At 70.9% G+C, this 42395-nt stretch carries 45 protein-coding genes, 1 tRNA gene and 2 pseudogenes; 25 read left to right on the plus strand and 23 right to left on the minus strand.

The features are described 5' to 3' along the window. Positions 1 to 107: 107 nt before the first annotated feature. The gene (locus ACXAHD_RS12345) at positions 108 to 623 is read right to left on the minus strand and encodes a hypothetical protein (RefSeq protein ID WP_475050524.1); all 516 of its coding nucleotides are present in this window, start codon (positions 621 to 623) and stop codon (positions 108 to 110) included. A 237-nt stretch (positions 624 to 860) separates the two neighbouring features. On the opposite strand from ACXAHD_RS12345, the gene ACXAHD_RS12350 reads away from it, so the two are divergent. Together ACXAHD_RS12350 and ACXAHD_RS12355 are read left to right on the plus strand one after the other, a co-directional pair. Continuing rightward, the gene (locus tag ACXAHD_RS12350; protein WP_281552572.1) at positions 861 to 1388 is read left to right on the plus strand and encodes a peptidylprolyl isomerase; all 528 of its coding nucleotides are present in this window, start codon (positions 861 to 863) and stop codon (positions 1386 to 1388) included. Positions 1389 to 1523: 135 nt separating this feature from the next. Continuing rightward, complete coding sequence (locus ACXAHD_RS12355) at positions 1524 to 2462, plus strand: rhomboid family intramembrane serine protease (RefSeq protein ID WP_281552573.1); 939 nt, start codon at positions 1524 to 1526, stop codon at positions 2460 to 2462. Between the two features lie 48 nt (positions 2463 to 2510). Here ACXAHD_RS12355 and ACXAHD_RS12360 read toward each other — a convergent pair. Beyond that, positions 2511 to 2915, minus strand: a pseudogene (locus ACXAHD_RS12360) (PH domain-containing protein); the annotation flags it as partial. 137 nt (positions 2916 to 3052) lie between these two features. On the opposite strand from ACXAHD_RS12360, the gene ACXAHD_RS12365 reads away from it, so the two are divergent. From ACXAHD_RS12365 to ACXAHD_RS12375, 3 genes are all read left to right on the plus strand, one after another. Further along, entirely contained in the window at positions 3053 to 4225 is a 1173-nt protein-coding gene (locus tag ACXAHD_RS12365) for a thiolase family protein (protein WP_289211832.1), read from the plus strand. 55 nt (positions 4226 to 4280) lie between these two features. Beyond that, the gene (locus tag ACXAHD_RS12370; RefSeq protein WP_278172483.1) at positions 4281 to 4733 is read left to right on the plus strand and encodes a hypothetical protein; all 453 of its coding nucleotides are present in this window, start codon (positions 4281 to 4283) and stop codon (positions 4731 to 4733) included. A 393-nt stretch (positions 4734 to 5126) separates the two neighbouring features. Then, positions 5127 to 5834, plus strand: coding sequence for a glycosyltransferase family 2 protein (locus tag ACXAHD_RS12375; RefSeq protein WP_289211834.1), 708 nt, complete (start codon positions 5127 to 5129; stop codon positions 5832 to 5834). A 54-nt stretch (positions 5835 to 5888) separates the two neighbouring features. On the opposite strand, the gene ACXAHD_RS12380 is transcribed toward ACXAHD_RS12375, so the two are convergent. Together ACXAHD_RS12380 and ACXAHD_RS12385 are read right to left on the minus strand one after the other, a co-directional pair. Further along, positions 5889 to 6785 (minus strand): transketolase family protein, encoded by an 897-nt coding sequence (locus ACXAHD_RS12380; protein WP_475050533.1) that lies wholly within the window; start codon positions 6783 to 6785, stop codon positions 5889 to 5891. Then, complete coding sequence (locus ACXAHD_RS12385) at positions 6778 to 7629, minus strand: transketolase (RefSeq protein WP_475050535.1); 852 nt, start codon at positions 7627 to 7629, stop codon at positions 6778 to 6780. The genes ACXAHD_RS12380 and ACXAHD_RS12385 overlap by 8 nt, the downstream gene beginning before the upstream one ends. 47 nt (positions 7630 to 7676) lie before the next feature. On the opposite strand from ACXAHD_RS12385, the gene soxR reads away from it, so the two are divergent. Further along, positions 7677 to 8117, plus strand: coding sequence for a redox-sensitive transcriptional activator SoxR (gene soxR, locus ACXAHD_RS12390; protein ID WP_281552578.1), 441 nt, complete (start codon positions 7677 to 7679; stop codon positions 8115 to 8117). Positions 8118 to 8137: 20 nt separating this feature from the next. Here soxR and ACXAHD_RS12395 read toward each other — a convergent pair whose 3' ends face one another. Further along, a complete protein-coding gene (locus ACXAHD_RS12395) occupies positions 8138 to 9127 on the minus strand; it encodes an NAD(P)H-quinone oxidoreductase (RefSeq protein ID WP_281552579.1) in 990 nt (329 codons plus the stop codon). Positions 9128 to 9300: 173 nt separating this feature from the next. Between ACXAHD_RS12395 and ACXAHD_RS12400 the strand changes: the two genes are divergently transcribed. Further along, positions 9301 to 9387: transfer RNA gene (locus tag ACXAHD_RS12400), tRNA-Ser, on the plus strand. A 107-nt stretch (positions 9388 to 9494) separates the two neighbouring features. Here the strand turns inward: ACXAHD_RS12400 and ACXAHD_RS12405 are convergent. After that, the gene (locus ACXAHD_RS12405; protein WP_475050539.1) at positions 9495 to 9986 is read right to left on the minus strand and encodes a MarR family transcriptional regulator; all 492 of its coding nucleotides are present in this window, start codon (positions 9984 to 9986) and stop codon (positions 9495 to 9497) included. Positions 9987 to 10108: 122 nt separating this feature from the next. Here ACXAHD_RS12405 and ACXAHD_RS12410 point away from each other — a divergent pair, with 122 nt between their 5' ends. Together ACXAHD_RS12410 and ACXAHD_RS12415 are read left to right on the plus strand one after the other, a co-directional pair. Next, positions 10109 to 10756 (plus strand): FMN-dependent NADH-azoreductase, encoded by a 648-nt coding sequence (locus ACXAHD_RS12410; protein WP_281552581.1) that lies wholly within the window; start codon positions 10109 to 10111, stop codon positions 10754 to 10756. Between the two features lie 193 nt (positions 10757 to 10949). Further along, a complete protein-coding gene (locus tag ACXAHD_RS12415; protein ID WP_281552582.1) occupies positions 10950 to 11711 on the plus strand; it encodes a G5 domain-containing protein in 762 nt (253 codons plus the stop codon). 147 nt (positions 11712 to 11858) lie between these two features. Here the strand turns inward: ACXAHD_RS12415 and ACXAHD_RS12420 are convergent, their stop codons facing one another. The 4 genes from ACXAHD_RS12420 to cutA (ACXAHD_RS12435) form a co-directional block, all read right to left on the minus strand. Then, positions 11859 to 12068, minus strand: a complete 210-nt coding sequence (locus tag ACXAHD_RS12420; protein ID WP_475050542.1) for a hypothetical protein — start codon at positions 12066 to 12068, stop codon at positions 11859 to 11861. A gap of 99 nt (positions 12069 to 12167) precedes the next feature. Then, positions 12168 to 12914, minus strand: coding sequence for a VOC family protein (locus tag ACXAHD_RS12425; RefSeq protein ID WP_475050545.1), 747 nt, complete (start codon positions 12912 to 12914; stop codon positions 12168 to 12170). Between the two features lie 121 nt (positions 12915 to 13035). Continuing rightward, positions 13036 to 13536, minus strand: a complete 501-nt coding sequence (locus ACXAHD_RS12430; RefSeq protein WP_475050547.1) for a DUF6879 family protein — start codon at positions 13534 to 13536, stop codon at positions 13036 to 13038. A 92-nt stretch (positions 13537 to 13628) separates the two neighbouring features. After that, on the minus strand, positions 13629 to 13964 hold the full coding sequence (gene cutA / locus ACXAHD_RS12435) for a divalent-cation tolerance protein CutA (protein WP_475050552.1): 336 nt from the start codon (positions 13962 to 13964) through the stop codon (positions 13629 to 13631). 140 nt (positions 13965 to 14104) lie between these two features. Between cutA (ACXAHD_RS12435) and ACXAHD_RS12440 the strand changes: the two genes are divergently transcribed. Then, complete coding sequence (locus ACXAHD_RS12440; RefSeq protein ID WP_475050555.1) at positions 14105 to 15355, plus strand: helix-turn-helix domain-containing protein; 1251 nt, start codon at positions 14105 to 14107, stop codon at positions 15353 to 15355. 227 nt (positions 15356 to 15582) lie between these two features. Further along, positions 15583 to 16776, plus strand: coding sequence for a helix-turn-helix domain-containing protein (locus ACXAHD_RS12445; protein ID WP_475050614.1), 1194 nt, complete (start codon positions 15583 to 15585; stop codon positions 16774 to 16776). A gap of 27 nt (positions 16777 to 16803) precedes the next feature. Here the strand turns inward: ACXAHD_RS12445 and cutA (ACXAHD_RS12450) are convergent, their stop codons facing one another. Further along, positions 16804 to 17139, minus strand: a complete 336-nt coding sequence (cutA, locus tag ACXAHD_RS12450; RefSeq protein WP_416553980.1) for a divalent-cation tolerance protein CutA — start codon at positions 17137 to 17139, stop codon at positions 16804 to 16806. 191 nt (positions 17140 to 17330) lie between these two features. Beyond that, the gene (locus ACXAHD_RS12455; protein ID WP_123604313.1) at positions 17331 to 17525 is read right to left on the minus strand and encodes a helix-turn-helix transcriptional regulator; all 195 of its coding nucleotides are present in this window, start codon (positions 17523 to 17525) and stop codon (positions 17331 to 17333) included. Positions 17526 to 17679: 154 nt separating this feature from the next. Here ACXAHD_RS12455 and ACXAHD_RS12460 point away from each other — a divergent pair, with 154 nt between their 5' ends. The 3 genes from ACXAHD_RS12460 to ACXAHD_RS12470 all read left to right on the plus strand — a co-directional run bounded on the left by ACXAHD_RS12460 (position 17680) and on the right by ACXAHD_RS12470 (position 18580). Beyond that, a complete protein-coding gene (locus tag ACXAHD_RS12460) occupies positions 17680 to 17919 on the plus strand; it encodes a hypothetical protein (protein ID WP_475050559.1) in 240 nt (79 codons plus the stop codon). 5 nt (positions 17920 to 17924) lie between these two features. Further along, a complete protein-coding gene (locus ACXAHD_RS12465; protein WP_475050562.1) occupies positions 17925 to 18149 on the plus strand; it encodes a hypothetical protein in 225 nt (74 codons plus the stop codon). 170 nt (positions 18150 to 18319) lie between these two features. Further along, a complete protein-coding gene (locus tag ACXAHD_RS12470; protein WP_281552590.1) occupies positions 18320 to 18580 on the plus strand; it encodes a hypothetical protein in 261 nt (86 codons plus the stop codon). Between the two features lie 29 nt (positions 18581 to 18609). Here ACXAHD_RS12470 and ACXAHD_RS12475 read toward each other — a convergent pair whose 3' ends face one another. Beyond that, positions 18610 to 19449: a hypothetical protein gene (locus tag ACXAHD_RS12475; RefSeq protein ID WP_475050565.1), complete on the minus strand. Its 840-nt coding sequence runs from the start codon at positions 19447 to 19449 to the stop codon at positions 18610 to 18612. Between the two features lie 141 nt (positions 19450 to 19590). On the opposite strand from ACXAHD_RS12475, the gene ACXAHD_RS12480 reads away from it, so the two are divergent. From ACXAHD_RS12480 to ACXAHD_RS12490, 3 genes are all read left to right on the plus strand, one after another. Further along, on the plus strand, positions 19591 to 20217 hold the full coding sequence (locus ACXAHD_RS12480) for a TetR/AcrR family transcriptional regulator (protein WP_475050567.1): 627 nt from the start codon (positions 19591 to 19593) through the stop codon (positions 20215 to 20217). A 42-nt stretch (positions 20218 to 20259) separates the two neighbouring features. Next, positions 20260 to 22482 (plus strand): MMPL family transporter, encoded by a 2223-nt coding sequence (locus ACXAHD_RS12485; RefSeq protein ID WP_281552594.1) that lies wholly within the window; start codon positions 20260 to 20262, stop codon positions 22480 to 22482. Between the two features lie 66 nt (positions 22483 to 22548). Next, positions 22549 to 23091, plus strand: a complete 543-nt coding sequence (locus ACXAHD_RS12490; RefSeq protein WP_281552595.1) for a YbhB/YbcL family Raf kinase inhibitor-like protein — start codon at positions 22549 to 22551, stop codon at positions 23089 to 23091. Positions 23092 to 23149: 58 nt separating this feature from the next. Here the strand turns inward: ACXAHD_RS12490 and ACXAHD_RS12495 are convergent, their stop codons facing one another. Next, the gene (locus ACXAHD_RS12495; protein WP_289211851.1) at positions 23150 to 23941 is read right to left on the minus strand and encodes a hypothetical protein; all 792 of its coding nucleotides are present in this window, start codon (positions 23939 to 23941) and stop codon (positions 23150 to 23152) included. Between the two features lie 354 nt (positions 23942 to 24295). On the opposite strand from ACXAHD_RS12495, the gene ACXAHD_RS12500 reads away from it, so the two are divergent. Continuing rightward, positions 24296 to 25843 carry a peptide deformylase gene (locus ACXAHD_RS12500; protein WP_281552597.1) on the plus strand — a complete coding sequence of 516 codons (1548 nt, stop codon included), beginning with the start codon at positions 24296 to 24298 and terminating at the stop codon, positions 25841 to 25843. A gap of 13 nt (positions 25844 to 25856) precedes the next feature. Here the strand turns inward: ACXAHD_RS12500 and ACXAHD_RS12505 are convergent, their stop codons facing one another. Continuing rightward, entirely contained in the window at positions 25857 to 26972 is a 1116-nt protein-coding gene (locus tag ACXAHD_RS12505; protein WP_281552598.1) for an FAD-binding oxidoreductase, read from the minus strand. A 53-nt stretch (positions 26973 to 27025) separates the two neighbouring features. Here ACXAHD_RS12505 and ACXAHD_RS12510 point away from each other — a divergent pair, with 53 nt between their 5' ends. Beyond that, complete coding sequence (locus tag ACXAHD_RS12510; protein ID WP_281552599.1) at positions 27026 to 27919, plus strand: CPBP family intramembrane glutamic endopeptidase; 894 nt, start codon at positions 27026 to 27028, stop codon at positions 27917 to 27919. Here ACXAHD_RS12510 and ACXAHD_RS12515 read toward each other — a convergent pair. After that, the gene (locus ACXAHD_RS12515) at positions 27906 to 28934 is read right to left on the minus strand and encodes a hypothetical protein (protein ID WP_475050578.1); all 1029 of its coding nucleotides are present in this window, start codon (positions 28932 to 28934) and stop codon (positions 27906 to 27908) included. The genes ACXAHD_RS12510 and ACXAHD_RS12515 overlap by 14 nt on opposite strands. A 104-nt stretch (positions 28935 to 29038) precedes the next feature. On the opposite strand from ACXAHD_RS12515, the gene ACXAHD_RS12520 reads away from it, so the two are divergent. Next, positions 29039 to 30325 (plus strand): erythromycin esterase family protein, encoded by a 1287-nt coding sequence (locus tag ACXAHD_RS12520; protein WP_475050581.1) that lies wholly within the window; start codon positions 29039 to 29041, stop codon positions 30323 to 30325. Positions 30326 to 30354: 29 nt separating this feature from the next. Here ACXAHD_RS12520 and ACXAHD_RS12525 read toward each other — a convergent pair whose 3' ends face one another. Beyond that, complete coding sequence (locus tag ACXAHD_RS12525; RefSeq protein WP_475050584.1) at positions 30355 to 31608, minus strand: ABC transporter permease; 1254 nt, start codon at positions 31606 to 31608, stop codon at positions 30355 to 30357. A gap of 33 nt (positions 31609 to 31641) precedes the next feature. Between ACXAHD_RS12525 and ACXAHD_RS12530 the strand changes: the two genes are divergently transcribed. Continuing rightward, a complete protein-coding gene (locus tag ACXAHD_RS12530; RefSeq protein WP_289211854.1) occupies positions 31642 to 32346 on the plus strand; it encodes an ABC transporter ATP-binding protein in 705 nt (234 codons plus the stop codon). Further along, entirely contained in the window at positions 32343 to 33980 is a 1638-nt protein-coding gene (locus ACXAHD_RS12535; protein WP_475050588.1) for an FtsX-like permease family protein, read from the plus strand. Before ACXAHD_RS12530 ends, ACXAHD_RS12535 begins: the two co-directional genes overlap by 4 nt. On the opposite strand, the gene ACXAHD_RS12540 is transcribed toward ACXAHD_RS12535, so the two are convergent. Genes ACXAHD_RS12540 through ACXAHD_RS12550 form a run of 3 tightly spaced genes read right to left on the minus strand, consistent with a single transcriptional unit; the run spans position 33902 to position 37839 of the window. Continuing rightward, positions 33902 to 34591, minus strand: a complete 690-nt coding sequence (locus ACXAHD_RS12540; protein ID WP_281567176.1) for a hypothetical protein — start codon at positions 34589 to 34591, stop codon at positions 33902 to 33904. The genes ACXAHD_RS12535 and ACXAHD_RS12540 overlap by 79 nt on opposite strands. Further along, complete coding sequence (gene eccE / locus ACXAHD_RS12545; RefSeq protein WP_475050600.1) at positions 34588 to 36156, minus strand: type VII secretion protein EccE; 1569 nt, start codon at positions 36154 to 36156, stop codon at positions 34588 to 34590. The genes ACXAHD_RS12540 and eccE overlap by 4 nt, the downstream gene beginning before the upstream one ends. 3 nt (positions 36157 to 36159) lie before the next feature. Continuing rightward, positions 36160 to 37839: a right-handed parallel beta-helix repeat-containing protein gene (locus ACXAHD_RS12550; RefSeq protein WP_281567174.1), complete on the minus strand. Its 1680-nt coding sequence runs from the start codon at positions 37837 to 37839 to the stop codon at positions 36160 to 36162. A 209-nt stretch (positions 37840 to 38048) separates the two neighbouring features. Here ACXAHD_RS12550 and ACXAHD_RS12555 point away from each other — a divergent pair, with 209 nt between their 5' ends. Genes ACXAHD_RS12555 through ACXAHD_RS12565 form a run of 3 tightly spaced genes read left to right on the plus strand, consistent with a single transcriptional unit; the run spans position 38049 to position 40191 of the window. Further along, on the plus strand, positions 38049 to 38432 hold the full coding sequence (locus ACXAHD_RS12555) for a YwqJ-related putative deaminase (RefSeq protein WP_475050603.1): 384 nt from the start codon (positions 38049 to 38051) through the stop codon (positions 38430 to 38432). Then, complete coding sequence (locus tag ACXAHD_RS12560) at positions 38432 to 38923, plus strand: SUKH-3 domain-containing protein (RefSeq protein ID WP_289211857.1); 492 nt, start codon at positions 38432 to 38434, stop codon at positions 38921 to 38923. The genes ACXAHD_RS12555 and ACXAHD_RS12560 overlap by 1 nt, the downstream gene beginning before the upstream one ends. Then, positions 38920 to 40191: an SseB family protein gene (locus ACXAHD_RS12565; protein WP_475050606.1), complete on the plus strand. Its 1272-nt coding sequence runs from the start codon at positions 38920 to 38922 to the stop codon at positions 40189 to 40191. The genes ACXAHD_RS12560 and ACXAHD_RS12565 overlap by 4 nt, the downstream gene beginning before the upstream one ends. A 7-nt stretch (positions 40192 to 40198) precedes the next feature. Here ACXAHD_RS12565 and ACXAHD_RS12570 read toward each other — a convergent pair whose 3' ends face one another. The 3 genes and pseudogenes from ACXAHD_RS12570 to ACXAHD_RS12580 form a co-directional block, all read right to left on the minus strand. Further along, complete coding sequence (locus tag ACXAHD_RS12570) at positions 40199 to 40672, minus strand: hypothetical protein (RefSeq protein WP_475050609.1); 474 nt, start codon at positions 40670 to 40672, stop codon at positions 40199 to 40201. Beyond that, positions 40651 to 41931 (minus strand): S8 family serine peptidase, encoded by a 1281-nt coding sequence (locus ACXAHD_RS12575; RefSeq protein ID WP_475050611.1) that lies wholly within the window; start codon positions 41929 to 41931, stop codon positions 40651 to 40653. The genes ACXAHD_RS12570 and ACXAHD_RS12575 overlap by 22 nt, the downstream gene beginning before the upstream one ends. 107 nt (positions 41932 to 42038) lie before the next feature. After that, positions 42039 to 42395 (minus strand): annotated as a pseudogene (locus tag ACXAHD_RS12580) (hypothetical protein); the annotation flags it as partial.

The raw sequence follows: 42395 nt of genomic DNA on the forward strand, positions 1-42395 counted from the left end.
CCCCCCCCCCCCCCCCCCCCCCCCCCCCCCCCCCCCCCCCCCCCCCCCCCCCCCCCCCCCCCCCCCCCCCCCCCCCCCCCCCCCCCCCACGGTCCGACCGCCGGTACTCAGGCGCGCCCGTTACGGGCGGTCGTCGTCGGGTCGCTGTCCATCGCGGAGATTGGGTCGCCGTGCGGCTTGCCGCCGTCGGCCGGCATCGGCGTGACCGACTCGTGGGTGGCACCGCCGGCCGCCCGCATCGTGTCCAGCGCCTGACCCGGGTCGTACTCCTCCCACTGCGTGGCCTGGCGACGCCGTACCGCGATGGTGCCGATCGCGGCTCCCGCCGCGAGTACGCCGACGATCATCGGCCAGCGGCGGCGGCTGTGCTTGGCACGCTTCGACGGGGTGAGCTTCGCCTTCATCGCCGGCATCGCGGTCCGTTTCGCTGCCTTCATGTTCTTCATGTTCTTCATGTTCTTCGTCTTCGCCTTCCTGGTTGCCCTGCGGGCCCCGTCGGCGGCGGCCACCGCCAGCGGAGCCAGCGTGGCCATGGTCGCGGTCATGCCCTGGGACGCGGAGCCGCGTACCCGGTCAGCGGTGGGTGCCACCGCGTCCCGGGCGGCGTGGATCCGGGGTCCCACGGTGGCCCCCACGCCCCCGGCCGCGTGCGTCGCCGCCTGCATGAAATGATCAAGGCTCTCGCCGAGCTCTGCTCGGACGAGATCCCGCCGCCTGGCGCGCCTGGAGATCCTCAACACCGCTGCCTACCTCCTGTGCCGTCGTTACGCCGTCATCCTCCACCTTCGGGTGCCTCCGTGTGACCGGATCGGGCACATGGGAGGATCCGCATGGAACTGACCAACAACTGAGGAGTACCCGTGGCTGAGGCTGTCTACGCCACCTTGCACACCAACCATGGACCGATCCGGTTGGAGCTGTTCGCCAACCACGCACCGAAGACGGTCCGCAACTTCGTCGAGCTCGCCGAGGGCACCCGTGAGTACACCGACCCGCGTACCGGTCAGCCGGGCAGCGGTCCGTACTTCGACGGCACCATCTCGCACCGCGTGATCAGCGGGTTCATGGTCCAGATGGGCGACCCGACCGGCACCGGTCGGGGCGGTCCGGGCTACACGTTCGCCGACGAGTTCCACCCGGAGCTGCGCTTCGACCGGCCGTACCTGCTGGCGATGGCGAACGCCGGACCGGGCACCAACGGTTCGCAGTTCTTCATCACGGTCAGCGCGACCACCCACCTGAACAACCGGCACACGATCTTCGGTCAGGTGGCGGACCAGGACTCGGCGAAGGTCGTCGACTCGATCGCGAACACGCCGACCAACCCGGCGGACCGTCCGCTCAGCGACGTGGTGATCAACCGCGTGGAGATCGAGCGGGTCGGCTGAAGCCGACCGGTCACGAGGCGGCCGCCGCGAAACTCGCCGGGTAACCTTGGCGCTCATGAACGAGCACCGGGTTGCCGGCTCCGGCGCGGGTCGTCGTCCCCGGCGCGGTGAGGTGGCGTGCAGTGAGGTGGCGTGATGAGTGATCCGGCCCCGACGGTGCCGGTCTGCTACCGGCACACGTCCCGGGAGACCTGGGTCAGGTGCGCCCGGTGTGAGCGGCCGATCTGCCCCGACTGCATGCGGGACGCCGCGGTCGGGCACCAGTGCCCGGAGTGCGTCGCCGAAGGGCGACGGACCCAACGGTCGGCGCGCACTGCCTTCGGTGGCAGTGCCGCCGGCCAGCAGGGCACCGTCACCAAGGTCCTGATCGGCATCAACGCGGTCGTCGCCCTGATCGGGGTGGCGATCTCCGGCGGCGGCTCGCTGCTCGGTGCCGGGCTCTTCTCGGCCGCCGGGCGGCTGCACGCGTTCGGCGGGGTCATCGGCCCGGACGTCACCGTCCGGGCCAACGGCGCCGTCCTCGCCGGCGCGCTGCCCGGGTACGGCGACGTCTTCGTCGGCATCGACGGCGGCGGCGTCTACCGGCTGATCACCGCGATGTTCATCCACTACGGGCTGTTGCACCTGCTGTTCAACATGTGGGCGCTGTGGGTGCTCGGCCGCAACCTGGAGGCGGTGCTCGGACCGGCCCGGTTCCTGGCGCTGTATCTGATCGCCGGGCTCGGCGGCAACGTCGCGGCCTACCTGGTCGACCCGGGTGCGCTGTCCGCCGGTGCGTCCACTGCGGTCTTCGGCCTGTTCGCCGCGTTCTTCATCGTGCTGCGCCGGCTGAAGCGGGACACCTCAGCGGTGGTCGGCATCCTGGTGATCAACTTGATCCTGACCTTCACCGTGTCCAGCCTGTCGATCGCCGGTCACCTCGGCGGTCTGATCACCGGCGGGTTGATCGGGGTGATCCTGGCCTACGCTCCGCGTACCAACCGTACCGTCGTGCAGGCGGTCGGTGCCGGTGCCGTTCTGCTGTTCCTGATCCTGGTCACGGTGGCCCGGATAGCCCTGGTGCACGCCGGTTGACGGTCCGGGCGCGGCCGGGCACACGCTCTGCAGCGCAGCCCGCTGCAGTGCCGCCGCGACCTCGTCCGGCGAGGTACCGCCCAGTTCGTTGCCGCTGATCAGGTGGAGCGAGTCGCCCGCGTCGATCTCCAACAACTCGCTGCGGATGCCCCGGTGGCCGCGACGGTCCACGCTGATCGACTCGATCCGGTCCCAGGCGATGGTGTGCCGGCGGGAAAAACCGGTGATGACGCTGACCCCGTCCGGCCCGGCGGCCAGCCGTACCGGCACCACCAGGTCGCGGACCGCCCAGCCGACCAGGCCGGTGGCGGCAAGCAGCGCGAGGACCAGCCGGACCGGATCGCCGTCGCCGAGGAGCAGGCCGGCGGCACCGATCAGTACGGCGACCGCGATCTTGCCAGCCGGGACCTTGCCGGCGACCCGCCAGGTCAGCTCCGTGGGTTCGCTGTGCATCGGTCAAGGATGGCTGTGCACCGGCGGAGCATGCCAGTCGCGCGGGGCGAGGATGCCGGTCGCGCGGGGCGAGGATGCCGGTCGCGCTGGTCGCGGCGTACGATTCGGAAAACGAGGTTACCCGGGAGTAGGTAGGCATGAGGGACGCGGTCATCATCGGAGCGGTCCGGACCCCGATCGGGCGACGCAAGGGTGCCCTGGCGTCGGTGCATCCGGTCGAACTGTCCAGCCACGTGCTGCGGGCGCTCGCCGAGCGGATCGGTCTGGAACCGGCCGACGTCGACGACGTCGTCTGGGGCTGCGTGTTCCAGGCGGGCGACCAGAGCTGGAACATCGGGCGCAACGCCGTACTCGCGGCGGGCTGGCCGGAATCGGTGCCCGGCACCACCGTCGACCGGCAGTGCGGGTCCAGCCAGCAGGCGCTGCACTTCGCGGCCGCCACGGTGATCTCCGGGCAGGCCGACCTGGTGGTGGCCGGCGGCGTCGAGTCGATGACCCGGGTACCGATGGGGGCCAGCACCGGTGCCGGGCGGCCGTTCGGCGACCAGGTGCGGGACCGGTACCGAGGGGTCGACGGCGTCGTCGCGGATGATCCCGTCCCGTTCAACCAGGGGGTCGGCGCCGAGCTGATCGCGCGGCGCTGGGGGTTGTCGCGTACCGCGTTGGACGAGTTCGCGCTGACCAGCCACCAGCGGGCGGCGGCCGCCCAGGACGCCGGCGAGTTCGACGCTGAGATCGCGCCGGTGCCGGTCACCGGCGCCGACAAGTTCGGTGCCGACGAGGGCATCCGTCGGGACACCTCGCTGGCGAAGCTCGGTGAGCTGGCCACGCCGTTCCGGGCCGACGGGGTGGTGACCGCAGGCTCCGCGTCACAGATCTCCGACGGCGCGGCGGCGCTCGCGGTGACCACGTCGGAGTGGGCCCGGGCGCACGGCGTACGGCCGTTGGCGCGGGTGCACACCGCGGTGGTGGCCGGTGACGACCCGGTGATGATGCTGACCGCCCCGATTCCGGCGACGGCGAAGGCGTTGCGCCGGTCCGGGCTCGACCTGACCGACATCGGGGTGTACGAGGTCAACGAGGCGTTCGCTCCGGTTCCGCTCGCCTGGCTGGCCGAGACCGGTGCGGACCCGGCCCGGCTGAATCCGCACGGCGGTGCGATCGCGCTGGGCCATCCGCTCGGGGCCAGCGGTGCCCGGATCATGACCACGATGCTGCACCACATGCGCTCCAACGGCATCCGGTACGGGCTGCAGACGATGTGTGAGGGCGGCGGGATGGCCAACGCGACCATCGTGGAAATTCTGTAGCTGAAATTTCACCGTTACCCCGAGTCATTGCACATTGACGTGTCGTTAACACGACATGGACGTCTTCTCCCGCACGTTCCTGCCGGCGGCGGCTGAGACCGCCGTCCCGATCTCGACCACCAGTCGGCACATGCCGGTGTTCCGCCGCTGTGTCTCGCCCAACGAACGCACCGTGCTCGTCACCCGGTGCCAACGCCCCGACCAGCCGATGCAGGGTGACTACCTGCTCCTGTTGACCCGGCGGCGGCTGGTGGTGACCCAGGAGACGCTGCTGTGGCGCCGGCTACGGCTGCACCTCAACAGCGAACTGCGTCACCTCGACCACGTCACCTGGACCACCGATCCGCGGGCCGGCATCGTTGAACTGGCGGTCACTGCCGTCGACGGCATCCGGGAACGGTTCCTCATCAAGGCCGGCGACCCGGCGCGAGCCAGCCACATCGAAGCCCTGTTCGGCTACGCGTTCCTGGCCCGCCCGTTGGACGCCCGCAGTGGTGCCGCCGCCTGACTGGCAGGAACCGGCCGGCTGAAAGCGGCGTAGTCGTAGCGGCTGGTGGCCAGTCGGTCACGGACCGGCGATCGGTGACTGGATCGACCCGGAACAAGCCGAGCACTTCAACCACACCTCGCGGGTGCGGCCACTGATCAGGGCGAAGGTGAAGGCCTTGCCGGCACCGAGGCATTTCGGGCAGATCGGCGGCCGCCGTCGCCTTGGCCCCGGCAGATCATCTCTCTCGCCCATGGGGCGAGATTACCGCCCACCATTACTCCGAGTGGAGGTCGACCGCCGCCGAAAATCTCCCGGGCGACCTGGAGGCGCACCTGCGGCTCGCCGGGCCCGTCCGCCCGACGGGTTGGGCTAGTCTGGGTCCACTGCCACCGTACGCATTCGGAGACCACCGTGAAGCTCTCGATCCTCATGCCGGTCTACAACGAGGAGGCGCGGGTCGGCGATGCCCTCAAACAGGCGCTCGCTGTCGACTATCCGTGCGAGATCGAGTTCCTGGTCGTCGACGACGGCAGCCGCGACGGCACCGGTGCGATCCTGGAGAGCGTCGACGACGCACGGCTGCGGGTGATCACCCATCCCCGTAACGCCGGCAAGGGCGCGGCGATCAAGACCGCGGTGGATTCCGCCGAGGGTGACTACATGGTGATCCTCGACGCAGACCTGGAGTACGACCCGCAGGACATCCCGAAGCTGCTCGAGCCGGTGCTGGACGGTCGGGCCACGGTGGTCTACGGCAACCGGACCTTTGGCAGTCACAGCGCCTACAGCTTCTGGTACGTGATGGGCAACAAGGCCGTGACCACGGCGGCGAACGTGATGTTCAACTCCTACATCGGCGACCTGGAGACCTGCTTCAAGCTGCTGCCGCTGTCGTTGTACCGCTCACTCGACGTGCGCTCGCGCGGGTTCGGCATGGAGGCGGAGGTCACCGGCAAGCTGCTGCGTCGCCGGATCCGCCCGTACGAGGTACCGATCTCCTACCGGGCCCGGGGCCGGGAAGAAGGCAAGAAGATCACCTGGAAGGACGGGGTCGAGGCACTGTGGATCCTGGGTCGGGAGCGGACCAGGCGCCAGGAGCGTGCCGTCCCCGGCGCCTGAGCCCCGCCGTCTCCCGCCCCGCCGTCTCTCTGGTAAACCGCTGACGAATGCCGGTCAGCCGGTGACGAACCGGGTGACCGAGCGCCGCAGCCCGGCCGGATCCAGCCCGTGCCAGCGGTCATGGTCCGCCGCACTGCCGTACCGATGCAGGTCCTCCCGCCCGACGCCCAGCGACAGCAGCCGGTGCGGCCGGTCCGCCAGCGCCGCGCCGACCAGGTGACTCGACGTACCGGCCATATACGGCTCGACCAGCACCACCACCGGGTCGAGGTGATCGACGAGCATCCGTAGCCCGGTGACGTCGAACGGGCGCGGCGTGTTCGTGTACGCCACCGTCACGTCCAACCCGGTGACCGCGTCCAGCGTCGCATCGAGCATCGGGCCGACCGCGACGACCACCGGGGCTCCCCCGCTGCCCCGACGCACCGTCACCAGTCGACCCGACACCCCGTCACCGTGCGGGCTGCCGTTGCCCCGAGCGGCCAGCCGCAGGTAAACGGCGTCGTCGTGACCGGCCGCCGCCCGCAGCAACGGCCCGACCTCGTCCGGGTGGCCCGGTACGTGCACCGTCCACGACCCGGCCGTGTCCAGCAGCGCCACGTCACCAGGGGACATGTGGGTGCGGCCCTCCGCCGCCGCGTCGTACGACCCGCCGATGCTGACCAGCACCGCGCCGACGCCCTGGTGGTCGAGGTCGAGCTTGATCTGCTCGTACGCCCGGTCGACCAGGAACGGCGCGTAGGAGTGGGCGATGGTCCGCAGCCCGGTCAACGCCAGCCCGCCAGCCACGCCGATCATCAACTGTTCGCGGATGCCGACGTTGAGCACCCGGTCGGGGTGCCGGCGGGCGGCCGGGGCGAACGCCTCGGCCGAGATGTCGGCCAGCACCAACGCGGTACGCGGATCGTCGTCCAGCAGGCCGGTGGTGGCGCGGGTGAAGGCGTCACGCATGGCCGTTCTCCTTGCTACCCGAGGTGGTGTACTCGCCCGGCTCCGACGCGGCGTACTTGGCCGGGGTCCGGGCGACCACCAGGTGCGGGTGTACTCCGTCGTGTCCGGTCAACGCGTCGGTCAGTGCCTCGTGGTCGCGGCCGTCGACGATCGTCGTGGTCCAACCGTTGGCGCTGAACCGGCTGGCCAGCCCGCCGGGCCAGCCGTGGGTGGCCGAGTCGTTGTCGACGACGATCGCGGTCAGCTCGGCGAGCTGCCGGCTGCCGGCGTACGCGATCGCCTCGTGGTTCGACCCCTCGTCGAGCTCGGCGTCGCCGACCAGGACGTAGACCCGGGCTCCGCCGACCCGACCGGCCCGACCGACCCCGCCAGCCCCGCCGGCCCGATTGACCCCGCTGGCCTGGTCGGTCAGGCCCTGGGCGCGCAGACCGAGCAGCATGCCGACGCCGAGGCCGAGCCCGTGCCCGAGGGAGCCGGAGCCGATCTCCACCCCGGGCACCAGCAGCCGGTCCGGGTGGTGACCGAGCGGGCTGTCCGGCCCGGCCAGGTCGTCGAGCCAGGCGTCGGGGATGAACCCCTTAGCGGCGAGTACGGCGTAGTAGGCGGCCGGACCGTGCCCCTTGGAGAGCAGGAACCGGTCGCGGTCGGCGGCGTCGACGGTCTGCGGACTGATCCGCAGAATCCGGTCGTAGAGGACCCAGAGGACGTCCAACGTCGAGTTGGCGCTGGGCTCATGCTTCTCGTCGCCGGTGATCCGGCGCAGCAGCGGCGGAAGGGCCGCGTACCCGGTGTCGGTCGGCGGCTGATGCGGCGGCGCGACCGGGCTGGCTACGAAGGCTGGCATGCCCCTACCCTGCAAGTTGAAGTTGACTTCAACTCAAGGGTGGTGTGATGCAGCGGACACTGACCATCGGCGATCTGGCCGCCCGGTCCGGGGTGGCACCGTCGGCGCTGCGGTACTACGAGCGGATCGGGCTGATCCGAGCCGGTCGTACCGGCGGAAACCAACGCCGGTACGACCGCACCGAGCTGCGCCGGGTCGCGTTCATCCGGATCGCCCAGCAGATCGGGGTGCCGCTGGACGAGATCCGCCAGGCGCTGGACGAGCTGCCCGAGTCGCGTACCCCGACGAAGGCTGACTGGGCGCGGCTGTCCCAGCGCTGGCAGGCTCGGCTCGACGAACGGATCGCGCTGCTGACCCGGCTGCGCGACGACCTGACCGGGTGCATCGGCTGCGGCTGCCTGTCGCTGCGGTCGTGCACGCTGTACAACCCGGCCGACCGGCTGGCCGCCACCGGACCCGGTCCGCGCATCCTGCTCGATGGCGGCTAGCACTTGCCGCTCGAGGGCGGCTAGCGTTGCTCCGTCACCAGCAGCACCTTGCCCAGGTGGTCGCTGCTCTCGACGATCCGGTGCGCCTGCGCCGCCTGCGCCATCGGCATCCGGCGGTCGATGACCGGGCGGATCGCACCCGAGGCGACCAGCGGCCAGACCTGGTCGTGCACCCGGCGGACGATCTCCGCCTTTTCGGCGAGTGGCCGGGACCGCAGCGTGGTCGCGAAGATCGTGGCCCGCTTGGTCAGCAGCGCACCCAGGTTCAGCTCGGCGGTGCGGCCGCCCTGCAACCCGATGATCGTCAACCGGCCGCCGGTGGCCAGCGTCCGTACGTTGCGTTCCAGGTAGGCACCGCCGATGATGTCGAGGATCACGTCCACCCCGCCGTCACCGTCGCCGGTCAGCTCACGGGCGCGGGCGACGAAATCCTCCGTGGTGTAGTCGATCGTGTGGTGGGCGCCGAGCGCCCGCAGCTGTTCATGCTTGGCCGCGCGGGCGGTGGTCAGCACGGTCGCGCCGAGCGCCGCACCGAGCTGGATGGCGAAGGTGCCGATCCCGCTGCCGCCGCCGTGCACCAGCAGCGACTCGCCGGCCCGCAGCCCGGCCAGCTTGACCACGTTCGACCAGACGGTGCAGGCCACCTCGGGCAGCGCGGCGGCGTCGACCAGGCTCAACCCGGCCGGCACCGGCAGCAGCTGCCCGGCGGGCACGGCGACCCGCTCGGCGTACCCGCCGCCGGCCAGCAGCGCGCACACCTGGTCGCCGACCTTGTGGTGGGAGACGTCCGCGCCGACCGCGCTGATCACCCCGGAGCATTCCAACCCGAGGTACGGCGACGCGCCCGGCGGCGGTGGGTAGTGTCCCTGCCGTTGCAGCAGGTCGGCCCGGTTGACGGCGGTTGCGGCGACGTCGACGATCACCTCGTCCGGGCACGGGGAGGGGTCGGGCACCTCGGCCCGGACCAGGGCGTCGGGTCCGCCGGGCTGCGGCACGGTGATCGCGTACATGGGATAAGTCTTACCGGGTCGGCCCGTGTGCCGCCTGGCGAACCCGGCTGGTGAATCCTGATGGCGCCCTCGGCTACCGCCGCGTTAACCTGCGGCGCGGAGTGCCGTCGGACGTCCGTGGCACACTAGGGCACAGTGACGCGGTGGCCGACCGTCCCCGGCCCGCCGCACCGGGAGGGCTCGCCTAGTGGCCGATGGCGCTGGTCTTGAAAACCGGTAAGGCAGCAATGTCTTCGTGGGTTCGAATCCCACGCCCTCCGCTCCGACAAGCAAGAACGCCCTCTGACAGAGCCAACTCCGGTCAGGGGGCGTCTTCGTGATGCGTGAACATCGCGACGAGTCATACACCAGGAACCTCATCCGGCGCTCATGAGGTATCTGGTGTATGACTCGCCGAGTCTCCGTGCGCGAGGTTGCGGGCGACGTGGCAGGCGATCTCGCGGAGTACGTCGATCTGGTGGTCGGTGAGGCCGTCGATGACGTACCGGCGGACGGCGGCGACGTGCCCGGGGGCGGCGGCAACGACCAACTCCCAGCCGGCGTCGGTGAGTACGGCAGTCGTGTAGCGGGGGTTGTCGGCGTCGGGCTCGCGCCGCAGCAGACCGCGTCGTTCCAGGCGTTTGACGACGTTCGACAGCCGGGACAGCGAGCTGGAGAGCTGACCGGCCAGGTCGCTCAGGCGCAGGGTGCGGCCGGGTGTCATGGACAGGACGCTGAGCGCGAAGTAGTCGAACAGCGTGAAGTCGTTGTCCCGCAGCAGCTGAGCATCGAGCGCGCTGGGCAGGTTGAACATGAGCTTAGCCAGGGCCAACCATGCTTCGCGCTCGCGGTCGGTCAGCCACTGGGGTTCGTCTGGCACAAGCCCAAGCGTACGTCTGCGGTTCACCGTTGAAGTGACGGATGTCTCAACCAGTTCAAGCTTGAACCAAAGCCAGCTACCGTCGAGCTTCAAGCTTGAACCTACGAGCATCTGGAGTAGTGGTGACCCTGTTCCGGCTGGACGCCAGCATCCGTACGCACGGTTCCGCAAGCCGCGAGATCGCCGACATCGTCGAGCAGGAGTGGCGCGCCGCCCACCCCGGCGACCCGGTGGTGGCCCGCCATGTCGGTGTCGACACTCTGCCCTCGACCGTCTGGGCGGCTGCGGTGACCGCCGGCATGACACCGGCCGAGGAGCAGACCGCCGAGCAGCGCGACGCCGTCGTTCTCGCCGCGACACTCGTGGACGAACTGATCACCGCCGACGCGATCCTGTTCGCCGTACCGCTCTACAACTACGGCGTCTCCCAGCACTTCAAGACGTACCTCGATGTGGTCCTGGCCGATCCACGGGCGACCGGGGTCCCGTTCCTCGCCGGAAAGCCGGTCGTGCTCGCCACGGTCCGTGGCGGCGCGTACGGACCGGGCACCCCACGGGAGGGCTGGGACCACTCCACGCCGTACCTGCGGCGGGTCATCGCCGACTGCTGGGGTGCTGAGCTCACGGTGGTGGAACGTGAGTTCACCCTGGTCGGGGTCAACCCCGCGCTGGACTCCTTCACGGACGAAGCGGCGCAGTTGCACGCCGGAGCGCTGCAGGCCGCCCGGGAGGCCGGTCGTGCCCTGGGCGCGCTGCCCGTCCCGGCCTGAACATGAAGGATGGCTGATTGTCCAACAGGCACCTTGCCGCTTCGGACATTCGCCGCCGCCGTTGGGTCCGAGCTGGACCGAGCCGGAGGTATGACGAAGAAGGATGATCGGATACCTCCGATGGCCCTGGTCGCCGGAAACTGTCCCTCTTCGACTGCTGTGAGCCATCGATGCCGACCGGCACACTTCGCCGGTGACCTATCCAGCGCGCGACATCAACCAGCGTCCGTTGCCCACCACCGGTGCCGGGCGGCTCGGCCCCGGCCAGAAGGCAGCCGCCTACCTCGGCGTCGGTCTGGCGGTCTTCGTCCTGCTCTGCGGCGGCAGCTCGTTCCTGGCCAGCCTGGTCTCCTCGGAGCCGCAGGCCACCGGTGACAAGCTCACCGCGCTCAGCGGAAGTGGCGCTGACGGCGACCGGTCGGCACCGGCGACCTCCGCCGTGGCGGGCGGTTCGACCTCGGCCAGCCCGACCGCCTCGCCGACCGCCTCCCCGACCCCGAGCCCGAGCCCGTCCCCGACGGCCTCCGTCCCGAGCGTTGCGCAGCCGAAGGTGGAGACGAAGACGGTGACCGAGACGCGGGAGATTCCCTTCAAGGAGAAGCGTGTCGACGACCCCAATCTCGCCAAGGGCAAGACGAAGGTGAAGACCGCGGGTGTCACCGGCGTGAAGACGCTGACCTACCGGGTGACCTACACCGACGGGGTGCAGACCGCCAAGGAACTGATCAGTGAGAAGGTGACGAAGCAGCCGGTCACCAAGGTGGTGCTGGTCGGCACCAAGATCACCCAGCAGTGCCACCCCAGCTACACCGGCGCCTGCGTACCGTTCGCCAGCGATGTCGACTGTGCCGGCGGCAGCGGCAACGGTCCGGCGTACGTCAGCGGGCCGGTGCGGGTCGTCGGATCCGACGTCTACGGCCTGGACCGCGACGGCGACGGCGTCGCCTGCGAGTGATGCCGGGCGGACGGCCTACGGGATCACCCAGATCCGGGCCCACAGCCAGTAGACCAACGACACCAGCGCCATGATCGCGACGAAGGCCAGCGGCACCGCGACCAACGCGGTCAGGATCGGAAACCGGCGGTGCAGCCGCTGTCGCCGCTACAAGCGCCACCGGGCCTGGTGGACCCCAGTCCCCCCGGGCAGGCGCAGCGCGGCAAGCGTCGCCCGCCGCCGCCAGGTGACCCGGACCGGCTCCGGGTCGCGGATCCAGTCCGGCAGGGTGACCTGCTGCCGGCCACGCCGGGGCTGACCTACCTCGCCGGTACGCGGACCGGCAGCGTCGCTGCGGTCGCCGGACATGTCGGCCATGGCTTCCTCGCTGATCGAAGGGTGTTGGCGTCGGCGATGCCGAACCCATGGCCCGATGGTGACAGCGGTACGCCAGTCTGTCGTGATCATTCTTCCTGGTCAGGCCGCCCAGACGAGACAGAAGGGGTGGCCGACGGGGTCGGCGTAGACGCGCCAGCCGGGGCCGGCACCGTCGAGTCGGGTGGCGCCGGTGGCGAGGGCGGCATGTTCGGCGGCATCTACGCCCTGGACCTGCACGTCGAGGTGGATCTGCTGCGGGTACGCCGGGTCCGGCCAGCGGGGCGCGGCGTACTGCTCGACCTGCTGAAACAGGACGGGCTGCGCACCCTGTTCGCCGATCATGGCGATACCGTCCCCCTCGTAGGTCACCGGTTTGCCGAGCAGTCCCGCGTAGAAGTGGCTCAACTCCTTGGCGTCGGGGCAGTCGAGCATGACGCCCGCCAGAGTGGTCTGCGGCTCGTCGGCTTTCAGACACAGGCAGAACGGGTGGCCGGCCGGGTCGGCGAGGGTGTGCCACCGTTCGTCGCGGCGCAGCAGGCTGGCACCGAGCTGCTGGGCGCGTTCCGCCGCCGCGTCGATGTCCGACACCTGGAAGTCGAGGTGGGCCTGCTGCGGCCGGTCCTGGCCGGGCCAGTCCGGCGGTACGTGGTCGACGGCCTGTTGCAGCCCGATCCGCCAACCGTCGTCGGTGACGAGGGTGATCCAGTCGTCGTCATCGTCACCGGTGGGGCGGCGTCGCCAGCCGGCGAGCTGTTCGTAGAAGGTGGCCAGGCGGTCGATGTCCGGCGCGTCGATCGCCACGGCCCGCAGTGAGCCGACCGCCTGCCGGTTCGGTTCGGTGGTCATTCCCCTGATCCTGCCGATCCCGGTGCCGACCCGCCACCGGAATTCGGCGTTGGTCGTTCTGCGCAAGCGAGCGCTGCGCGGGCATCCTGCGCGGCGGAGTATGGAGTAGCCATGCGCTGTGCTAGATCACGTACTCCGCGTGCGGGGTAGCGCGATTCCAGATGTCGTCGAACGCCAGCGAGTACCGCGCCGCGAGCGCCATGTCGTCTAGCTGCTGATGCCGCAGGTTGCCGCCGTATCCGTCAAAGTGGTTGATCACGATAACGGCCTTGTCGAAGATCCAGAAGTCTACCGCCGGAACAAGCATCCCAACCGCGCGACTACGGGGGAGCCATCGGACCTCTTCGCCGCTGGCGATGTTGAACGGCCCCGTCACGTCGTACTCGTACCGGACGTAGTCCGTGGCCGGCTCAGAGACGATGCGGGCACGTCGGACCTCGACGCCCCGCGCCGTGGTCTCACTCATCATCGCGAACCACTCGCTCCAACGTTCCGCCGGATCGAAGCGGTTCCCGTCACACCAGTTGAGCCAGTCGGGATCGTCCGGCTCGTAACCATCGCGCATCTCCAGGTGGATAGCCGAGTGAACCGCGTTCTCAAACAGCTGCGGCAGGATCGCCACCCATGACCCCCTTCAAGTACGGAAGCAGTCGCGCCGGAAGGCGGACCACGGTCTCATGCGCCGGCACCGGGCCGGTCACCTGAACCCTTACCTCAACTGCCCGGTGCGGCGTCGCCTGTCGACGATCGAAGCCACTCAAGGCACGCTGCTGATCCTGCCACGATCGCGGTAGCGGTGATCTGCGGGTTTTGCCAGGGATGGTGTGCGAGTAGATGGCGCTCCAAGGCTTCGTAGCGGGTTGCCGTGGTATTGAGTAGCACCTGCCACTCTTCGCCCTCGCCTTGACTGCCCAGGTGCCAGAAGACGCTGATCAGGGGGCCGATCACCTGTGCGTTCCCGGCCAGGCGAGCACCCACTACCGATCGGGCGAGGGCTACTGCCGCATCGCGCGTCTCGACTGCGATCGACACCTGTAGATAGTCGCTCATGGTCTGAGGTTAGCGCCCACCCGACGTACCGAATCACGAGCGACAGTTGATCATCACCTCACGGTACGGTTGGCAGCGGCGGTCGATGCGGCGGTGCCGGATTCCGTACGGCCGGGGGCGCGGGTTCGGGAGGCGGCGCGATGAGTCCGACGGTGGGCGACAACGTAGGGCGGCTACGTCGACTCGGGGGACTCACTCAGGAGCAGTTGGCTGAGGCCGCCGGGCTCGCGGTCGAGACGATCCAGAAGCTGGAGCAGAACAAGCCGGGATCACCACGGATGTCGACCTTGCGAGCGATCGCCGCTGCGCTTGCCGTGCCGACCTCCGTACTGGTCGGGCCTCGTGTCGCCAGCTCGGCGGCCGGTGCCGGGACCGATGACGACGAGATCGCGGTTGGCCTGCTACGGCGGGCGCTGACTCCGGCCCGTGGCTTGAGCGGGATGACCGTCGGTGATGTCTCGACAAATGCGCCGACAGTGCGAGAACTGCAGATGTCGATTGCCGAGATTGACCGGATCTACCATGGTGACGACTACGCCAGCGCGCTGGCCCGGCTGCCGGTGCTGATCGGTGAGGCGCGCAGCCTTGTCGATGCGAACTCCGGCGACCAGCGGGCTGCTGGCGCGGGGCAGCTCGCTCAGGCGTACCAGATCGCCGGGACGGCGTTGATCCAGCTACGGCGTTTCGATCTTGCCTATCATGCGCTGAGTCTCGCGCTCGATGTCGCGGACGAGTCCGGAGACGAACTGATCGCCGCGTCAGTCGTCACCACGATGTGTTGGCTGTTCCTTCGGCAGGGCCGGTTCGACGAGGCAGAGCGGTTGGCCCTCGCCACGGCGGACGCGATCGAGCCACGTTTTTCCCGTACGGACCCGACCCGGTTGGCGGTCTGGGGCTGGCTCATGCTGCGTGGGTCGGCTGCCGCGATCCGTGATGGTCGCGCCGACGACGCCGGAGAAATGCTCGACGCCGCCGGTGCGGCGGCGGTCCGGATCGGCGAGCAGCTACCGGCAGACGTGGCTCTCCGCATGCCGGTGACCATGGGTGCCTTCTGCCCGGTGACCGTGGAGATGAAGCGGGTGGAGATGTCGGTCGTAGCGGGCGACCCCGTCACGGCGCTCGCGCTGGCGGGGCGCGTACCTCCGGGGAGCGGCCGGGCCACGTCGGACAACCGGAATCGTCACCAGCTCGACCGTGCCTGGGCCAACGCCGAGCGAGGCGACCTGGTCGAAGCGACGCGCATTCTGGCCGGGCTCCGAGTGGTATCGCCCACCTGGTTGCGACATCAGCGGTACGCCCGGGACATCGTCACCACGATCCTGACCCGCCGCAGTCGGCCGGTGAGTCAGGAGTTGGTCGCGCTGGCTGACCTGCTGGGCGCGGGGTCCTGAGCATCCTTCACGGATCGCGCATGCCCGCATCGAGGGCATGATCGACGCCGTCGCCTCGGACGCGATGCGGTAGGCGATCAGTCGATCCTGCGCCGCTGCGGAGGCGAGCGCGTCGGTCACATCCGGCGGCGACAATGTGATCATCACCGTGCGGTACGGTTGTCAGCGGCGAGCGTCGAAGCATCGCTGACGTGGCGCTGATCTTTTGGCGATCAGGGATGGTCGAGATGGCAGAGTCAGAAGGTTCGAGCTTCTCCCGTCGACTGAGTCAACTACGGACTGAGCGCGATATGTCGCTGCGTCAGCTCGCCAGGGCGACCTTCTACAGCAAGTCCTATCTGCATGAGCTGGAGAACGGCTCCAAGCGCCCAACAGCGCAGGCTGCCCAGCGCCTCGACTCTGCACTCCGAGCCGGCGGTGAATTGTCAGCACTAGCTGACACTCAAAGGGCTCTCAGCCGCCGCCAGTTCGTAGCTGGAGCTGGTCTCGCTGCCGCGCTTCCGCATACCTATCTGGATCACGGCCGCCAGATCGGTGCAGACCTTCCGGATCAATTGGTGGAGCGTACCGCGCGGTTGCGTCGTCTGGACGACTTCCTCGGCGGCGCGGACACGTACCAGATGTACGCCGCCGAGCTTGAAACAACAGATCGGATCATCCGGGACGGACGTTACGCCGAGGATACCCATCGACGGTTGTTGGCAGTGCTCGCCGAGCAGGCGCAGTTGGCTGGTTGGGCCGCCTTCGACGCGGGCCGTCACGGCGACGCGGAGCGGCTGTATCAGGCGAGTCTGACCGCTGCTCAGGAGGCGGACAGCCCGGCGCTTGCTGGCAACGCGCAAGCGTTTCTTGCCTACCAGGCGATCGCGCTCGGCCGGTCCGGCTTGAATCTGGCTATCGCGGCGTGCGAGACAGCGAAAGATGGCGCAACCCCTCGGGTCCTGACCCTCCTGCACTGCCGCCGGGCCTGGACTCACGCCCTTCAAGGACAGGCAGCAGAAGCGGAACGGCAGCTCGATACAGGCGCACGGTGGCTGAGCGCCGCCGGCGACCGAGCTGAGCCAGATTGGGTCTACTGGGTGGACGACGTCGAGGTCGACATCATGACTGGCCGCTGCTGGTCGGTGCTGCACCGGCCGATGCGCGCGATATCGGTGCTGGAGCACGTCTTGTCGCTGTACAGCGACACACATGCCCGTGACAAGGCGCTCTATCTGACCTGGCTGGCTGACGCGTACCTCGACGCCAACGAGGTGGAACAGGCGTGCTCCGTGGCGGGCAAGGCAATGCGGTTGGCGGCGGGAGTCGGGTCGATCCGCCCAGCTCAGCGAATCGACTCATTCATGTCGAGGCTGGAGCCTTACGCGGCTCTTCCGTGTGTCGTCGACCTACATGGCCAAGCGGCGGAGATGAGCCGGTAGCGTCGTCCGGCCAGGGCAGCTTCGATGTCAACTGCCTGGTGCGGCTTCGTCCGTCGACGATCGAAGCCACTCCAGACATGCTGCCGACCCTGCCACGATTGCCGTGGCGGTGATCTGCGGGTTCTGCCAGGGATGGTGCGCGAGTAGGTGGCGCTCCAAGGCTTCGTACCGGGCGGCCGTCGTGTTGAGTAGCACCTGCCACTCTTCACCCTCGCCCTGGTCGCCGAGATGCCAGAAGACGCTGATCACGGGGCCTACCACCTGGGCGTTCCCAGCCAGGCGAGCACGTACCGCCGATCGGGCGAGGGCTACTGCGGCATCACGTGTCTCGACTGCGGTTGACACCTGTAGATAGTCGCTCATGGTCCGAGGTTATCTCCCACTTCAGTCGATCCGGTGTCTGCGGACAGCAGATGTTATTCGGCGGACGTCCCCGCTATCGCGTCTTGCGCCAGCGGCCGTGAGTATCGGTTTGTCCTTGCGGACTCCGGTCCTGTTGCGGGTGTTCGGCGGACGGATGACACCGTAGAGGGGGAACGAAGATGAGTGAAGCATCAATCTTCTTGTTGGGTCGGGCGGTGGGTGCGAATCCACTCGGCGACCTCGTCGCGGTCCCAGATCCGCATCCGCCCGGAGGCGACGAGCGCGACTGGTGCCGGGAAGCTCGCCCGGTTGGTGATCTCGGTGGCGCGGGTGCGCGATACGCCGCCGAGCATCTCGGCGACATCGGATAGCGCGACGACTCTCACGAGCTGAACGTAAGTACCGGCACCCCGTGAACCTTGACAGTTGCAAGGTTGCCTGTGGACGGTCATGGATGCTGTCCGGGCGAGGCATCAGCGGTGTAGCGCCGTGGCTTGATCGATTGCGTGGCACGAAAACGATCATGAAAGGGAGAGAGCGATGATTGTCGAGTTGGTTCGTGAACTGGTGGTGCGGTGGCGGGAGTGGCGGGACGGGCGGTCGGCGGCGTCGAAGCGGCTGGCCCGGCTCGACCAGGAACGGTCAGCGGCCCGGCATCGGCGGTTGGACGGCAACCGTGGGCACCGCTGGTCGTCCGAGCCGACGATGCTTACTCCAACCCTGCGTCCGCTGATGACCTACGGCCAGATGGTCGGCTACCGCGTACCGGCAGGGTTGTGATCCTGGTGGACGACGGTGCTGGCGAGTCGGAGCCGAACGCCGACGCCGACGACGCCTACTCCACCCGAGAGTGCGAAACCGACGAAGCGGCCGAGGTGGCTCTCACGCTGCGGTGGAGTTTCGAGGACCTGAAGGCCGAGCACGGCGAGGCCGGTGCCCGACGGATTCTCGCCGAGGTCCTTGCCCGGTGGCAGGCCAACGGCGGCGAGCCGGTGGCGTTCGACGACTGACGACGGATGACCGCGTCGTGATTCTTGGGAGAGGGACGGATCGATGTGGGATATCGGGGCACTGTTGAGTGCGGCGCTGCTGGGCTTCTGCGCCGGGCTGTGGTCGTTCAAGGTGAAGTCGCGGTGGTGTCCGGACTGCGGGCGTACGACGTACCCGTTGGCGGATCGGCGTGGCGGGTAGTCGGCTGCTCCGTGCGCCCGAGCCGAGGCCGGGTGACGTGCTGGTCGTCGGTGGTGAGGCCAGCGTGCAGTTCGCTGGTGAGCGCAGACTGCGGTTCCGGGTCATCTCGGTGGACCCCAAGCCGACGTACGAGGGCTGGCTCTGGGTCACGGGTTACGTAATTGACAAATCCGGCGAAGCCGCCGAGCGGCGGGAGATATTCGTGCAACGTGACGGACTTTATCGTCTGCCCCGGCACGACGGGTCGTAACCCTGCCCGGCGGCCGAGTCGGACGGTGGTCAGGCGGCGCGGTTGTAGACCGTGATCGTCAGGTTGATCGAGCTGAAGACGGTGTATCCCATTCGGACGTCTTCGCGGTTGAACCGCACCGAGGCGAAGCGGTCCTCGTTGGTGATCGCGCAGGTGTACCTGGTCTCGGACAGGTCCTCGTCGAGTGTCAGTTGGTACTGCGCCGTCGCCTGCTGGCAGAGCTCCGGGCCGTCACCTGCGGCCTCCCGTAGCTCGGCGTTGTTGATCGCTTCGAGGCCGCTGATGCTGAACTGGAGATCGGCCCGGCCCGTCTCGTCAGAGCCCGTGACATCCCAGTCGGGAGCAAGCGAGTCGAGGTCGATCTCTGATGTCGCCGAGAGGGGGACGACGGTTTCTGCCCGGTGCACTGTCACCGATGTGCCGCCGGGCGCGGAATCCGGCCCGGCAGTGGTTGGCGACGAACCCGACGAACTGCTCCCGGTCGGGCCCGGTGCCGGCGCGGCGACGTCCGGTGCCGAAACGTCCGGTGCCGCGCCCGGCCGTACCGACCAACCGACGATGCCGGCCCCGATCAGCGCCAGCGCCAGCGCACCGGTGAAACCAAGGCGAGGGCTGCCGGCCGTACGCCATCTGAAGGCGAGCGCGACCCCGCCGACGAGCAGGCTGCCCGCGATGAGCCGCAGCCCAGCGGTGGGATGCTCGGTGAAGAAGGACGCGACACCGGCGATCGAGCCGGCGACGGCTGCCGCCTGAATGAGTCGGTCGACCCAGTTGAAACACGCGGTCCTGCCGGCCCAGTGACCATCTCCCGTTGTCCTTGCTCCGGTGACTCTTAACGAACTCTCATCAAGTTCTCGTCCGGCTTCCACCCGCCTGGGGTGAGATCTGTCGGTCGAGATCGAAGCTGAGCGGGCCGTCTCTGTGAACTGCTTCACCTTCTGACCGATCGGTCAGGATTCCCGGGTTGGTTCCGGCATCCTTGGTCGCGACGGGTGACCTGAGGAGAGGAGGTGGGCAAGGTGACGCAGGCCGGCCGGGGCGGCGCGGGGCGGCCCGAGCTACGCGAACAGATCCTCGACGTGGCCGCCCAACGCTTCGCGGTGGTCGGCTTCCGGGGCGCCTCCCTCCAGGACATAGCTGCCGAGGTGGGCTGCGCCAAGGCATCCCTGCTCTACCACTTCGACAGCAAGGACGCGATCCTCGCCGCCCTGATGAACCCGGCGGTCGCCAGCCTGGCCCAACTCGACCAGCAACTGGCCGGACTCGACGACGAGACCGCCCGCCGTACGGCGATCGACGGCTTCATCGAGCTGTGCCTGCGCTACCAGCGGCAGATCGCGGTGCTCTACGCCGAGATCCCGCAGATGCTGCACCAACCCGCCTTCTGCGACCTGGAGCAGATGATCGACCGGCTGCTCGACGCCCTCACCGGTCGATCCGGACGCCTGGAGGACCGGTTCGCCGCCCTGGTGGTGCTGGCCGGGGTCGCCGCCGCCAGCTCCAAACACCTCGACCTCGACGCCGACCGGCTCCGCCCGCTGCTGGGCCAGGTGATCGACCGGACCCTCGGCGAACCGGGCCCGGCGCGTAACCGAGACCTGACGCCAGCTGAGGGCCCGAAGCCCGGCGCCAGCTGAAACCCGAAGTTCCGTAACGACCGACACGACAGAGGATGCCGCATGGCCACCCTGCTATACCGGCTCGGCCGGACCGCCTTTCGTAAACGACACCTGGTCGTTTCGATCTGGTTGATCGCCCTGGTCGGTCTCGGCGCCGCCGCGCTCGCCTTTCGCGGGCCGACCGCCAGCGACTTCAACATCCCCGGCACCGAATCCCAGGAGGCGCTGGAGCTGCTGCAGGAGCAGTTCCCGGAGGCCAGCGGGGCCGGCGGCACGATCGTGATCGCCGCGCCGGAGGGCGAGCAGCTCACCACCCCCGAAGGCCAGGCCGCCGTCCTGCAGGTGGTCGGGGAAGCCAACCAGATCCCCGGTGTGATCGCCGCGCTCGACCCGTTCCAGACCGGCAGCGTGTCACCCGACGGCCGGTTCGCCCTGGTCAACATCCAGTTCGCCGTGCCGAACGACGAGGTCAGCGACGAATCGCGCCAAGCGTACGAAGCGGTCGGTGGCCCGGCCCGCGACGCCGGCTTCCAGGTGGCCCACGGCGGCGAGGTGATGAGCACCGAGCCGCACGTCGGCTCCCAGGAGGCGATCGGCGTGGCGATCGCCCTGGTCGTCCTGATCATCACCTTCGGTTCGCTGGTCGCCGCCGGGATGACGATGCTGAACGCGCTGATCGGCGTCGGCGCCGGCATGGCCGGCCTGTTCGTGCTGAGCGGCGTCATCAACCTCACCTCCACCGCCCCGGTGCTGGCGCTGATGCTCGGTTTGGCCGTCGGCATCGACTACTCGCTGTTCATCACCTCCCGGCACCGGCAGCACCTGCTGGAAGGCCTGGAACCGGAGGAGGCGGCCGCCCGCGCCGTCGCCACCGCCGGCTCCGCGGTGGTGTTCGCCGGCGCCACCGTGGTCATCGCCCTCGCCGGGCTCTCCGTCGTCGGCATCCCGTTCCTCACCGTGATGGGTCTGGCCGCCGCCGGCACGGTCAGCGTCGCAGTCCTGGTCGCGATCACCCTGCAGCCGGCGCTGCTCGGCTACGCCGGCCGCCGGGTGCTGCCGCGCGGCAAGCGGGCAGTCGGCCCGGCCGAGGCACCGACCAGCCAGGAGAACCAGGACTCCTTCGGATTCCGCTGGGCCCGACTGATGGTGAAGCTGCGGATCCCGGTGATCGTGCTCGGCGTGGCCGGGCTCGGTGCCCTGGCGATTCCCGCCGCCGACATGCGGATCGCCCTGCCCGACGCCAGCACCGCGCCGCTGGGCAGCAGCGCACGAACCGCGTACGACCTGACCACCGAAGGATTCGGGCCCGGCTTCAACGGCCGGCTGATCATGGTGGTCTCCGGTGACTCGGCGGAGGCCACCACCACCGCCGCCGGTCAGATCACCGGTACGGTGCAGGCCCTCGACGGCGTACTGGTGGTCGCACCGCCGCAGCCCAGCCAGGACGGGCAGACCGCGATCCTGGCGGTCATCCCGGCGACCGGCCCCACCGAGGCCGCGACCGAGGAGCTCGTCGAGCGGATCCGTGTGGAGATTGCCGAACTCGGGTTGGCCCCGGACGACGACGGCACCGCAGCGGTGGCGTTGACCGGTGTCACCGCCGTCGGCATCGACGTCTCCGACAAGCTCGCCGACGCACTGCCCGTCTACCTGCTGCTGGTCGTCGGGCTGTCGATCCTGCTGCTGATGCTGGTGTTCCGGTCGATCCTGGTGCCGGTGAAGGCCGCCGCCGGGTTCCTGCTGACTGTCGGCGCGACGTTCGGCATCACCGTCGCGGTCTTCCAGTGGGGCTGGCTCGCCGATCTGGTCGGCCTGGACACCCCGGGCCCGCTGGTCAGCTTCCTGCCGATCCTGCTGATCGGCATCCTGTTCGGCCTGGCCATGGACTACGAGGTGTTCCTGGTGTCCCGGATGCGGGAGGACTTCGTCCATGGTGACACCGCCGTGCAGGCCACCATCAACGGGATGGGGCACGGTGCCCGGGTGGTCACCGCTGCCGCACTGATCATGAGCGCGGTCTTCGGCGGCTTCATCCTGGTCGACGACCCGGTGATCAAATCGATGGGCTTCGCGCTGGCGATCGGCGTGCTGATCGACGCGTTCGTGGTGCGGATGACCATCGTCCCGGCGGTGATGTCGCTGCTCGGCCGCGCCGCCTGGTGGCTGCCGGGCTTCCTCAGCCGGATCATGCCCAACGTGGACATCGAAGGCGAGCAGCTGCGGGCCAGGCTGGCCGCGCAGCGCGGCGCCGAGCTGGTCGGCAGTGGAGCCGACCTGTCCTGACCCGATTTCACCCGGCATCGGTGCGCTGGGCTGCGTACCGGTGCCGGGTGCGGCAGGATGCCAGGCATGAATCTGGACCGACCGATCGCACCTGATCCGTACGACCTGCTTCCGCCGGTCGACTCGTTCGCGTTGACCAGCACCGACCTCTCCGAGGGCGGGCCGCTGCCGACGGCGCACGTCTTCACCGGAGCCGGCGGTGCGAACCTCTCCCCGCAACTGTCCTGGTCGGGCTTTCCGGCATCGACCAAGGGGTTCGTGGTGACCTGCTTCGACCCGGACGCGCCGACCGGTTGCGGGTTCTGGCACTGGCTGCTGGTCAACCTGCCGGCGTCGGTGACCGAGCTGGCGCAGGGTGCCGGCGGTGACCCGGAGAAGGCGGCGCCGGGCGCGTTCGGCGTACGAAACGACTTCGGTAACGCCGGGTACGACGGAGCCGCACCGCCGGCCGGTGACCGGCCGCACCGGTACATCTTCGCGGTGCACGCCCTCGACGTCGAACGGCTCGACCTCGGCCCGACGGCGACCCCGGCGTACGTCGGCTTCAACCTGGCCTTCCACACCCTCGCCCGGGCGAGGCTGACGGCCACCTACCAGCAGCCGGCCTGACCACCCAGCAGTTGGCCGCTATCCGCGTGGCCGGGCCGACCGGCCGCGCGGCGCGCGGTCACGGGCGGATGCAGCAGCCGGGGCAGATTTTCGGGTCGGGCAGGGTGAACGCCAGGCAGCAGGTCCGTCGCTGCACGGTGACCGCCCCGTCCTCGCCGGGCACCAGCTCGATCAGGTCGCCGATGTCGAGCGCGTCGAGCAGCGTGCCGATCGTCTCGGCGGACGAGCCGGGCAGCGCGTCGGCCGCCTGCAGCACCGCGTAGGCGATGCCGGAGGAGAGGGAGCCGAGCAGCGTCCGCGGGCCGAGCTTCACCCGGCTGTGGATCGCGTCCAGCAGCGGGCTCATGTGCTGGTCGAGCAGGGAGATCCGCAGTACGCGGAGCAGCTCGGCCTCGTCGGCCACGACCAGCACCTCGGGCAGCCCGGCCGCCGCGATCGGGTCGTGCGGCAGCACCGCCACCGGGATCCCGGGGCGCAGGCCGACGTCGACCAGCGGTCCGTCGTCGTCCATCCGCAGCAGTACGTCGTCGGCGCGCATCAGCGGCACCCGGCGGGCCGACGCCCAGCCGAGCGCGACCGGCAGCGCCACCCAGTAGCTGTACGCCTTCCAGGCGAGGGCGGCGGCGGCGTGCCGCTTCGCCTGCCAGCGCCGGGCGGCCGAGTCGAGCAGCCGGGGCAGGTGGCCGCCGTGGATCAGCTCGGTGGCGGGCAGCCAGCCGGTCTGGTCGTCGACGAGCAGACCGGCGTGCAGGCCGGGCAGGTCGTCGGTGCCGAACGCGGTGCGCAGCGTGGCGGTGATCGGGGCCAGCGGAGCGGCGGCGCGGGCCCGGGGGTCGATGACGGCGGTCACGATGAGCAACCATCGGTCGGCGCGGTGGCAACCGGGCAGGTAACGGTGGCAACCGAGAAGGAGGTGGCGTTCCCGTGATCAACCGGGTCGCACGTGCCTCGCCTCAACGTTCTCACCTTTCGATCCTTCCGCCAGCTGCCGATGGTTCACCCTAGCTTGCTAAGGCTAGGCTAACCAGAGTATCGGCGAAACTTCCAGCCAGGGTGATGACACTCCGTGGCGGTGGGTGATGGGCGAATTTCGCAGAGTGCTCTGATCCGTGCTGTCAAGTGCTCTGTCGGCAACGCGCCAAATCCGACCGGGTGTCCGAGTCGGAAAGCAGACTGTGGATCCGGCCTGAGGGGACGCCTTGCGATGACCAGCTCGCCCATCGACCGCGCCGCCGACACGTTCGCGGCCGAGCTCGCCCAGTGGCGCCTGGACCGGGCAATGACCAAGAAGCAGTTGGCCGCCCGGATGGGCTTCGATCCGTCGTACATCAGCCACGTCGAAGGCCGCCGGCACCGCCCCACCGAGGACTTCGCCCGCCGGGCCGAAGCGGTGCTCGGCGCCGGCGGTGCGATCTGGCAGCGCTACCAGGAGTACGACGAACTGCGGCACAGCCGTACCAGCACCCCGCCGCGCGACCCGCCGGTGCCCGAACAGTGGATGCCACCCGGCACCGGCCTCATCGTCGAGCAGGAGGTGGCCACCCTCGCCTACCGGGACGGCTACTACCACTGCACGATCCGGCGGGCCCTCTACAACGCCGGCACCGAACCGGTCACCCGCTACCTGGTCCGGGTCGCCGTCGACCGGTACCCCGACGATCCGGACCGGTCCAACCGGCACCACCGGGAACACCCGCTCACCTTCGTCGAGCTGGACCTGCACGCCTTCTGCGGCACCCCCGGGCACCAGGAGCCGATGCAGTGGCGCAAGAAGCACGACCGGGACGCCTTCAAAGAGGTCTGGCTGCTCTTCGAGAACTCCGACGGCCGGTTCCCGCTGTACCCGGGGCAGCGCACCAGCATCGAGTACACCTACCGGGTCGGCCAGGAGAAGTGGGGACAGTGGTTCCAACGTGCCGTCCGGCTGCCCACCCGGCAGCTCACCGTACGACTGGATTTCCCGGAAGCGCTCGACCCCCAGGTCTGGGGGGTCGAGACGTCCCTGTCTGCGGAGGACGCCCCGCTGCGAACGCCGGTGCGCCGGCAGCGGGTGAACGGCCGGTCGGTGCTGGAGTGGTCGACCGACGCGCCGCTGCTCAACGCCCGGTACCGGCTGGAGTGGCGGTTCCGGTCCGTGCCGCCGACCCACACGGGCGGTCAGGCCGGGTCACCGGCCGGGACCGAGACGCGGCCGGAGCAGCGGGCCAGCGAACGGATGCGGGCCATCGGGATCGTGCAGCGCGGCGCCGAAATGCTCCGACAGCAGGTGCAGCCGTTCGAACTACCGGCCGACGAGGCGGTGGCGTTGGACACCGTCGCCCGGCTGCGGGCCATGCTGGCCCGACTCGACGAGCTGCACCCGTTCGGCAAGGGGGTGGGCCTGGCCGCGCCGCAGATCGGGTTGCCCTGGGCGGCGGCCCTGGTCCGGCCCCCGGAGCCGGGAGCCGAGCCGCTGACGCTGCTCAACCCGCGGGTTGTCGACGTTGCGGTGGAGACCGATGACCAGTACGAGGGCTGCCTGTCCTACTTCGACGTGCGTGGGCTGGTGCCGCGTCCGCTGCGGATCGACGTCGAACACTCCCGGTTCGACGGTGGCCGGGTGATCACGTCCTTCGACCGGGCGATGGCCCGGCTGGTCGCGCACGAGATCGACCACCTGGAGGGCCGGCTGTACGTCGATCGGATGGCACCGGGGACCAGCCTGGTGCCGGTCGAGGAGTACCGGGACAGCGGCCGGCCCTGGGTGTACTGACCGGGCAAAGCGATCACACCTCGCCGAAGCTGTCGTAGTGGATGTGCTCGGCCGGGACGTCGAGCTCGGCGAGCCGACGCAGACTGGACCGGACCATGCCGGCCGACCCGGCGACGAAGAAGTCGTGCTCGTACCACGGGCCGTAGCGGGCCAGCACGTCGGCGACCTCGCCGTGCTCCCCGGTCCAGCCCGGGTCGTCCGAGCAGCAGGGCACCACGTTCAGCCAGGGGTAGGCGGCGCAGAGCTGGCTCAGCTCGGCCAGGTCGTACAGGTCGTCGCGGGTCCGCCCGCCCAGGTAGACGTGCACCCAGCGGCTGCGGTTGTACCGGGTCAGCTCGTCGATCAGGGCCTTGACCGGGGCGAAACCGACCCCGCCGGCCAGGCAGACGATGTCGCGCGGCGAGTCCCGGTCCAGCACCATGGAGCCCATCGGGGCGGCCACCCGCAGCAGATCGCCGGGGCGGACCCGGCGGACCAGCGCGCTGGACACCCAGCCGGCAGCGGCCGCCCGGACATGGAACTCCAGAGTGTTGTCCGCCCGGGGCGCGTTCGCGATCGAGTAGCTGCGCCACAGCCTTGGCTGGTAGCGCGGCACCTCGACGCTGACGTACTGCCCCGGCTGGTACTCCAGTCGGTGCTGCAGCGGCCGGCAGGTCAGCACGGCGACGTCGGTGCCCCGGCGTTCGTGGTCGAGCACCTCGGCGTGCCAGAATGCCGGGTTCGGGTCGCTTTCGGCGCCGATGACCAGGTTGGTGATGAGCAGTTCCAGTGCGGCACCCCAGGCCTCGTCGTACTCGACGCTCCACCGGTCACCGGCGACGGTGCGCAGCGCCTCCAACAGCATGCCGCCGAACGCGGCGTAGTCCGCAGCTTGCACCTGGAACTTGCGGTGGGCCCGCCCGAGTGACTGCAGGTAGTCGGTGAACTGCTCCGGGTCGTCGATCGAGCCGACGGCAGAGACGATAGCCTCGATCAGGCAGCGCCGCTGGGTGTCCATCTGCACCGGGAAGAGCTGGCGAAGATCCGGCCGGTCCAGGAACAGTCGGGCGTAGAAGTAGCCCGCCACCTGGTCGCGCTCCTCCTCGACGAGCACCCAGCTCTCCTTCAACAGTTGCGCGAGATCGCTCATCAAGGCCTTCCCGTCACCGTGCCGCCACTGACTCCGTATCACTGAGTTCCAGGGTGAGCACTCTTCGTAGCGAGTCGACGTACCCGATGTGCGACATTGCCGTGCCGTACCCGCTCGGGCACAGTGGTCCGGTGACGGTCGACCTCGCCGGTACGCCACCACCGGCCAGCAGCAACCCGGACGCCCACCCGGCGGCCCCGCTGCCACCGCGCCTGCTGCGCGCCGAGGTGCTCCTGGTCCTGGGCGTGTCGCTCGGCCAGTCCGCCATCTACGCCCTGGTCACCATCACCGCGCGACTCACCGCCGACCGGCCGCTGGGGCAGCAGACCGCCACCATGAACGCCTCCCAGTCGGCCCGCCCCTGGCTGGACCTGACCTACCAACTGCTCGGGATCTTCTTCGCCCTCGTGCCGGTCCTGCTGGCGGTCCACCTGCTCAGCCGGGACCGGGCCGACGCCCGCGCCCGGCTCGGGCTCGACGCCCGGTCACCGCTGCGCGACCTGGCCTGGGGAGCCGCCCTGGCCGCCGCGATCGGGCTGCCCGGACTCGGGCTGTTCTGGATCGCCGCGCTGCTCGGGCTCAACGCCAGCCTGGTCCCGGCCGCGCTACCGCAACTGTGGTGGACGGTCCCGGTGCTGATCCTTGCCGCCGCGCAGAACGCCATCCTGGAAGAGGTGATCGTGGTCGGCTACCTGATGACCCGGCTACGGCAACTCGGCTGGCGGATCGGCGCGGTCATCGCCACCAGCTGCCTGCTGCGCGGCACCTACCACCTCTACCAGGGCTTCGGAGCGTTCCTCGGCAACGTGATCATGGGTGTGGTGCTGTCGCTGTTCTTCCTGCGTACCCGCCGGGTGATGCCGTTGATCATCGCGCACACCCTGCTGGACGTCTTCGCGTTCGTCGGCTACGCGCTGCTGCCCCGTGACTGGTTCAGCTGGCTGTGACCGGCGCAGCCGGCGTGACCGGCCGATAGCGCGCGCTGGCCCGCGCGGCCAGCCGCTCCAGCAGCAGCGTGTCACCCGACCAGGCGACCAGCGCCCGCCCACCGGGCAGCAACCGGGCCGGCAACCGCAGCAGCGCCCAACCGCCGCCGGTCAACCGGCTCACCGCCTCGGTGAACCGCTGCGCACCGCCGAGCAGCCGCAACGCCGGATCCTCGGCGTCGTCGGTCGTCGGCCGGCCCGCCGCGTCCAGCGCGGCGTGGGCCGCCGCGACGTCCGGCTGCATGCCGGTCAGGGCCAGCAGCTCCGCAGCCCGGTCCCGGTCGGTCGGATCATGCCGGTACGCGGCCGCCACGTGCAGCGTGACAGCAGCCTGCGTCCAGCCGAGGGTCACCAGCTCCAGGGCCGGGCCGAGCAGCCCGCCGGCGGTGGCGACCGCCGCGCCGGCCCCGGCGAGCCGGGTGAACCGGCGCGCCGCCAGCCGGGCCAGTGCATCGTCGCTGGCCGCCGGGTAGTCGTCGCGTAGCCGGGCCGCCCAGTCCCGCGCCGCCGGCCCGATCCGTTCCACCGCGGCCAGGGCGAGCAGTTCCGGCGCGTACGCCGGACGCGCCAACAGCTGTCGCAGCGTACCGCCGGGGACCGGACCTGGCGGGGGAGTGCCGGCCGGATCCGGCGCCGGCGCGGCTTTCTTCGCGGTGGTCTTCTTCGTCGGCGCGGTCTTCTTGGCGGCGGTCTTTCTTGGCGTGGTCTTCCTCGCCGCAGGCTTCTCCGCCGCCGTGGGCTCCGCTGCCGGAGTCGCCTTTTTCGCGGCGGCTTTTTTCGCGGCGGTCTTCTTCGCGGCGGTCTTCTTCGCCGGCGTGGCCTTCTTGGCGGGGCTCTCGGCGCTGCCGGCTGCGCTCGACGGTGGCTGGAACAACACGGGAGCGATGGCGGCGGGCGGCGTGACGCCGGCCGTCGGTGTCCTGGCCCGTGGGGCGCGGGACCGCCTCGGCTCAGCGTCGGGCGATTGCTCCTCCATGCTCAGGCAGCCTAGCCCGAACCCGCCCGCAACACCCGCCTCGCCGGTTCCAGCGACCCCGGCTGACGGGGTTTGTGCCGGTAACGCCCGGGTACCCGGGCCCGGTGGCCAGATATGCCGCGGACATCACCGCGCTGGCGCGACCGCTGGTCGACGCCGACGACCTCGACCCGCTGATCGAACGGGCCGCCGACGCGCGGGTGGTGATGCTCGGCGAGGCGAGCCACGGTACACACGAGTTCTACGGCTGGCGGGCGGCCGTCACCCGCCGACTGGTCACCGAGCACGGCTTCTCCTTCATCGCCGTCGAAGGGGACTGGCCGGACTGCGACCGGGTCGACCGCAGCGTCCGGGGCCGGCTCGACGCCCCCCGCGACCCGCGCGACGCGCTGACCACCTTCGAACGTTGGCCCACCTGGATGTGGGCCAACGACGAGGTGGTCGACTTCTGCCGCTGGCTGCGCCGGCACAACGACTCGGTCAGCGAATCCGCCCGGGTCGGCTTCCACGGGCTCGACGTCTACTCGCTGTGGGAGTCGCTCCGCGAGATCCTCGTCTACCTGCGGGAACATCGACCGGACCAGGTGCCGGCGGCGCTCGACGCGTACCGCTGCTTCGAACCGTACGGCGAGGACCCGCAGGAGTACGCGACCGCCCTGCGGCTGGTGCCCGCCGGCTGCGAGGCGGAGGTGATCGACCTGCTGGTCCGGCTGCGGCGCGACGCCGCCGCCGACGGGGCAGGCAGCTTCGGTGCCTGGCAGAACGCCGAGGTGGTGGCCGGGGGCGAACGCTACTACCGGGCACTGGTGTCCGGTGGCCGGCTGGCCTGGAACGTCCGGGACCGGCACATGGACGACACCCTCGCCCGGCTGCTCGACCGGTACGGTCCGGACGCCCGCGCGGTGGTGTGGGCGCACAACACGCACGTCGGCGACGCCCGGGCCACCGACATGGCCGAGCTCGGCGAGGTCAACATCGGGCAGCTGGCACGTGAGCGGTACGGCCGGGACCGGGTGGTCCTGGTCGGCTTCGGCACCTACCGGGGAACGGTGGTGGCCGGTGACACCTGGGGCGCACCGATGCGGCTGATTCCCGTACCGCCGGCCCGGCCGGGGTCGCTGGAAGCGATCCTTTCCGTCGCGGCCCCGGCCGAGTCGCTGTTCGTCTTCCCCACCGACGGCAGACCGGATCTGCTCACCGACGAGCTGGACCACCGGGCGATCGGGGTGGTCTACCAGCCGAACATGGAACGGCGCGGCAACTACGTGCCGACCGTGCTCGGCGACCGCTACGACGCGTTCCTCTGGTTCGACCGCAGCCGAGGGGTGCGCCCGCTGCGGACCCCGCATGTCGAGCTGCGTGAACCGGAGACCTTCCCGTCCGGCGTCTGAGCGTCACCCGGCACGCAGCCCGTCCAGCATCACTCGGTCCGCAGCCCGTCGGCGCGCATCAGCCGCCACAGCGCCGGCAGGCCGGCGGCGGCGACCAGCAGCACGACACCGGCACCCGCCGCGCTGGCCCCGGCCACCGTCCACCAGCTGACCACGAGGTCGCGGCCGACCATGCCGAGCAGCACCGCACCGAGCCCGACCCCGGCGGCCACCGCCAGGACCAGCCCGAGCAGCACGGGCACCAGATGCTGCCAGACGACCGCCCAGCCGAGCGCCCGCCGGGGTGCGCCGAACGCGTCCAGCATGGCCAGCAGCCGGCGCCGTTCGCGCAGCTGTTCCAGCATGGTGACCAGCATGCTGGCGGCGATCAGCAGCAGCGTGACGACGATGCCGACGACGAGTCCACGACGGACGCTGGTGAACCGCCGCGCCTCGGTCGTCGCGGACAGGGTGGACAGCAGGTCCATCGGTCCGGCGGTGGCGAGCAGGTTGCGGACGTGCTCGACCGCGTCCGGCTGGCCGGGGTCGATCTGCAGGTACGCCGTTGTCGGCAGCCGGCCGACCGCGTCGACGTCGATCGCGGCCGGCGTGGCGAAGATCCCGAACCGACCGATCCCGTACGGATCGACGCGCGACTGCGCCGGTCGGGCGTCGACGGGAATCGTCCACTCGTACCCACCGGGCGCGACCTGCACCCGCTCGCCAGCCCGGATCTGCTCGACCGGTGTCTCCACCAGCCGACCCTGCTCGTCGACGGTCACGGATCGCAGGTATTCGGGAGGCGGTGCGACCCGGAAGACGGCACCGTCGGCGCAGTCGGTCGCCACGATCAGCTCGGCGAGCCCCCGGCAGTCGGCGATGACCAGCTCATCGGTGCGGTGTGCGACGCCGCCGGCACTCTCGCCGTCGCCGGAGCCGGCGAACACCGAGGTGGACCGGTATCCGGCGACCGAGTCGACCCCCGGCACCGCGCGCAGCCGGGTCAACAGCGCGTCGCCGGTCGACCGGTCCGGTACGCCGAGATGGGCGAGGTGGCTGGCCCGGTCCGGGTCGGCACCGGTCTGTCGGACGAAGTCGTCGTCGACGCCGGTGAACAGCGCCTGCAACGCGATGGCGCCGGCCACCGCGACCGCGACCCCGCACACCTGCCGGGCGTTGCCGCCGCCGTCGACCTGCAGCCGGCGGATCGCCAACTGCCAGGCGACCGGCCCGCCGCGCATCCGCCGTACGGCGGCCTCGACCAGCCACGGCAGCAGCGTCACCACGCCGACCAGCAGCAGCACCGCGCCGACCGACCTGCACCGGGAGGTACGTCAATGAACAGTCCCTTGCTCTCCGGCCGAGGAGTCGTCCGCTCGTACGGCGCCACCCCGGCGCTACGTGGCGTCAGCCTCGACGTCGCCGAAGGCGAGATCGTCGCCGTCACCGGGCCCAGCGGGTGCGGCAAGTCCACCCTGCTGCACTGCCTCGCCGGCATCCTGCGCCCGGACGCCGGTGAGATCCACTACCGCGACCAGCGCATCGACCTGCTCTCCGAGTCGGCCCGCGCCGTGCTGCGGCGTACCGAACTCGGGGTGCTGTTCCAGTTCGGTCAGCTCGTCCCCGAGCTGACCGCAGCGGAGAACGCCGCGCTTCCGCTGCTGCTCGCCGGCACGGGGCGGCGAGCAGCACGGACCGCGGCGCTCACCTGGCTGGACCGGCTCGGCGTCGCTGACCAGGCCGACACCGTGCCCGGCGAGATGTCCGGCGGCCAGCAGCAGCGGTGCGCGCTGGCCCGCGCGATGATCACTGAACCTCGGGTGCTGTTCGCCGACGAACCCACCGGCGCGTTGGACAGCCTCACCGGCGAGCAGGTCCTCGGCCAGCTGGTCCGGCTCGCCCGCGAGCAACGGACCTCCGTCGTGCTCGTCACCCACGACCCCCGGGTCGCCGGGTACGCCGACCGGGAGATCATGCTGCGCGACGGCGAGATCGACCCGGCCGGGCTCGGCCCAGTCGTCGCCCGGACGGCCCGGTCGTGATCCGTCCGGCCACCCTGCTGCGGCTCGGCCTCGTCGGCACCCGCACCGACACGGTACGGATCGTCCTCACCGCCGCCGCGCTGCTCACCACCGTCACCTTCCTGGCCGCCGCCACGGTCATCGCCGTGCCGACCGTCCCGGACGGAAGATCCAACCGGTCCCCGCAGTACGGCCCGGCGCTGATCGCCGAGGCGGAGCTGCGGACCGGAGTCACCATCGCCCTGTTCCTCCTGGCGATCCCGGTCCTCGCCCTCGCCGGGCAGTGCGCCCGACTCGGTGCGCCCGCCCGTGACCAGCGGCTCGCCGCCATCCGGCTGGCCGGCGGCACCCCCGGCCAGGTCCGGGCGCTGGCCGCCACCGAAACCGGGCTGGCCGGTGCGCTCGGCTCCGTCACCGGGCTGGCCGTGTACCTGGCCGGCCGGCGACTGCTGCACCGCCCGGACGAGCACGGCCTGCTGCCACTGCCCACCGACGTACTGCCCCCGGTCTGGTCGCTGATCCTGATCGTGGCCGGCATCCCGCTGCTCGCAACCGCAGTCGCCGCCGCCCTGCTGCGTACGGTCGTCGTGTCCCCGCTCGGCGTACAGCGCCGGCGCAGGCAAGGGCGGCCCGGGTGGTGGCCCGGCCTGCTCATCCTCGGCGGCCTGGTGGTGACCTTCCTGTTCCGGCCGCTCGTCGACTGGGCTGCCGGCCGGGAAGCCCCACTGTGGGGCGTCGCGGCCATCGCGTTCACCGGGGCGCTGACCATCGCGATCGGCGTCGCCACCGGTACGGGCTGGATCTCGTACGCATGCGGGCGGATCCTGCGGCGAGTGGCCCGCCGCCCCGCGACCCTGCTCGCCGCCCGACGGCTGACCGCCGACCCGTGGCACGGCGCACGGACCTTCGCCGGGCTGCTGGTCTGCGTCCTGTTCGGCGCCGGCACCGCCGGGTTCAGCGCCTACATGGCGGCCGAGTTCGGCAGCTGGGACCGGGTCCGCCGGATCCTCGCCGAACAGAGCGGCCAGCCGTACAGTCCGAGTGACAACAGTTTCTACTTCAACGCGGTCACCCTGGTGCACATCGCGGTCCTGGTAGGCCTGGCGATCGCAGCCGCCGGTCTGGCCGTCGCAGTCGTCGAAGGCATCGTGGAGCGCCGCCGTGCCAACGCGGCACTCGTCGCCACCGGCGTACCACGCGGGGTGCTGGCCCGCTCGGTCCTGGTCCAGACCCTCACCCCGCTGCTACCGGCGACCCTGGTGGCGCTGACCGCCGGCACGATGATGGCCAGGGCGCTCGGAACGGAGGTCTCCTCCGGCCCGTACGACCACGTTCTGCGATCCGGCGGATGCCTGTCGCACCCCCGAGGACTGGACGGAGTACGGCCGGACGATCGAACACCCGGGCATCACCGTGCCGGTGCAGGTACCCCTCGACGACTTGGCGCTGCTCGGCGTCGGTGCGATGGTGGCCGCCCTGGCCACGGTCGGCGTCGGACTGCTGTTCCTGCGCGGCGCCACCGACCTGACGGAACTCCGGCAGACCTGATCGGCTACCGGCAGATGACCTGGCCCGGTCAGGGCCGGCCGACCGGGCCGAGCAGTGCCGACTCCATCGACGTCGGATGCAGCATCACCCACTGCAGCCGGCCCTGACTGACCAGGCCGACCATCTCCGGATGGATCCGGGTCAACCAGCTCTGCGCCTCGGTGAACCCCAACGCCGACGCCACCAGTGCCGCTTCGGCGGCGGTCAACCGCTGCAGCACCACCAGGTCACTGCGGACCAGCGGATCGAGATCCCAACTGCCGACGTCGTTGCGGACCACCATCGTCGTCCGCCACGGCGCCCCCACCTCCGGCGTACCGCCCATCGCCGGGCCGACGTCCACCGCCAGCAGCTGGGGATGCGCCGGTGACGGCGGTGGTGGCGGCTGGGCACCGGGCGGCAGAAACGACGCCGACTCCCGACCCAGACCGCACTGGTGCAGAATCCCCTGCCAGTCCGGCTCGCGGGCGGTCTGGATGAACAGGTGCGCGCCGAGCGCCATCGCCCGCAGCGTGAGCAGCTGCGCGCAGCGCAGCCCGCCGACCAGCAGCAACCGGGTCGGTTCCGGGCGGAACAGCCGCACCGCGACCGGCCCGCCCTGCCGGTTGCGCCCGACGACCATGCCGTCGCCGCCGGCCCGCAACCGTACGTCGCCGAGTGCCTCCGGACCGGTGGTGTGCAGGCCGGCCGGCGGGATGATCGACAACGGACCCGTCACGGCAGAAACCCCCCGAGCGGCAGGGTGGCGGCCAGCCCACGGACATGCTCACCGTCGATCCGCTCGGTCAGCCCGCCGCGTTCGCGTACCGCCTCGGTCAGGGCCTGGTCGCCGACGGCCAGCGTCGTCACATCGGCGGCGGTGAGCCGGACCGCGGCCGACACCGTCACGTCCCCGGCGGCCGCCTCGGTCGGATGCCCCGGCTCCCGGGCGACGGCGACCGACACCACCGTGTCGACCATCGGCAGCTGCCGCAACACGTCGTCCAGCTGCCACGGCAGCTCCGGCCAGCGCAGCAGCCGGCGGCAGACCTGCGGGACCTCACCGCTCCACCACGCCTGCCAGGTCTCCTCGCCGGCGACCCGGTTGCTGGCGGTGCCATAGACGTTGCCGCTGTCCAGCCGGCTGGGCAGCTGCGCCAGGTAGCCGACAGCGGTCAGCAGATCGTCGCCGCCCAGCAGCCGGGCCGGCACCCGGTCCTGCTTCAGCTGGCGCTGGACCCGCCGGACCGACGACACCAGCGCCGGTGCCAGCTCCCGATCGGTGTAGCTGTCCGGCGTACGCATCACCTGGAGCACCAGCCAGGCCCGCCGACGGGCCGGCACGTCACCGCCGGTCAGTTCGCGGTAGGAGCGCTCCACCAGCCCTCGGCCGGTGTGCGCGCGCGGTGCCGCCGCGACCTGAACGAGCAACTGCACCGAGATCGGCGGGGCAGCCGGATCCGCCGCCGGCAGCAGCGCCGCCGGGGACGGCAGACTCAGCGCGGAGCCGACGAACAGCGAGCCGGCGGCAGGGTCGAGCTCTACGACGGCGCAGACGCCACCCCGGTGACTGATCGTCGCCATCGTCCGGCCGCTGACCGTGACATCGTCCACTATCGCGGTCGGCTCCACGAACCGCAGCAGGCCCGCCGCCCGGTTGCCGCCACCGGCCGGCAACCGCCGGGGCCGCAGCCGGTACCGCAACCACACCGCCAGCCACTGGTAGAGCCACCGCCCGCGCAGTCGGACCACCGTCGGTGCCAGCAGCACGGCCAGCGCCGCCGCCGTCACCAGCGCCACGACCGGCCCCCGCTGGTACGCGGCGAGCAAAACCGTCGCCGCCAGCTGCCAGTAGACCAGCTGCCCGATGGCGAACGGGCCGGTGCCGGGGCGGACCCGCCGGGGCCGGATCCGGCTGCCCGACGTCGCTGCCGGGGTCGACGCCGCAGCTGCCGACCCGGCGATGCCGGGGATCATGTCCGAGGTCGGCTGGCCCGATCCTGATCCGGCCGGCGGCACCGGCACGGCGGCCCGCGCCGCCAGCGGAGTCGCTGTCGAACTGCCCGCGACCTGTCCGGTCGTACTGCCCGCGACCCGCCCGGTCGACAGTCCGGCAGCGTGGACCATCGGCAGCTCCGAGGTGGGGGCCGAGCCGGCCACACCCAGCGTCGGTGGTGCGGCTGCAGGTGGCGGTGCCGCTGCGGGCATCGGCGCGGCGTCGCGCTGTCGGGGCGGTGCCCACTGCTGCCAGCCGGTCGGTGCGCCCGACGACTGGTCGGCGGGAGGGCCGGGGTCGGTCGTCATCGCTCAGCGTCCGGTCGCCGTACGGACGTCGGCCTCGGTCACCGAACGCAGCTCGTCCAGGCTGGGCCGCTGGCCGGACTGGCGCAGCCGCTGCGCCTGCGCCTTGCGTACCCCCTCGAAGAGCTTGCGCGCCTCGCGGGCGTTGCCGAAGCTCTCGTCCCGCCGCACCGCCGAGAAGTGTCCGAGCAGGACCTCCGGCACCGCGGCGGCGAGCAGGTACTCGTCGTTCGCCGCCATCCGCTCGACGATCACCACCAACTGCTCCGGGGTGTAGTTGCCGAACTCGATCGTCCTGGCGAACCGGGACGCCAGGCCGGGGTTGGCGTCGAGGAACTGCCGCATCTCCCCGGTGTAGCCGGCGGCGATCACCGCGATCTCGTCGCGGTGATCCTCCATCAGCTTGACCAGGGTGTCGATCGCCTCCTGACCGAAGTCCCCACCACTGCCGAACGACCGGGACAGGGTGTACGCCTCGTCGACGAAGAGCACACCGCCCAGAGCCTGCTCGAAGACGGCGGCCGTCTTCTCCGCCGTGTGGCCCAGGTACTGCCCGACCAGGTCGCGCCGGGACACCTCGCGGAACGGCCCGCCGGACAGCACCCCCAGGGCGGCCAGCAGCTCACCGTAGATCCGGGCCACCGTCGTCTTACCGGTGCCCGGCGCGCCCGCGAAGATCAGATGGTGGCTGACCGCGCTGACCGGCAGCCCGGCGCCACGCCGCCACTCGTTCACCTGGATCTCGTCGATCAGCCCGCGTACCTCGTCCTTGACCGACTCCAGGCCGACCATCGCGTCGAGCTCGGCCAGCAACTCCTCGGTACGGGCGGTGTCCGGCCCGCCGGCCGACGCGGCGGCGGCCGCGCCGAACACCGCACGTCGGCTCGCCGTACCGGTGACGATGGTCGGCTCGGCCCCCTCGGCGATGTCGAACGCCGGCATCGCCGTGTTCTCGGTGCTGCACTCCTCGACACTGCCCGCACAGCCCCGACCGAAAGAGACCGCCGGCCCACGGGTGTCGCGGATCCGGCAGCGCCGCAGCGTCGGCGCGCTCTGGTGGGCGACCGCCACCCCGGCACCGCCGGTCCGAAAGATCTCGCACGTCTCCAGCACCGGACGGCCGTGCTGGTAGATGTAGACGCCCCGGTTGCCGCAGCCGCTGATCGTCGACGCCCGGATGGTCGGCGCGGCCCCGATCCGCACGATCACGCCGTCCTCGGCGAGGTCGGTAAACTCGCAACCGTCGACGGTGCCGTCCGAGTCCTCGACCACCAGGCCGTGCCGCGCCCCGGTGACCGTGCACCGGGTCAGCGTGAAACTCGACCGGTTGCCGATCACGACGCCGGCGCCGAACCCGGCCCGCAGTTGGCAGCCGGTCATCGTCAGCCGTGCCCGGTCGACCGCCACCGTCGGCGCGTCGCCGGCCAGCAGCACCAGGTCACGCAGTTCGAGGGTGCCGCCGTTGGCGGACACGGTCGGATAGTTGCCGGCGGAGGCGTCGACGGTCACCGAACCGGCACCCTGCGCGGCGACCACAGTGATCTGTCGATCGTTGACGAACACCGCCTCGTAGTAGGTGCCGGGGTCGACGGCCACCACCGACCCGTCGGACGCCGCCGCGAGCGCGTCACCGATCGACGGATAGGCGCCTGGCTGGTCCGGACTGACCAAGAGGGTGCGCGTCATCGCTCCGGGCTTCGTACACGGTGGGACAGGGGATTCCGACGATATCGCAGCACCACCAGACCTGGTGTCCGGTGAACGACCGCGTCTGAACGACCGCGTCGCCGCCGGGCCGCAGCAGGCAGCAACGACCGGCACCGGTTGTCTACGCTCTACGGCGGGATCCCGGGGCCTCCGGCCGGACCCGGAAGACCGGCGGAAAGGAGAGCGTGATGGCGGTACGCACGCTGCCGTTGACGGCAGCCGCTCTGCTGGTCGACGGCGAGGTCCACACCCACACCTCGGTGCGCGGCGACCATCTCCCGCAGCTGCACCCGCTGGTGCGGCGGATCCTGGACGAACTTCCGGTCGGTCAGCGGGAACGCTTCGTCGGCTGGTGCGCCGAGCCGGTGCTGATCTCCGACCGGCTGTACGCCGTACAGCAGCGCCAGCCCGGCCCCGAACTGTCCCCAGCTGCGGCCCGCGCGGCGCTGTGGGCGGCCAGGATCCGGGTCACCCTGATCCGCGAGCCCGACGATCCGGCCCACGGCACGGCGGTCGCCCCGTGCCGGTCCTGCCGCCAACTGCTCGACTGGTTCGGGATGGAGACGCTTTGATGCCCGGCGACGACCGGTTCCCGACGGAGGTGCTGGCCGCCCTGACCTTAGCCGGCTGGCAGCCCTGCCGGCGCGACGAGCAGCGGGGCCGCGACTGGGCCCTGCGGGTCGCCGCGCACGTCGGCCCCGACGGGCGGCAGCACACCGTGGTCGGTCCCGCGATCGAGGCGTACGCCGAGTTCGGCGGCCTGTACGTCGAACCGGACGGCCCCGGCGAGGCGGTCGCGCCGAGCACCGTCCACCTCGATCCGCTGCGCGCCGTGCACACCGTCGCCACCCTCGCCGTACTCGCCGACACGCTGGGCGTACCGGTCAGCCCGCTCGGCGTCGAAGCGGACGGCACCGGCATCCTGGCCATCGACGCCCGACAGCGGGTGTTCGTGCTGGACCACGGCGGCGACTGGTTTCTCGGCCGGTCGGTGGAGCAGGCCGTCACCGCACTGATCCTCGGTCAACGGCCGCACCGGCTCGCCGAGGACGGCAGCTGGTGACCGCCGACCCGGAGCCAGGGCCGCAGCCACTGTCCGAGTCGGCCTCCGCAGGGTGGCGGCCGGCCACCGCTGCCGAGGCGGGCATGGCCGCCGCCGCCGACCTGGCGGGCTACCTGGCGGCGCTCGGCACCGGGCCGCTGCTGCTGCCGGTGTCGGCCGAGACCGCCGCCGGTCAGGCACCGTTCGCCTGGCCCACCGTCGAGCACGACGGCGCTCCACACGTACTGGCCTTCACCTCGCCGCAGGCCATCGCCGCCGGACTACCGGGCGAGTCGGTACGGTACGTGACGGTCACCCTGGCCGAGGTGGTCGCCACGATCCCCGACGACAGCTGGTGGCTGGCGGTCGACCCGGGACTGCCGATCGCCCACCGGATCACCGCCGGGCAGCTGCGGGAGCTGGCACCGTCACCCGATGCCGGCGACATCGCTCGGGCGCTGCGCGCCGCCGTCGCGGCCGAGGACCCGGACGCGGTGATGGCCGCCCTGCTACGGGTCGAGTTCACCGTACCGATGCCGCCGGACGCCGACCCCGACGCCGCCGCGACCGACCTGGCCGACCCCCGGTTCCCCTGGTGGTGTCTGCCCGACGAGGCGGGACAACCGTCGGTGCCGGTCTTCACCTCCCCGGCGATGCTGGCTGAGGTGTTCGACGTGCCGCCGCCGTCGGTCGTCGCCTCCAGCGCGCGACTCTTCGCGAACTGGCCGGACCCGCGCTGGCAGCTCGCCGTCAACCCGGGCACCGCGTCGGCGGTGAGCCTGCCCGGAGAGGCGGTCCGGCAGGTCAGCCGGTGGCTCGACGAACTGCGCCGGACCGTGACTGAGGGTGCCGACGCGGACCGTGCCGACGCGGATCGGGCCGGGGCGGACCCGGACGTTCCGGTCCGGATGCAGCTGGTCGTCCCGCACCGCCACCTGCACGCGTACGTGGCGGACGGCTACGACCGGATGGCCGGCCCGGTGCACCGCTGGCACGGCCCCGGCCGGGACACCCCCGATCGGCTGTACGCCCGGTTGGGCCTGCTCGGGCCGGAATCGCCGTTCACCGCCGCCGACGAGTGGGTGCCGGTCGTACGGTGGGAACCCGGCCCGGACACCCCGGTGACCTGGCTCGACGAGCGGCCGCAGCAGCGGGCACTGGCCGTGCCGGACGGAGCCGAGCTGCACGTGCTGCACCAGGACGGCAGGGACGAGCTGCTGGCCCGGTTCGACCGGAGCGGTCGACGTTGGCTGCCGGTGGATCCGCCACCGGCCGCGACCACCGGTTGACCGGCGACTACTGCTTAGCCAGCCAGCGCCGCGCGGGCGGGGTGGCGAGCAGGATCACCGCCAGTCCGGCCAGCGCTCCGACGACCATCGGCAGCAGCATCGTCGGGTGGTATTCGATCTTGCCGAACAGCAGCAGGCCGCCCAGCACGACGAGGAGCAGCCCGGCGGTGAACCCGGCCGGGGCCCGCAGCATGTTCGGCCCGCCGACCCAGACGATCCGCATACCGGCCAAGGTCATGAAGACCAGCAGCAGGCAGAGGCCGAGGATCGCGAACGCGATGATCCACAGTAGGAACTTCGCGTCACCCTCGGCGCGGTAGGTGACGACCAGGAACGCGATACCCGCGACCAGCCAGAGGACAGCGGTGGGGATGGTCAGCAGTACGGCGGCGACGACGACCGCTGGCCGCCGCCGGTTGGCGGCGGGCGCGACGGGGCCGGCGGCTTGCCGGGGTACGTTCACCGGCTCGGTGGACGCCATACCGAATCGTCCTCGGCGGTCGGTGGCTCGCCCCCGGTCGGCTGATCGGGCCCGGCCTGGGCCGCCGGCGCTGGTACCGGTGCACCGACGTCGGCCATCGGCGGTGGACCATCCCGGGAGCCGGCCGGACGTCCCGCCCGGCGCCGCAGCCACCGGATCAGCAGTACGATGCCGGTGACCACCGTGCCGAGGATGGTGAAGAAGATCAGCATGCCGATCAGTTCGTCGAGCCCGAATTCGTAGCCCGGCTCGGGCGGCAGGTAGGCGACGGGGTCGCTGGCGGTCGGCGACGGCCGTGGGCTGGCCCGGTCGTCCGGCTCGGTGGTGAGCGCCGCGTGGATGTCCAGGATGCCCCAGCCGAAGTCGAGGTCCTTGCCGGGCGGCCCGGCGTCGTACGCCGTACCGACCAGCCGTTGGAACAGCTTGCCCTGGTCCTCGTCCGGATACCGCGCCTTGAGCAGCGCGAACGCCCCCGACACCAACGCGGTGGCGGAGCTGGCGCCGTCCATCGTGTAGTAGCCGCCACCGACGGCAGCTCGGACGATGTCCTCGCCGGGTGCGGCGATGTGGGTCTGCTCGGCGCGGATCGACTCCGGGCTGAGCCCACCGTCACGTCCGCTGCTGGTCACCGCGATGGTCCACTCACTGCGGGCCGGCTGCCCGATCAGGATGTCGCGGCGGTTGCCGATGCCGGCGACGACGATGACGCCGCGCCGGTAGGCGCTTTCGACGGCCTGCTCCAGCGCCGGGTCGGATGACCCGGTGAGCGAGACGTTGATGATGTCGGCGCCGCTGTTGACCGCCCAGTTGATCCCGAGCGCGATGGACTCGGGGAGGATGATCTCAGTCTTCGGGCTGGAGAGCGTGATGGGCAGGATCTTGGCCTTCGGCGCCACCCCGAGCACTCCGTCGCGGCCGCCGGGCCCGTGCCCGTGCCCGGCGATCAGCGACGCCATCCCGGTGCCGTGGTTGCGCCGGTCGACGTGGCCCTTGCTGTCGCGGTCGTGAAGGTCGGCCCCGGGCAATACGTTGTTCCGCAGGTCGGGGTGGGAGGCGTCGACGCCGGTGTCGACCACCGCGACGGTCACCCCCTCGCCCTGGGTGATCTCGTGCACCTCGGGCAGTCGCATCGCCTCGACGTGCCAGGACTGGTCCCGGGTCTCGTCGGCCTGCGCCGGCCCGGCGGGCAGCGGGACCGTGCCGAGCAGCCCGAGCAGCCCGGCTGCCACCAGGCCGATCGACCGCCGGGAAGCACGCATGGGCGGAGCACACCTCTCCGTCGGGTAGTCACCGGGCGACCCGGCGCTGTGCCCGGATGATACTGCTTCGGGTGCTTCGTCCGGCTCAGCTCGGCCGTGTGCCGGCCTCATCGCTGGCCCAGGCTCCGGCCCTGCTGCTGCGGCGGCTTCTCGTCGGGGGTGTCGATGGTGCCGGGAGCCGGCGGGTCGGTCTGCCACAGCTCGTCGCCACCGTCGCCGTACCCCCAGGTCTGCTGCCGGTCGTCGGTCCTGCGGCTGGTGCGACCGGTGCCACTGGCTGGGCCGGCACCCCGTTGCCCGCCCAGCACCGGACCCGGGCCCTTGGCGGCACCGCCGGGCTTCATCGGCCCGGTCCGGCCGGACAGCCGGGGAGCAGCCGGGCCCGGCCGACCGGCGGAGCCGGGTGCGGCCGGCTGCGGTAGTCGGGCAGCGCCGGCAGTCGGGGCGGCGGGGCGGCTGCGTGG

Source organism: Micromonospora sp. ABR4_055 (assembly GCF_056160425.1).

Excerpts from the sequence above, each read along its gene's own strand:
- ACXAHD_RS12575 (WP_475050611.1), bottom strand. The coding sequence starts at position 41,931 with ATGCGTGCTTCCCGGCGGTCGATCGGCCTGGTGGCAGCCGGGCTGCTC.
- ACXAHD_RS12460 (WP_475050559.1), top strand. The coding sequence starts at position 17,680 with ATGATTGTCGAGTTGGTTCGTGAACTGGTGGTGCGGTGGCGGGAGTGG.
- ACXAHD_RS12560 (WP_289211857.1), top strand. The coding sequence starts at position 38,432 with ATGCCCGGCGACGACCGGTTCCCGACGGAGGTGCTGGCCGCCCTGACC.
- ACXAHD_RS12500 (WP_281552597.1), top strand. The coding sequence starts at position 24,296 with ATGACCAGCTCGCCCATCGACCGCGCCGCCGACACGTTCGCGGCCGAG.
- ACXAHD_RS12365 (WP_289211832.1), top strand. The coding sequence starts at position 3,053 with ATGAGGGACGCGGTCATCATCGGAGCGGTCCGGACCCCGATCGGGCGA.
- ACXAHD_RS12515 (WP_475050578.1), bottom strand. The coding sequence starts at position 28,934 with ATGGAGGAGCAATCGCCCGACGCTGAGCCGAGGCGGTCCCGCGCCCCA.
- cutA (WP_416553980.1), bottom strand. The coding sequence starts at position 17,139 with ATGAGCGACTATCTACAGGTGTCAACCGCAGTCGAGACACGTGATGCC.
- ACXAHD_RS12380 (WP_475050533.1), bottom strand. The coding sequence starts at position 6,785 with ATGCGTGACGCCTTCACCCGCGCCACCACCGGCCTGCTGGACGACGAT.
- soxR (WP_281552578.1), top strand. The coding sequence starts at position 7,677 with ATGCAGCGGACACTGACCATCGGCGATCTGGCCGCCCGGTCCGGGGTG.
- ACXAHD_RS12355 (WP_281552573.1), top strand. The coding sequence starts at position 1,524 with ATGAGTGATCCGGCCCCGACGGTGCCGGTCTGCTACCGGCACACGTCC.
- ACXAHD_RS12445 (WP_475050614.1), top strand. The coding sequence starts at position 15,583 with ATGGCAGAGTCAGAAGGTTCGAGCTTCTCCCGTCGACTGAGTCAACTA.
- ACXAHD_RS12395 (WP_281552579.1), bottom strand. The coding sequence starts at position 9,127 with ATGTACGCGATCACCGTGCCGCAGCCCGGCGGACCCGACGCCCTGGTC.
- ACXAHD_RS12385 (WP_475050535.1), bottom strand. The coding sequence starts at position 7,629 with ATGCCAGCCTTCGTAGCCAGCCCGGTCGCGCCGCCGCATCAGCCGCCG.
- ACXAHD_RS12555 (WP_475050603.1), top strand. The coding sequence starts at position 38,049 with ATGGCGGTACGCACGCTGCCGTTGACGGCAGCCGCTCTGCTGGTCGAC.
- ACXAHD_RS12490 (WP_281552595.1), top strand. The coding sequence starts at position 22,549 with ATGAATCTGGACCGACCGATCGCACCTGATCCGTACGACCTGCTTCCG.
- ACXAHD_RS12485 (WP_281552594.1), top strand. The coding sequence starts at position 20,260 with ATGGCCACCCTGCTATACCGGCTCGGCCGGACCGCCTTTCGTAAACGA.
- ACXAHD_RS12370 (WP_278172483.1), top strand. The coding sequence starts at position 4,281 with ATGGACGTCTTCTCCCGCACGTTCCTGCCGGCGGCGGCTGAGACCGCC.
- ACXAHD_RS12570 (WP_475050609.1), bottom strand. The coding sequence starts at position 40,672 with ATGGCGTCCACCGAGCCGGTGAACGTACCCCGGCAAGCCGCCGGCCCC.
- ACXAHD_RS12440 (WP_475050555.1), top strand. The coding sequence starts at position 14,105 with ATGAGTCCGACGGTGGGCGACAACGTAGGGCGGCTACGTCGACTCGGG.
- ACXAHD_RS12420 (WP_475050542.1), bottom strand. The coding sequence starts at position 12,068 with ATGGCCGACATGTCCGGCGACCGCAGCGACGCTGCCGGTCCGCGTACC.
- ACXAHD_RS12425 (WP_475050545.1), bottom strand. The coding sequence starts at position 12,914 with ATGACCACCGAACCGAACCGGCAGGCGGTCGGCTCACTGCGGGCCGTG.
- eccE (WP_475050600.1), bottom strand. The coding sequence starts at position 36,156 with ATGACGACCGACCCCGGCCCTCCCGCCGACCAGTCGTCGGGCGCACCG.
- ACXAHD_RS12550 (WP_281567174.1), bottom strand. The coding sequence starts at position 37,839 with ATGACGCGCACCCTCTTGGTCAGTCCGGACCAGCCAGGCGCCTATCCG.
- cutA (WP_475050552.1), bottom strand. The coding sequence starts at position 13,964 with ATGAGCGACTATCTACAGGTGTCGATCGCAGTCGAGACGCGCGATGCG.
- ACXAHD_RS12505 (WP_281552598.1), bottom strand. The coding sequence starts at position 26,972 with ATGAGCGATCTCGCGCAACTGTTGAAGGAGAGCTGGGTGCTCGTCGAG.
- ACXAHD_RS12530 (WP_289211854.1), top strand. The coding sequence starts at position 31,642 with ATGAACAGTCCCTTGCTCTCCGGCCGAGGAGTCGTCCGCTCGTACGGC.